General features: G+C 71.5%; 61 protein-coding genes (1 of these 61 cut by a window edge). 29 read left to right on the top strand and 32 right to left on the bottom strand.

The window, feature by feature from the left end; translation table 11 throughout:
* A protein-coding gene (locus OXR63_RS08695; protein WP_267421994.1) for a DUF475 domain-containing protein crosses the window boundary here: on the top strand, positions 1-531 show its 3' end. 627 nt of this gene lie to the left of the window's left edge; the window shows 531 of its 1,158 coding nt (coding positions 628-1,158); its start codon lies off the left edge, out of view; its stop codon occupies positions 529-531.
* A 293-nt stretch (positions 532-824) separates the two neighbouring features.
* On the opposite strand, the gene OXR63_RS08690 is transcribed toward OXR63_RS08695, so the two are convergent.
* Positions 825-2,414: a Na+/H+ antiporter gene (locus tag OXR63_RS08690; RefSeq protein ID WP_267421992.1), complete on the bottom strand. Its 1,590-nt coding sequence runs from the start codon at positions 2,412-2,414 to the stop codon at positions 825-827.
* Positions 2,415-2,548: 134 nt separating this feature from the next.
* Here OXR63_RS08690 and OXR63_RS08685 point away from each other — a divergent pair, with 134 nt between their 5' ends.
* Positions 2,549-3,796 carry an MFS transporter gene (locus OXR63_RS08685; protein ID WP_267421990.1) on the top strand — a complete coding sequence of 416 codons (1,248 nt, stop codon included), beginning with the start codon at positions 2,549-2,551 and terminating at the stop codon, positions 3,794-3,796.
* A 395-nt stretch (positions 3,797-4,191) separates the two neighbouring features.
* Here OXR63_RS08685 and OXR63_RS08680 read toward each other — a convergent pair whose 3' ends face one another.
* From OXR63_RS08680 to OXR63_RS08665, 4 genes are all read right to left on the bottom strand, one after another.
* On the bottom strand, positions 4,192-4,443 hold the full coding sequence (locus OXR63_RS08680) for a hypothetical protein (RefSeq protein WP_267421988.1): 252 nt from the start codon (positions 4,441-4,443) through the stop codon (positions 4,192-4,194).
* A 20-nt stretch (positions 4,444-4,463) separates the two neighbouring features.
* The gene (locus OXR63_RS08675) at positions 4,464-4,892 is read right to left on the bottom strand and encodes an Hsp20/alpha crystallin family protein (RefSeq protein WP_267421986.1); all 429 of its coding nucleotides are present in this window, start codon (positions 4,890-4,892) and stop codon (positions 4,464-4,466) included.
* A gap of 280 nt (positions 4,893-5,172) precedes the next feature.
* Complete coding sequence (locus tag OXR63_RS08670; RefSeq protein ID WP_267421985.1) at positions 5,173-5,832, bottom strand: dihydrofolate reductase family protein; 660 nt, start codon at positions 5,830-5,832, stop codon at positions 5,173-5,175.
* The gene (locus OXR63_RS08665; RefSeq protein ID WP_267421982.1) at positions 5,829-6,992 is read right to left on the bottom strand and encodes a N(5)-(carboxyethyl)ornithine synthase; all 1,164 of its coding nucleotides are present in this window, start codon (positions 6,990-6,992) and stop codon (positions 5,829-5,831) included. The genes OXR63_RS08670 and OXR63_RS08665 overlap by 4 nt, the downstream gene beginning before the upstream one ends.
* A 99-nt stretch (positions 6,993-7,091) precedes the next feature.
* On the opposite strand from OXR63_RS08665, the gene OXR63_RS08660 reads away from it, so the two are divergent.
* The 3 genes from OXR63_RS08660 to OXR63_RS08650 all read left to right on the top strand — a co-directional run bounded on the left by OXR63_RS08660 (position 7,092) and on the right by OXR63_RS08650 (position 10,569).
* Complete coding sequence (locus OXR63_RS08660; protein ID WP_267421981.1) at positions 7,092-8,024, top strand: ABC transporter ATP-binding protein; 933 nt, start codon at positions 7,092-7,094, stop codon at positions 8,022-8,024.
* Positions 8,021-8,893 (top strand): ABC transporter permease, encoded by an 873-nt coding sequence (locus OXR63_RS08655; protein WP_267421980.1) that lies wholly within the window; start codon positions 8,021-8,023, stop codon positions 8,891-8,893. The genes OXR63_RS08660 and OXR63_RS08655 overlap by 4 nt, the downstream gene beginning before the upstream one ends.
* 128 nt (positions 8,894-9,021) lie before the next feature.
* Positions 9,022-10,569, top strand: coding sequence for a glycoside hydrolase family 36 protein (locus OXR63_RS08650; RefSeq protein WP_267421979.1), 1,548 nt, complete (start codon positions 9,022-9,024; stop codon positions 10,567-10,569).
* Positions 10,570-10,729: 160 nt separating this feature from the next.
* On the opposite strand, the gene OXR63_RS08645 is transcribed toward OXR63_RS08650, so the two are convergent.
* Positions 10,730-11,446: a hypothetical protein gene (locus OXR63_RS08645; RefSeq protein ID WP_267421978.1), complete on the bottom strand. Its 717-nt coding sequence runs from the start codon at positions 11,444-11,446 to the stop codon at positions 10,730-10,732.
* A gap of 96 nt (positions 11,447-11,542) precedes the next feature.
* On the opposite strand from OXR63_RS08645, the gene OXR63_RS08640 reads away from it, so the two are divergent.
* The gene (locus OXR63_RS08640; protein WP_267421977.1) at positions 11,543-12,112 is read left to right on the top strand and encodes a hypothetical protein; all 570 of its coding nucleotides are present in this window, start codon (positions 11,543-11,545) and stop codon (positions 12,110-12,112) included.
* Between the two features lie 20 nt (positions 12,113-12,132).
* On the top strand, positions 12,133-12,990 hold the full coding sequence (locus OXR63_RS08635) for a hypothetical protein (protein ID WP_267421976.1): 858 nt from the start codon (positions 12,133-12,135) through the stop codon (positions 12,988-12,990).
* A gap of 3 nt (positions 12,991-12,993) precedes the next feature.
* Here the strand turns inward: OXR63_RS08635 and OXR63_RS08630 are convergent, their stop codons facing one another.
* Entirely contained in the window at positions 12,994-13,263 is a 270-nt protein-coding gene (locus OXR63_RS08630) for a hypothetical protein (RefSeq protein ID WP_267421974.1), read from the bottom strand.
* A 205-nt stretch (positions 13,264-13,468) separates the two neighbouring features.
* Between OXR63_RS08630 and OXR63_RS08625 the strand changes: the two genes are divergently transcribed.
* The 3 genes from OXR63_RS08625 (at position 13,469) to OXR63_RS08615 (ending at position 15,489) form a co-directional block, all read left to right on the top strand.
* The gene (locus OXR63_RS08625; RefSeq protein WP_267421972.1) at positions 13,469-14,062 is read left to right on the top strand and encodes a hypothetical protein; all 594 of its coding nucleotides are present in this window, start codon (positions 13,469-13,471) and stop codon (positions 14,060-14,062) included.
* Entirely contained in the window at positions 14,059-14,559 is a 501-nt protein-coding gene (locus tag OXR63_RS08620; RefSeq protein ID WP_267421970.1) for a DUF6611 family protein, read from the top strand. The genes OXR63_RS08625 and OXR63_RS08620 overlap by 4 nt, the downstream gene beginning before the upstream one ends.
* Positions 14,560-14,757: 198 nt before the next feature.
* Positions 14,758-15,489 carry an SDR family NAD(P)-dependent oxidoreductase gene (locus tag OXR63_RS08615; RefSeq protein WP_267421969.1) on the top strand — a complete coding sequence of 244 codons (732 nt, stop codon included), beginning with the start codon at positions 14,758-14,760 and terminating at the stop codon, positions 15,487-15,489.
* On the opposite strand, the gene OXR63_RS08610 is transcribed toward OXR63_RS08615, so the two are convergent.
* The gene (locus OXR63_RS08610) at positions 15,490-16,374 is read right to left on the bottom strand and encodes a helix-turn-helix transcriptional regulator (RefSeq protein WP_267421967.1); all 885 of its coding nucleotides are present in this window, start codon (positions 16,372-16,374) and stop codon (positions 15,490-15,492) included.
* 154 nt (positions 16,375-16,528) lie between these two features.
* Here OXR63_RS08610 and OXR63_RS08605 point away from each other — a divergent pair, with 154 nt between their 5' ends.
* The 4 genes from OXR63_RS08605 (at position 16,529) to OXR63_RS08590 (ending at position 20,057) form a co-directional block, all read left to right on the top strand.
* Positions 16,529-17,722 carry an MFS transporter gene (locus OXR63_RS08605; protein ID WP_267421965.1) on the top strand — a complete coding sequence of 398 codons (1,194 nt, stop codon included), beginning with the start codon at positions 16,529-16,531 and terminating at the stop codon, positions 17,720-17,722.
* 148 nt (positions 17,723-17,870) lie between these two features.
* Positions 17,871-18,215, top strand: a complete 345-nt coding sequence (locus OXR63_RS08600; RefSeq protein WP_267421964.1) for a carboxymuconolactone decarboxylase family protein — start codon at positions 17,871-17,873, stop codon at positions 18,213-18,215.
* A gap of 138 nt (positions 18,216-18,353) precedes the next feature.
* Entirely contained in the window at positions 18,354-19,388 is a 1,035-nt protein-coding gene (locus tag OXR63_RS08595; protein ID WP_267421963.1) for a zinc-binding dehydrogenase, read from the top strand.
* Positions 19,389-19,517: 129 nt separating this feature from the next.
* Entirely contained in the window at positions 19,518-20,057 is a 540-nt protein-coding gene (locus tag OXR63_RS08590; RefSeq protein ID WP_267421962.1) for a tetratricopeptide repeat protein, read from the top strand.
* 304 nt (positions 20,058-20,361) lie between these two features.
* Here the strand turns inward: OXR63_RS08590 and OXR63_RS08585 are convergent, their stop codons facing one another.
* The 4 genes from OXR63_RS08585 to OXR63_RS08570 all read right to left on the bottom strand — a co-directional run bounded on the left by OXR63_RS08585 (position 20,362) and on the right by OXR63_RS08570 (position 24,382).
* Positions 20,362-21,189: an ABC transporter ATP-binding protein gene (locus OXR63_RS08585; RefSeq protein ID WP_267421960.1), complete on the bottom strand. Its 828-nt coding sequence runs from the start codon at positions 21,187-21,189 to the stop codon at positions 20,362-20,364.
* Positions 21,186-22,187 (bottom strand): FecCD family ABC transporter permease, encoded by a 1,002-nt coding sequence (locus OXR63_RS08580; RefSeq protein ID WP_374116102.1) that lies wholly within the window; start codon positions 22,185-22,187, stop codon positions 21,186-21,188. Before OXR63_RS08580 ends, OXR63_RS08585 begins: the two co-directional genes overlap by 4 nt.
* A 116-nt stretch (positions 22,188-22,303) precedes the next feature.
* Complete coding sequence (locus OXR63_RS08575) at positions 22,304-23,332, bottom strand: FecCD family ABC transporter permease (RefSeq protein ID WP_267421959.1); 1,029 nt, start codon at positions 23,330-23,332, stop codon at positions 22,304-22,306.
* Positions 23,333-24,382, bottom strand: coding sequence for an iron-siderophore ABC transporter substrate-binding protein (locus OXR63_RS08570; RefSeq protein ID WP_267421957.1), 1,050 nt, complete (start codon positions 24,380-24,382; stop codon positions 23,333-23,335).
* A 284-nt stretch (positions 24,383-24,666) separates the two neighbouring features.
* Between OXR63_RS08570 and OXR63_RS08565 the strand changes: the two genes are divergently transcribed.
* Positions 24,667-25,083, top strand: a complete 417-nt coding sequence (locus OXR63_RS08565) for a BLUF domain-containing protein (RefSeq protein ID WP_267421955.1) — start codon at positions 24,667-24,669, stop codon at positions 25,081-25,083.
* Positions 25,084-25,105: 22 nt separating this feature from the next.
* Here OXR63_RS08565 and OXR63_RS08560 read toward each other — a convergent pair whose 3' ends face one another.
* Positions 25,106-26,107, bottom strand: a complete 1,002-nt coding sequence (locus OXR63_RS08560; protein ID WP_267421953.1) for a GAF domain-containing protein — start codon at positions 26,105-26,107, stop codon at positions 25,106-25,108.
* Positions 26,108-26,357: 250 nt separating this feature from the next.
* On the opposite strand from OXR63_RS08560, the gene OXR63_RS08555 reads away from it, so the two are divergent.
* Together OXR63_RS08555 and OXR63_RS08550 are read left to right on the top strand one after the other, a co-directional pair.
* The gene (locus OXR63_RS08555; RefSeq protein WP_267421951.1) at positions 26,358-27,116 is read left to right on the top strand and encodes an SDR family NAD(P)-dependent oxidoreductase; all 759 of its coding nucleotides are present in this window, start codon (positions 26,358-26,360) and stop codon (positions 27,114-27,116) included.
* A 115-nt stretch (positions 27,117-27,231) separates the two neighbouring features.
* Entirely contained in the window at positions 27,232-28,476 is a 1,245-nt protein-coding gene (locus OXR63_RS08550) for a DUF4232 domain-containing protein (RefSeq protein WP_267421948.1), read from the top strand.
* A 79-nt stretch (positions 28,477-28,555) separates the two neighbouring features.
* On the opposite strand, the gene OXR63_RS08545 is transcribed toward OXR63_RS08550, so the two are convergent.
* Positions 28,556-28,858: a putative quinol monooxygenase gene (locus OXR63_RS08545; RefSeq protein ID WP_267421946.1), complete on the bottom strand. Its 303-nt coding sequence runs from the start codon at positions 28,856-28,858 to the stop codon at positions 28,556-28,558.
* Positions 28,851-29,438 (bottom strand): DUF1349 domain-containing protein, encoded by a 588-nt coding sequence (locus OXR63_RS08540; RefSeq protein WP_267421944.1) that lies wholly within the window; start codon positions 29,436-29,438, stop codon positions 28,851-28,853. The genes OXR63_RS08545 and OXR63_RS08540 overlap by 8 nt, the downstream gene beginning before the upstream one ends.
* Before the next feature lie 86 nt (positions 29,439-29,524).
* On the opposite strand from OXR63_RS08540, the gene OXR63_RS08535 reads away from it, so the two are divergent.
* From OXR63_RS08535 to OXR63_RS08525, 3 genes are all read left to right on the top strand, one after another.
* Positions 29,525-29,965, top strand: coding sequence for a hypothetical protein (locus tag OXR63_RS08535; protein ID WP_267421942.1), 441 nt, complete (start codon positions 29,525-29,527; stop codon positions 29,963-29,965).
* Positions 29,966-30,028: 63 nt separating this feature from the next.
* Complete coding sequence (locus OXR63_RS08530; protein ID WP_267421939.1) at positions 30,029-30,373, top strand: hypothetical protein; 345 nt, start codon at positions 30,029-30,031, stop codon at positions 30,371-30,373.
* Positions 30,374-30,505: 132 nt separating this feature from the next.
* Positions 30,506-32,425: an ABC transporter ATP-binding protein gene (locus OXR63_RS08525; protein WP_267421937.1), complete on the top strand. Its 1,920-nt coding sequence runs from the start codon at positions 30,506-30,508 to the stop codon at positions 32,423-32,425.
* 2 nt (positions 32,426-32,427) lie between these two features.
* Here the strand turns inward: OXR63_RS08525 and OXR63_RS08520 are convergent, their stop codons facing one another.
* Positions 32,428-33,402: an SDR family NAD(P)-dependent oxidoreductase gene (locus OXR63_RS08520; RefSeq protein WP_267421936.1), complete on the bottom strand. Its 975-nt coding sequence runs from the start codon at positions 33,400-33,402 to the stop codon at positions 32,428-32,430.
* A gap of 65 nt (positions 33,403-33,467) precedes the next feature.
* Between OXR63_RS08520 and OXR63_RS08515 the strand changes: the two genes are divergently transcribed.
* Positions 33,468-34,043, top strand: coding sequence for a TetR/AcrR family transcriptional regulator (locus tag OXR63_RS08515; protein WP_267421933.1), 576 nt, complete (start codon positions 33,468-33,470; stop codon positions 34,041-34,043).
* 72 nt (positions 34,044-34,115) lie between these two features.
* On the opposite strand, the gene OXR63_RS08510 is transcribed toward OXR63_RS08515, so the two are convergent.
* Positions 34,116-35,054, bottom strand: coding sequence for an AraC family transcriptional regulator (locus tag OXR63_RS08510; protein WP_267421930.1), 939 nt, complete (start codon positions 35,052-35,054; stop codon positions 34,116-34,118).
* A gap of 171 nt (positions 35,055-35,225) precedes the next feature.
* Here OXR63_RS08510 and OXR63_RS08505 point away from each other — a divergent pair, with 171 nt between their 5' ends.
* Positions 35,226-35,582: a putative quinol monooxygenase gene (locus OXR63_RS08505; protein ID WP_267421928.1), complete on the top strand. Its 357-nt coding sequence runs from the start codon at positions 35,226-35,228 to the stop codon at positions 35,580-35,582.
* A 250-nt stretch (positions 35,583-35,832) separates the two neighbouring features.
* Here OXR63_RS08505 and OXR63_RS08500 read toward each other — a convergent pair whose 3' ends face one another.
* The 4 genes from OXR63_RS08500 to OXR63_RS08485 all read right to left on the bottom strand — a co-directional run bounded on the left by OXR63_RS08500 (position 35,833) and on the right by OXR63_RS08485 (position 38,999).
* Positions 35,833-36,738, bottom strand: coding sequence for a helix-turn-helix transcriptional regulator (locus OXR63_RS08500; protein WP_267421926.1), 906 nt, complete (start codon positions 36,736-36,738; stop codon positions 35,833-35,835).
* Positions 36,739-36,747: 9 nt separating this feature from the next.
* Complete coding sequence (locus tag OXR63_RS08495; protein ID WP_267421924.1) at positions 36,748-37,134, bottom strand: DUF2255 family protein; 387 nt, start codon at positions 37,132-37,134, stop codon at positions 36,748-36,750.
* Between the two features lie 41 nt (positions 37,135-37,175).
* Positions 37,176-37,583: a (R)-mandelonitrile lyase gene (locus OXR63_RS08490; RefSeq protein WP_267421923.1), complete on the bottom strand. Its 408-nt coding sequence runs from the start codon at positions 37,581-37,583 to the stop codon at positions 37,176-37,178.
* Positions 37,584-37,715: 132 nt separating this feature from the next.
* Complete coding sequence (locus tag OXR63_RS08485) at positions 37,716-38,999, bottom strand: FAD-dependent monooxygenase (protein ID WP_267421921.1); 1,284 nt, start codon at positions 38,997-38,999, stop codon at positions 37,716-37,718.
* A 68-nt stretch (positions 39,000-39,067) separates the two neighbouring features.
* Between OXR63_RS08485 and OXR63_RS08480 the strand changes: the two genes are divergently transcribed.
* A complete protein-coding gene (locus OXR63_RS08480; RefSeq protein WP_267421919.1) occupies positions 39,068-39,652 on the top strand; it encodes a TetR/AcrR family transcriptional regulator C-terminal domain-containing protein in 585 nt (194 codons plus the stop codon).
* Positions 39,653-40,012: 360 nt separating this feature from the next.
* Positions 40,013-41,041 (top strand): AraC family transcriptional regulator, encoded by a 1,029-nt coding sequence (locus OXR63_RS08475; RefSeq protein ID WP_267421918.1) that lies wholly within the window; start codon positions 40,013-40,015, stop codon positions 41,039-41,041.
* A 34-nt stretch (positions 41,042-41,075) separates the two neighbouring features.
* Here the strand turns inward: OXR63_RS08475 and OXR63_RS08470 are convergent, their stop codons facing one another.
* From OXR63_RS08470 to OXR63_RS08450, 5 genes are all read right to left on the bottom strand, one after another.
* Complete coding sequence (locus OXR63_RS08470; RefSeq protein ID WP_267421916.1) at positions 41,076-41,969, bottom strand: SDR family oxidoreductase; 894 nt, start codon at positions 41,967-41,969, stop codon at positions 41,076-41,078.
* A gap of 110 nt (positions 41,970-42,079) precedes the next feature.
* The gene (locus OXR63_RS18400; RefSeq protein WP_267421913.1) at positions 42,080-43,126 is read right to left on the bottom strand and encodes a sensor histidine kinase; all 1,047 of its coding nucleotides are present in this window, start codon (positions 43,124-43,126) and stop codon (positions 42,080-42,082) included.
* A 168-nt stretch (positions 43,127-43,294) separates the two neighbouring features.
* Entirely contained in the window at positions 43,295-43,960 is a 666-nt protein-coding gene (locus OXR63_RS08460; RefSeq protein ID WP_267421910.1) for a winged helix-turn-helix domain-containing protein, read from the bottom strand.
* A gap of 7 nt (positions 43,961-43,967) precedes the next feature.
* Positions 43,968-44,693 (bottom strand): DUF4232 domain-containing protein, encoded by a 726-nt coding sequence (locus tag OXR63_RS08455; protein ID WP_267422078.1) that lies wholly within the window; start codon positions 44,691-44,693, stop codon positions 43,968-43,970.
* 237 nt (positions 44,694-44,930) lie between these two features.
* A complete protein-coding gene (locus tag OXR63_RS08450) occupies positions 44,931-45,593 on the bottom strand; it encodes a Type 1 glutamine amidotransferase-like domain-containing protein (protein ID WP_267421909.1) in 663 nt (220 codons plus the stop codon).
* A gap of 249 nt (positions 45,594-45,842) precedes the next feature.
* Between OXR63_RS08450 and OXR63_RS08445 the strand changes: the two genes are divergently transcribed.
* Both OXR63_RS08445 and OXR63_RS08440 read left to right on the top strand, forming a co-directional pair.
* Positions 45,843-45,968, top strand: a complete 126-nt coding sequence (locus OXR63_RS08445) for a hypothetical protein (RefSeq protein WP_267421907.1) — start codon at positions 45,843-45,845, stop codon at positions 45,966-45,968.
* A gap of 209 nt (positions 45,969-46,177) precedes the next feature.
* Positions 46,178-46,432, top strand: a complete 255-nt coding sequence (locus OXR63_RS08440) for a hypothetical protein (RefSeq protein ID WP_267421906.1) — start codon at positions 46,178-46,180, stop codon at positions 46,430-46,432.
* 29 nt (positions 46,433-46,461) lie between these two features.
* On the opposite strand, the gene OXR63_RS08435 is transcribed toward OXR63_RS08440, so the two are convergent.
* Both OXR63_RS08435 and OXR63_RS08430 read right to left on the bottom strand, forming a co-directional pair.
* Entirely contained in the window at positions 46,462-47,034 is a 573-nt protein-coding gene (locus OXR63_RS08435) for a bleomycin resistance protein (protein WP_267421905.1), read from the bottom strand.
* Between the two features lie 14 nt (positions 47,035-47,048).
* A complete protein-coding gene (locus tag OXR63_RS08430) occupies positions 47,049-47,711 on the bottom strand; it encodes a TetR/AcrR family transcriptional regulator (RefSeq protein WP_267421903.1) in 663 nt (220 codons plus the stop codon).
* Positions 47,712-47,864: 153 nt separating this feature from the next.
* On the opposite strand from OXR63_RS08430, the gene OXR63_RS08425 reads away from it, so the two are divergent.
* Both OXR63_RS08425 and OXR63_RS08420 read left to right on the top strand, forming a co-directional pair.
* Positions 47,865-48,482 carry an NADPH-dependent F420 reductase gene (locus OXR63_RS08425; protein WP_267421901.1) on the top strand — a complete coding sequence of 206 codons (618 nt, stop codon included), beginning with the start codon at positions 47,865-47,867 and terminating at the stop codon, positions 48,480-48,482.
* A 1-nt stretch (position 48,483) separates the two neighbouring features.
* Positions 48,484-49,218, top strand: a complete 735-nt coding sequence (locus OXR63_RS08420) for an SDR family NAD(P)-dependent oxidoreductase (protein ID WP_267421898.1) — start codon at positions 48,484-48,486, stop codon at positions 49,216-49,218.
* Between the two features lie 115 nt (positions 49,219-49,333).
* On the opposite strand, the gene OXR63_RS08415 is transcribed toward OXR63_RS08420, so the two are convergent.
* Entirely contained in the window at positions 49,334-50,242 is a 909-nt protein-coding gene (locus OXR63_RS08415; protein ID WP_267421896.1) for a S66 peptidase family protein, read from the bottom strand.
* A gap of 440 nt (positions 50,243-50,682) precedes the next feature.
* Between OXR63_RS08415 and OXR63_RS08410 the strand changes: the two genes are divergently transcribed.
* Positions 50,683-51,282, top strand: coding sequence for a nucleotidyltransferase domain-containing protein (locus tag OXR63_RS08410; protein WP_267421894.1), 600 nt, complete (start codon positions 50,683-50,685; stop codon positions 51,280-51,282).
* Between the two features lie 114 nt (positions 51,283-51,396).
* Here OXR63_RS08410 and OXR63_RS08405 read toward each other — a convergent pair whose 3' ends face one another.
* The 3 genes from OXR63_RS08405 to OXR63_RS08395 all read right to left on the bottom strand — a co-directional run.
* Positions 51,397-52,572 carry a flagellar hook protein FlgE gene (locus OXR63_RS08405; protein WP_194661016.1) on the bottom strand — a complete coding sequence of 392 codons (1,176 nt, stop codon included), beginning with the start codon at positions 52,570-52,572 and terminating at the stop codon, positions 51,397-51,399.
* A gap of 54 nt (positions 52,573-52,626) precedes the next feature.
* The gene (locus tag OXR63_RS08400) at positions 52,627-53,061 is read right to left on the bottom strand and encodes a flagellar hook assembly protein FlgD (RefSeq protein WP_267421887.1); all 435 of its coding nucleotides are present in this window, start codon (positions 53,059-53,061) and stop codon (positions 52,627-52,629) included.
* Positions 53,062-53,086: 25 nt separating this feature from the next.
* The coding region (locus OXR63_RS08395; RefSeq protein WP_267421885.1) for a flagellar hook-length control protein FliK at positions 53,087-53,761 on the bottom strand (675 nt) is incomplete at its 5' end.

Here is a 53,761-nt window from a genome sequence, read left to right as displayed (position 1 = left end):
CTCGCCGGGTGGGCGCTGCACGGGGGTGCGGCTGTCGGTCGTCGGGCTGCCGGTGGTCCGGCTGCCGGGACTCACACTGACTCGGTCGGGACCGGGCGCGGGGCGTGGCGCATCCACGTGTACGCGTCGACCGTGGTGTTCGAGCGCGGGCTCGTCGTGTTCATGCTGTTCGAGATCCTCGACGGCGTGTACTCGCTGTCGGGCTCCGGCGTGCTCGGCGCGGACGGGCTCAGCGCGCTCGAGCAGGCCGCCGTCGGTGCTGCGGCGATCGGCATCGGGGCGCTGTTCCTGGCGCGGTTGACCTCGCGCCTGGACGAGGCCGCCGGGCTGAAGCGGCTGCGCTACCTCAAGGCCGGTGCGGCGTACGTGCTCGGCGTGCTGGCGGTGCTGCTGTGGACGAGTCTGCTCGTGCCGATCCCCGGCGTGCTCGTGGGGTGGTTCGGCACGGTCGTGATCGGCCTGGCGCTGGCGTCGTCCCTGCCCTGGCGGGCGTGGGTGCGGCGCGCGGGGCTCCGCCCGGCGCGGGGGTGAGGCGGGGCGGGGCCGCGCCCGCGCCGGCGCCCGCGCGTCGCACCGTGCGCGCTTCCCCGGCTGGTGCGAGGTTGACCACTTGGTGCCGGGCCGTTGCGCCGCACGGGGTGGCCAACCTCGCACCGGGCGCCGCGCACGCGCGTGACGCATGCGTGCCGCGCCCGCGCCCGCACATCGCACCGTGCGCGCTTCCCCGGCTGGTGCTAGGTTGACCACTCCCTGCTGGACCATTTCGCCGCACGGGGTGGCCAACCTCGCACCGAGCGCCGGCGCCGCGCACGCGTGAGCGGCGCCTACTCCCGCTCGCCCTGCCGGAGCAGCCGGGTCTCCTCGGCGTCGTACTCGGCACGGACCTGGCGCAGCACGAGGTCGTCGATGTCGCCGTCGTCGCGCATCTTGATCACCCGCGCCGACTTCAGCCGCACGAGCGCGAGTTCGAGCTCCACCGCGGCACCGCGCTGTTGCAGCAGCGGGTGGTCGTCGTCGTCACTCTGCTCGGCGCGCACGAGGGCGAGGTGGCCCTCGTACTCCTCGCGGACACGCTGCACGACCTCGTCGTCGGCGCCAGCGCGCTTGGCCAGCCGCGGCAGGGCGTCGAGCGCCTCCTCGATCGCCATGCGCTCGGCACGGCGACGTTCCTCGACCACCTCGCCGCTGCCGTCGAAGTCCGCCCACCGCACCACTGCGGGGAGCACGAGCGACTGCGCGACGATCGTCACGACGACGACGCCGGCGACCACGAAGACGATGAGGTCACGGTCGGGGAACGCCCCGCCGCTCTCGACCATGCGCGGCACGGCGACGGCGGCAGCCAGTGAGACGGCCCCACGGAAGCCGGTGAAGCCGCTCACCACACGGTCGCGGTGTCCCTCGCGCGGACCCCCGCCGGTGCGCAGGGTCACGAGCCGGATGGTGCCCCACGACAGGTTGAGGAACGCGAACCGGAGCACGACGACCGCGAGCGACACCAGCCCGATCATGCCGAGTCCGACCAGGAGCTCGCGCGGCTGGAGCTCACGGATGGCGATCATGGCCTCGATCCCGACGAGCACGAACAGGGCGCCGTTGAGCAGGAACGTCGCGAAGGACCAGAACGAGCGCACCTGCTGTCGGGTCTCGGCGCGGTCGAGCTTCGGTGCGACCTGGCTGACGACGAGCCCGGCCACGACGACGGCGAGCACGCCGGAGGCCCCGATCGCCTCGGCCGCGAGGAACGCCACGAACGGCACGAGCAACGTCAGGAGGTTCTCGAGGATCACCGCCGACAGCCGGCGCAGCACGAGCATCCCGAGCCAGGACACCAGCAGCCCAGCCGCGATGCCCCCGACGTACGAGAGCAGCAGCATGCCGGAGACGTTCCAGACGGTGAGCGTCTGCTCCCCGGCCGTGACGGCCACCGCGATGCCGTAGATCACGAGCGTCGTGCCGTCGTTCACCAGGCTCTCCGCACGGAGCACCGTCGTGTTCCGCCGGGGCAATGACCGCGTCAGTGCACCCACGGCGGTCGCGTCGGTCGGGGCGACGGCGGCACCGAGCACCCACGCCGGACCCCACGGCATCCCGAGCAGGTGCAGCAGCGCGGCGACCCCGCCCGCGGTCAGCACGACGAGCAACGTCCCCATGAGCAGGATGCCGCGGAAGTTCGCGCGGATTTCCCGCAGCGAGATCGTCAGGCTCTCCCAGTACAGCAGCGCGGGGAGGAACAGCAGCAGGACCGCGTCCGCCGGCAGCTCCAGCTTCCCGAAGACGGGGATGAAGGCGATGCCGGCGCCGAAGGCGAGCAGCAGGACGGGCGGCGCGACCCGCAGGCGTCCGGAGATCGCCGTGGCGACGGCGATCGCCGTGGCGAGCACGACGACGAGTTCTGGTGCGATGAGTTCCATGGGTGACACAGCCTGACATGGCGTCGATGTGGGCGGTGCCGGGAAGTGCGCACCTGTGGAGAGTCAGCGCAACGAGGTGCCCTGTGCATTCCGTCCCGGACGCGCTCACCGCGTCGACCTGCCAGAGTGGGGGCGTGGGAACCGCAACGGCGCCGCTGCCGACCCGACGTCATCGCCTGGCACTGTTCGCGACGTCCACCACGACCGGATTCGGCATCGCGTCGTGGATCACCCGCACGCCGGCCGTCCGCGACGACCTCGGCGCCTCGCTCGAGGCCATGGGCCTGGTCCTCTTCGGCCTCTCGGTCGGCTCGATGATCGGGATCCTCGGGGCGGGCGCCCTGATCCGCCGTGTCGGGACCCGACCGCTCGTGCTGCTCGGCGGCGCGTTGCCCGTGCTCGGCGTGCTGCTGGTCGGGCTCGCGGCACCGGCGCAGCTGCCAGCCGGGGTGTGGATCGGCCTGTTCCTCGTCGGGTTCGGTGCGGGGGTCGCCGAGATCGGTCTGAACGTCGAGGCCGCCGCCGTCGAACGGGTCATCGAGCGCCCGGTCGTGCCGGTCCTGCACGCGTGCTTCAGCCTCGGCACCGTCGCCGGCGGACTCGTCGGCATCGCGATGACCGCGGCCCGGGTGCCCGTCGTGGTACACCTGCCCGTGGCCGCCGTCGTGATGGCCGCGCTCGCCCTCGTCGCCGCGCTCAACCTCCGCCCGATGCCCCGTCCCGACCCGGACGCGGCTGCCGCTGCCGACCTCGACGCGGCTGCCGAGCCCGGCGTCCCCGGTGCAACGGCCGCGACCGCCACCGCCCGGCGACGCTCGGTGATCACCGTCCAGCTGCTGCTCCTCGCCGTCATCACCCTCGCGATGGCCTTCGCCGAGGGTGCTGCGAGCGACTGGCTCCCCCTCCTCATGACGAGCGACCACGACGCCCCCGAGGTCCTCGGATCGCTCGTCTTCACCGGCTTCTCCGTCGCGATGCTCATCGGCCGCTCCGCCGGGACACCCCTCGTCACCCGGTTCGGACGGGCGACGGTCGTCCGGACGTGCGCGGTCGTCGGAGCCGTCGGCGTGGTGGCCGTCGTGCTCTCGCCGTCCCCGATCGTGACCGCCGCAGCCGCTGCCGTGTGGGGCCTCGGCATCGCGCTCGGGTTCCCGCTCGCCGTCTCGGCCGCCGGCGACCACCCCACCGACGGCGACCGCCGGGTGTCCGTCGTCGCGACCGCCGGCTACGTCGCGTTCCTGGTCGGCCCGCCGGCGCTCGGCTTCCTCGGGGAGCACCTCGGACTGCGGGTCGCGATGCTCGTCCCCCTGGCGCTCCTCGTGGTCGCCGTCGTCATCGCATCTGCCGCCGGTCGTCAGACGACCACACCGCGCACCACCTGAGCCGCCGCGCCGCCGGAGTCTCCCCCACAAACCGGTGTCTCACCCAGACGCCGGTGTCGCCCGCAGACGCCGGTGTGTTGGTGAAACACCGCCGGGTTCTCGAGACGCCGCCGAAAACTGCGGCGTCTCGGCCCTCGCACGGCGTCTCGCGTTGACGCCGGTGTCTCGCGGCACATCTCCCAGACACCGGTGTCTTGGCGAAACACCGCTGGGTTCTCGAGACGCCGCCGAAAACTGCGGCGTCTCGGCCCTCGCACGGCGTCTCGCGTTGACGCCGGTGTCTCGCGGCGGGACCTCGTCCAGACGCCGGCGTTCCGGCGCTGCACCCGCCGCGACGCGGCCAGCAGACGGACGGGAGGCCCGGTGCCAGCTGGCACCGGGCCTCCTGGCCGTGGTCAGGCAGTGTGCGCCGGGGGCGACCTCGCCCACCGGGCGACCCACGAGCGGACGTCCCGCCGCGGCTGGCGCACCAGCCGCACCGGCCACAGGAGTCGGCCGTCGGCCGGACGGCCCCGGCCGGGCAGGACCACCGTGGTCGTCGTCAGGACCAGCCCGCGGACCACGTCCGCGAACAGCGCTTCGACGACCACGGCCTCCGCGTCGTGGACCGCTGCGTCCGGCGTCTCCACCGAGGCAACGAGTTCCACCGCAGTGCCCTCCGTGTCGGTCAGCCGGCGAGGGCCTGCTGGTCGGTCGGGGCGCCGCTCGAGATCGCGATCTTCCGGGGCTTGGCCTTCGGCGTGACCGGGATGACGAGGGAGAGCACGCCGTTGTCGTAGTGCGCGGAGATCGCATCGGAGTCGACGCCCTCGCCGAGGCTGAACTGCCGCAGGTACGAGCCGTGCGGGCGCTCCTGCAGCAGCCAGCCGTTGCCGGACCGCTCCGGGGCGCTGCGCTCGGCGCGGATCGTGAGGAGCTGGCCGTCCACGTTGACGTCGACCGAACCGGGGTCGATGCCGGGCAGGTCGGCGTTGAGGACGTACCGGTCGCCGTCGCGGTGCAGGTCGACGGGCATCGGCTTGAGGCTCTGACGCCCGCCGAGCAGCGCCCCGGTGAGACGGTCCAGTTCGGTGAAAGGATCGAACGTCATGGTCATGTGAGAGTCCCCTTTCGGTGTCGTGGTGTCGTGGTGTCCGGCCTTGGAGGCCGGATCTGCCGTCATCGTAGGACTGCTCCGGACTGTGTTCCTCAGGGCTCGCTTCGAGGTCGCTGCGTGGTTGCTCGGAGGCCGGACCCCCGTTCGAGCTGCAGCTCGTCGGTGCGCTCGACCAAACGTCGGTGAGCAGGACTCCGTTCTCGGCGGTGACGAATCCGGGTCGGGAACCTCGGGTCGAGACGTCCGGATCCGTCATCGCGGAGAACGGGAACAGCGCCGCTCAGGCGTCGCTACGTCGCTCGAACGTCAGGTGCACCACGCCGGACGGGGACGGGGTGGTGGTGACCTCGAAGCGCTCCTCCATGCCTTCCAGCCCGTCCCAGAGCCGCTCGCCACGACCGAGCACGATCGGCACGACCACCACGTGCAGGTGGTCGACCAGGTCGGCCTGCAGGAACTCGCGGACGGTCTGCACGCCGCCCCCGATCCGGACGTCGGTCCCGGGGGCCGCTGCTCGGGCCGTCGCCAGCGCCTCGGCCGGCGACGCGTCGACGAAGTGGAACGTCGTCCCACCGCTCATCGTGATCGGCGGACGCGGGTGGTGGGTCAGCACGATGACCGGCGTGTGGAACGGCGGTTCGTCGCCCCACCAGCCCGTCCAGTCGTCGTCGGTCCACGGCCCGCGCTGGGGTCCGAACTTGTTGCGGCCCATGACCTCGACGCCGATGCCCGGTCCCCAGGCGCTGGCGAACTCGTCGTCCAGCCCGGTGTCGCCGCCGGGGGCGCTCACCATCGCGCGGAAGGTCGAGGTGCCGGTGAACCAGTCGGTGAGCCGCCCGTCGGCGTGCCCGAAGGGGTGGTCGAGCGACTGGTCCGCTCCGGCGCCGAAGCCGTCGAGCGAGACGGCGAAGTTGTGCACCCGGACCCGTGACGTGCTCACGACGCCTCGTGGGGGTACGCGGCGGCGCGACCCTGGAACGCGAGGATCGCCTCGTTGCGGACCTGCCCGTCCTCGATCTCGACCGCACGGCGGACCGGCTCGCACTCCTGCCAGGCCGAGCGGCCCTCCATCACCGGTCGGAGGAACGGCAACAGCGCCTCGCTGATCTCCCACGTCGCCGAGTTCCACAGCAGCGACGGGCTGTGGTCGACGGCGTAGTAGTTGGTCCACTCCCCCACGGTCACGAGCGGCTCGTCGAAGGACGTCGCACGGGCCCAGTCGAAGCCCATTCCCGGGTCGATGGAGACGTCGATGACGAGGCTGCCGGGACGGAAGGCCCCGAGGTCGACCTCGCGCAGGTACGTCAGGGGCGCGTTCGGGTCCTGCAGCGTGCAGTTCACGACGATGTCGTGGTCGGCGAGGTACGGCGCGAGTGCGACGGGCCCGTCCGGGGTGTCGACCGTGCTGGCGTAGGGCGCGTCCGGGTCGTGCTCGAAGTGCAGCATGTCCACGGACGGGATCGGCGACCCCACCGCGGCGATGTCCCGGTTCGTCAGGACGCGCACGTCGTGCACCCCGTGGGCGTTCAGCGCGGTGACGGCGCCGCGGGCCGTGGCCCCGAAGCCGATCACCACGGCGGAGAGCCGACGGCCGTAGTCCCCCGTCGACCCGCAGAGTTGCATCGCGTGGATGACCGAGCAGTACCCGGCGAGCTCGTTGTTCTTGTGGAAGACGTGCAGCCCGAAGCCGCCGTCCGCGCGCCAGTGGTTCATCGACTCCCAGGCGATGAGCGTCAGGCGCTTGTCGATGGCGGACTGGGTCAGCGCCCGGTCCTGCACGCAGTGCGGCCACCCCCAGAGCACCTGGCCGTCGCGCAGGTCCTCGAGGTCGGCGGCGAGGGGCTTCGGGAGCAGGACGACGTCGGCGGCGGCGATCACCTCGGCGCGGTCGGCCATCGCGCCGACGAGGGGTTCGATCTGGTCGTCCGGCACGCCGAACCGCAGCCCGTAGCCGCGCTCCAGCACCATCGCGGCGCGCAGGTCGGGGTCGATCCGGGCGATGTGCGCCGGGTGGACGGGGAGTCGCCACTCGTCGGCCTTGGCGGAGTGCGCCAGGACGCCGAGGCGGAGCAGCGGCGTTGCGGTTCCTTCAGTGGTCATGGGGCGACACTACGGGGCACGCCGATCGGCCGATCACACATCAGATCTCATACTCCCGGGGGAGGCGCCCGACGCCCGGGCTGTCCTACCGTGGCGAGCGTGATCGAAGTCGCCCATCTCACCAAACGTTACGGTCCCAAGCTCGCCGTCGACGACGTCTCGTTCGTCGTGCGGCCGGGCAGCGTGACCGGCTTCCTCGGCCCCAACGGCGCCGGGAAGTCCACCACGATGCGCATGATCATGGGACTGGACCGGCCGAGCGCCGGCACCGCGACCGTGAACGGGAAGCCCTACACGGCCTTCCGCGACCCGCTCCGGCAGGTCGGCGCGCTGCTCGAGGCCAAGGCGGTCCACTCGGGCCGCAGTGCCTACAACCACCTGCTCTCGCTCGCGGCCACTCACGGCATCCCGAAGTCCCGCGTGCACGAGGTCATCGACATGACCGGGCTCGACTCCGTCGCCCGCAAGCGCGTCGGCGGCTTCTCGCTCGGCATGGGTCAGCGACTCGGGATCGCCGCGGCGCTGCTCGGTGACCCGAAGACCCTCATCCTCGACGAGCCGGTGAACGGCCTCGACCCCGACGGCGTGCTGTGGGTCAGGCAGCTCGCCCGCCGGATGGCCGCGGACGGCCGCACGGTCTTCCTCTCCAGCCACCTGATGAGCGAGATGGCGCAGACCGCTGACCGCGTGGTCGTCCTCGGCCGCGGCAAGGTCCTGGCGGACGCCCCCATCGCCGAGTTCGTCGCCGGTGGCGGGTTTGCCGACGGCCAGGGTGGTGGCAGTCGCGTCGTCGTGCGCACCCCGTCGCCCGACCAGCTCTTCGCCGCGATCGGCCAGGCGGCCACCGCGGTCACCCCGCGCGACGACGGCTCCTTCCTCGTGGTCGGTCCGGACGCCCCCACGGTCGGCACCATCGCCGCCCGGGCCGGCGTCGTGCTGCACGAGCTGACACCGATGGGCGCCAGCCTGGAAGAGGCGTACATGGCCCTCACCCGCGACGACGTCGAGTACCGATCGGAGGGCGTCCGATGAGCGCGCCGAACACCGCCCCCGCCCAGCAGCACCGGCACCGCGAGGCCTCCGTGCCGGACGGCGTCGGCCTGAGCTTCCCGCACCTGGTCCGCAGCGAGTGGATCAAGCTCCGCAGCATCCGGTCCACCGTCTGGTGCTACGCCATCCTGGTGCTGCTGACGATCGCGATGGCCGTGCTCCTCGGCGCGGTCGTCGACGCGGGCGCAGAACGCATGCCGCAGGACGCCGTCAACGGCGGCTTCGTCAACATCAACACCGTGAGCGTCTCGCTGACGGCACTGGTCGTCGGCGTGCTCGGCGTGCTCATCATCACGGGCGAGTACGGCACCGGGCAGGTCCGCTCCACGTTCACGGCCGACCCCGGCCGCACGGGTGTCATCCTCGCCAAGGCGTTCGTCCTCGCGCTCGCGACCTTCGTCGTCAGCGTCGTCTCGACGGGCATCGGCGTCGCCATCTCAGCCGGTCTGCAGGCCAGCAAGGACATCCATCCGGAGTTCGGCGACCCGGCCGTGTGGATGCCGATCCTCGGCGCGTCCGTCTACGTCACGCTGGTGGCGCTCTTCGCCTACGGCATCGGCCTGCTGGTCCGATCGAGCGCCGGTGGCATCGCCATCACGCTCGGGATCTTCCTGGTGCTCCCGGTGATCCTGTCGATCTTCGCGCAGCTGACCGAGGCCCAGTGGGTCGCCGACATCGCGACCCTGCTGCCGTCAGCCGCAGGCGCCGAGCTGTACGCGTACTCGTACGGGGGCGCGAGCGCGCAGACCGGTCTGGTGCTGAACGGCTGGGGCGGCTTCGCCGTCCTCGCGGGTGAGGTCGTCGTCATCGGCGCCGCCGCCATCGCGGTGGCGCGCTCGCGCGACGTCTGACCCAACCACCTCAGGACAGGAGGCCCCACTCGCCGGACGCGCGTGGAGCCTCCTGTCCGTCGTCGTGTCCCGGCCATACGCTCGACGACGGCCGTGCACCGCGGCAACGGACGACGAGGACGTACGCCATGACCCGACCACTCCGCTTCGACGGGACGACCATCGCCGACGCGGCGGGACTCGACGCCACCGAGCACGGGTGGCTCGTCGGCTCCGGCCCGGTCACCGTCACGCTCGACTCGGACGTCACGGACTTCCACCGGCAGGGCTGGACCTCGTGGTCGCCCTCGGGCTGGGCGCCGCTCGACGAGAGCCCCCTGCGGATCTGGGGTGACGACGAGCGCCGGCAGACCGCCGACGACGCCGCCAACGACACGCCGGACCGCCACGAGGGCAACGGCGTCGGCGCCGTCCGACTGGCCGACGGCCGCGTCCTGCTGCTCGGCGCCCTCGGCCTCGGGACCCCGCGCGTCGGGGCATCGCGCGTCGGAGCGTCGCACGGAGGGGCATCGCACGCCGAACTCAGCGGCACCGTCGAGCACGACGACGGCTCCGGGTGGTTCCTCGGCCTGGGGCCCGAGGACACGGTCTTCGCCCGGTACGCGGAGCTGCTCCGAGAACGCCTCGGCACCCCGAGCGCTCCCCCGGTCTCGACGCTCTGGTGCAGCTGGTACTCGTACTTCGAGGACATCGACGAACAGCTGATCACGACGGCCGTCGACGACCTCGGCACGCTGCCGATCGACGTCGTGCAGGTCGACGACGGCTGGGAGACGATCGTCGGCGACTGGCTGCCGAACGAGAAGTTCCCGTCCGGCATGGACGCCCTCGCCGAGCGACTGGCCGCCCGGGGTTCGCGCCCAGGGCTCTGGCTCGCCCCGCTCATCTGCCTGCCCGGTTCACGGACGGCCACCGAGCACCCCGAGTGGCTGGTGCAGGACCCGTCCGGCGGGCCGCTCGTCGCCGGGCACAACTGGGACTCGCACTACTTCGCCCTCGACACCACCCGCCCCGACGTGCAGGAGCACCTCGACACGGTGATCCGCCGGGTGGTCGGCTGGGGCTTCCGCTACCTCAAGCTCGACTTCATGTACGCCGGGGCCCTGCGTGGTGTCCGGCACCAGGACCTGCCGCGCGAGCGCGTCTGGCGGGACGCCGTCGAGCTCATCCGAGCGGCGGCCGGGCCCGACGTGTACCTGCTCGGCTGCGGCGTGCCGATGCTGCCGTCAATCGGGGTCTTCGACGGGGTCCGCGTCGGGCCCGACACGGCGTCGGACTGGACGTACCCGGCCTGCGTCGCCGACCCGAGCCACGAGGGCGGGCTCAACGGTGTCGCCGCATCGGTTCCGCGACTCTGGATGGGCGACCTGTACCAGGTCGACCCCGACGTCGCGTACTTCCGCTCCCGCGAGACCACGCTGACGCCGGAGCAGCGACAGACGATCGCGGACCTCGCCGTCGTGTCCGGCTTCCGGTCGACCTCCGACCCCGTCGCGTGGCTCGAGGCCCCCGAGCGGGAGGCGATGGAGCGCTTCCTCCGGCAGTCCCCCGTCGTCGAACGCCTCGGTGACGACCGGTTCCTGGTGGACGGCCGGACGGTGGACTTCGGTCCGGCGGTGCGCGAAGCGCGCGCCGGTCGCGAGCGGCTGACCGAGTCAGGGTCCCGCTCCGTCTGAGGTGACCAGCTGCGGACTGGAGGCTCGGTGCCGGCCCGCACCGAGCCTCCAGTCCGTCCGGGGTGCGTCAGTCGCCGAGCGGCCATGGATCGTCGCTGCGCGCCGACCCGTGCGACCGGTGGTGACCGCTCGTCAGACGTGAGCGGGGTGTTGCGACCGGTCAGGGGGCGTCGCGGGGGCGGCTCGCGGCGATGACGACGCCGAGCTGTTGGGCGAGCCGATCGACGCGGCCGTGGATCGCGTCGCGGGCCGCTGACCACGCGACGACGCCGCCGTCGGCCGCTCCGACGAACCAGTCCTGCACCTGGGTCCCGCGGGGCACGGGGCAGGTGTCGCGGCAGCCGATGCGGACGACGAGGTCGGCGTCCGCGAGGTCCTGCGGGTGGAGGCGGACCGGCGCAGCGTCGGGGTCGAGGTCGACGTGGTCGAGGTGCATGGCGGCCACGACCTCGGGGTCGATCCGAGACGCGGGGTCGAGCGCCCGCGCGGTGACCTCGACGTCCGCGGGCAGGAGCCGGCGGAGGTACGCCGCCGCGATCGGAGCGCGACCGGCACCGTGCGGGCTCACGACGACGAGCCGGTGGAAGCCGTCCCGCGGCAGGTCGATCTGTGCCCCCGGCGTGTGACCGGTCAGCACCCGGACCTGCCGGACGATCCCCACCACCACGCCGGCCCCGAACAGCGGTCCGCCGAGCAGGAGCAGCAGCCAGAGCGGGGCGTGGCGAGAACCGCCGCCGATGGTCGCGCCGAGGTCCCAGTCGACCGACGCGGCGATCCAGAGCATCGCGAGCACGAAGCCCGCGCTGCCAAGGGAGACCGCCCACGGGTGCCGGATGAGCCATGCCTGGGACCCAGGCCGTGGCCTGTCGTTCGTCACGCTGCGATCGTAGGGGTGGGGCGCGCCCGTCCGTCGGCGGCCCGGTGCGTCAGTGGTGCGTATGCTCGCTGCGGGACGACGGCGAAGGGGCCACTGATGCGCAGTGTGACCGACGGGGACGGACGGCTCGTCATGCGCGTTGCAGTGACACGGTTGGTGGTCGTCTCGGTCGTGGCGTTCGTCGTGACGAGTGTGCTCGCCGGCTTCCTCGTCGGACTGGGCTGGCGCTCCGTGGTCATCGGTGCCTCGGTGGCCGGGCTGGCCCTGATGATCACGGCGTTGACGCTGCGGGCGTCACTGGGAACGGGTTGGTCGAACGGCAGGCGGTTCGGTGACCAGGACGCTGTCCGCCGGATCCGGCGGGCGATCCGACGTGACTCGACCGACGACCTGTCGGCGGACGAACAGCTCGTCGCCGCCGACTACGCGTTCCAGTCCCGGGACGGCATCGTGCTGTCCGCCGTCCAGAGTGGAGGCCTCGGGGTGTCGATCGCGATGAACCAGCTCGCGCAGGTCATCGGCCACGGGGCCAACGTGTTCAGCAGCGGGCTCCTCGTCGCCGCAGTCGGGCTCGTCGTCGCGGCGGTCATCGTCGGCGTGGCGCAGCAACGGCAGACGCGGCGGTTCCTGGAGCACGACGAGCGGATCGGCCCCGTCCGGTTCTGACCCGCCGGTACGCTGCGGGCATGGACCTCAACCGTGACGCCGGCCGTGGCACGTGGCTGCTCGCGCGGGCCGGCGACGGCGACGGCGTCGGCGGCATCGCGGGGACGGGCTTCGCGGCGTACGCCCGGATCCTCCACCCACTGACCGCGGTGCTCGAGGACCGGTCGATCGCTGACGAGTACTGGGACCACCCGGTGCTCGACGAGGTGCGGTGGCGATGGGCGGACGTCGCCGCACGCACCGGGAGCGCGGTCTCCCCGAGCGTGACCTGGGCTGCCGCCAGCGGGCGCGACGACGAGTCCGACGTGCCGTTCCCGGACGGGTGGCGGGTGTCGCCGCCCGAGGAGGGCTGGTTCGACCCCGTGGTGCTCGCCGCGCTCACGGAACACCTCGGGCGTGCGACCTCGACGCCCGATGACCTCGTGGCCGGGTTCTGGGACGGCCAGAGCGACCTCAGCGGCGGCTCGACCATGGCGTTCGGATGGCAGAGTGCCGACACCCCGTCTGCCGAGGAACGCGTCGAACTCCGTGAGTACATGGCCGACCGCACTGCGGAGCACCGGCGAGCCCAGGACGCGATCACGTCGGCGTTGTCCGTGCCTCGGTTCGGCTGGCCCGGTCGGGACCTCATCCTCGCTGCGACCGACCTGCCGACGCTGGCCGATCCCACGTGGCTCGAGCACACTCGCCTCGGTCCCGTGGTTCCGCTGCAGCACACCCCGCAGCTGTTCTGGCCCGAGGACCACGCCTGGGTCATGGCATCGGAGATCGACTGGGACTCGACGATCGTCGCGGGGCCGCGGTCCCTGGTCGACGCCGTGCTGGCTGACGAGCGGTTCGAGGCGTTCGAGGTGGCCGAGGACAGCTCGCTGTCCTGACGGTCAGCCGAAGTGGTACCCGACCTGGGGACCCCAGACGACGTCCGCGACGGCGACCGCGAGGAATGCCGCGCTGAGCACGGCGACCACGATCAGCACGACGACGAACGGTCGGGTCAGCCGTGCTCGACGCCACCAGAGCAACGCGACGAAGGCGATGCCGAGGCCGGGGAAGACGAGGTTGCTGAGGACCTGCAGGACGACGGACAGACCGAGCAGTGCGGGGGCCACCCGTCGAGAGGGAGCCGTGTCGGCATCGGTCGTCATGGTCATCCGTGCTCCTCGGGTCGGGGCCGCTTGACGGAGCGGCGGTCAACCGTAGCGAGCGTCGGTGGAGGGCGTCCAGGACAGTGGCTTCCTCGCCGCTCGGTCCAAGGGACAGCTGCGGTGTGAGTGATCCGTGCGGAGTCGCCGTGCGGCCGTCGGGACTCCGTGAGGATCGGCAGTGTGCACCGCCGGGGACGGCATCGTGACGGACGTGACACTCACCACGATCATGCCGACGCTGCGGGCGTCGATCCCCGAACCGCTGGAACCGTCCCTCTGGCCGGCGCGCACCGTTGCCACCACGGCGGACGTCTGCATCGCCGCGATCTCGATGGCGCGGCTCGCGGACGTCGTCGGGACGCCGTGCGTCCACACCGCGGAGCAGGCACCGCCCCGGTACCGACCGCGGGACTGGCAGCCGCGCGACGTGAGCGTGGCCGTGGCGTCGGTGCTGCGCGTCCGCCGGCCGCTGTCCGGGGTGGTGCTCGTCGAACTCGACGCCGTCCTGCCGCAGAGCGCCGTGCTGGACCAGGTGCGGCTCATCGGTCGGGCGAGCACCGCCCCGGCGACGCAGACGTACGTCGTGAGTCCGTGCGACGGGTTCGCCGACGGGCCGTTCCACCGGCTGCCGGCACCGCTGCCGGCGGACGTGCACGAGGGCGACCTGCTCTGCTTCCCCTGCCTCGTGGCACTGCGACACCGGGACGTCGCACACGCGCCGGTCGCGACTCCGGTCCGCGCCGAGGTCGGCGGCATCCGCGCCGTCGAGGTCGGACGCCTCGGGACCGGCGAGGACCACCGATGAGCGCGACCACCGCACACCACACCCCGCTGTCCCACGGCGTGCACCGGTGGGGCCGGTACACGGAACACCCCGTCAGCCGGACGATGTGGAGCAGCAGGACCCTCGTGGTGTTCGCCCCGGGGACCACCGTTCGGGACGCCGTGCTCCTGCGTGCCTGGCACGTGTGGCCGGTGCTCGGCGCGGTGGTGGCCGTCGTGGTCATGCTCACGCTCGGTCATCCGCGCGGCCTCGGGCTCGCCGCAGCCGCCGGGGTCTACGCCCTCGGCTTCGGCGTCCTCGGCGCCGCGACCAGGCGCACCAGGCCACAGGTCCGGTCACTCACGACCACGGTGTTCCACGGCAACGGCCGCCCCGAGGTGCACGGCGACGTCCGACTCCTCGAAGCCTCGCTCGACGCACTCCTGCTCGTCGAACGCGCTCGTCGCGCGGGGGACGTCGACCGGGTCGGCTTCGAGGTCGTCTGGGCCGAGGTGTGGACAGCGCTGCCGCCTCGGTAGCCGTCGCGGGACCGAGGACGGACTACTCCATCGTGGATTCGCTTCCCGGAGTGCGTCGTACTCCTGTGCGCCGAGACGTCCGCGCCGCCGGACCGACTCGGTCAGTGATCGTGCAGTGACGCTGTGGCGCCGGTCACCAACGTGCGATGCCCTGTCAGGGCACCGGTACGGAGACCGCATCGGAGCACCATGGACCTCATGGCACGCATCTTGGTCACGGGCTCCACCGACGGGCTCGGACGAGCGACCGCGGAGACCCTGCTCCGTCAGGGGCACGACGTCATCGTCCACGCACGTTCCCATCGCCGCGCCGAGGCGGTGTCGGATCTGACCAGGCTCGGCGCTGACCTCGTCGTGGCGGACTTCGCCGACCGGGACGAGGTGCTCGCCGCCGCGCAGCGGATGCAGGCCGAGCCACCGGTCGACGGCGTCGTCCACAACGCGGGCGTCATCTCCGGCGCTGCGGTGATCCCGGTGAACGTGGTGGCGCCGTACCTGCTCACGGCCGTGCTGACGAGCGCGAGCCGGCACGTCTACCTCAGCAGCAGCATGCATCGCGGCGGCAGAGCCCGTGTCGCCGGCGTGGACTGGTCGGGCGGCTCGGCCTCGAGCAGCTACTCGGACAGCAAGCTCCTCGTCACCGCACTCGCTGCCGCGGTCGCGACTCGGTGGCCGTCCGTGCAGGCGAACGCGGTCGATCCGGGCTGGGTGCCGACGAAGATGGGCGGCGCGGGAGCACCGGACGACCTGGAGCTGGGCCACCGCACGCAGGAGCGCCTGATCGGTGATCCCGACACGATGGTCAGCGGCGGGTACTGGTTCCACGATCGGCAGCAGGATCCGCACCCGTCCGTGCGCGATCCGCAGTTCCAGGACGAGCTGCTGCTCGCCCTCGGGGCAGCGACCGGCGTCGCGTTCCCCGGTCGTTGATCAGTCGGCGTCGACGTCCGCAGTCGCACCGGTCGGAGCAGCCGCCCACGACGCCAGCAACGCGAGCCGCTCCGCGGTCGGTGTGCCGGGTTCCGCGGTGTAGACCATCAGGACCGTGCCGGGGTCGGCTGTGATCATCAGCTCCTCGTAGAACAGCACCAGTTCACCCACGTCCGGATGGTGGAAGCGCTTGGTCCCGGAGCCGTGGGAGCGCACGTCGTGCGCACTCCACAGACGTCGGAACACCTCGCTGCGGGTGGAGAGTTCACCGACGAGTTCCTGCAGCTCGGTGTCGTGCGGGTCTCGTCCGGCTTCGGCGCGCATCACGGCGACGCACATCTCGGAGAACAGGTCCCAGTCGGGGTAGAAGTCCCGCGATGCCGGGTCGAGGAACTGGAACCGTGCGAGGTTGGGGATGCCGGATCCGTCGCCGATGACGGAGGTGTAGAAGGCCTTCGCGAGCTGGTTCGTGGCGAGGAGGTTCTGCCGTTGGTCACGGACGACCGCGATCCCGTCGTGGATCGTGCCGAGGACCTGCTGGATGCTCTGCCGTTGTGCAGCGCGTGGGGAGCGTCGACCCCGGGGCCGAGACGCGAGTGTGTTCCCGTCGGCCGCTCGCGCGAGGTCGAAGAGATGGCTCCGCTCGGGTTCTGACAGCTGAAGCGCACGGGCGAGGGCCTCCAGCACCGCCGTGGACGCCCCGGCGACCTGTCCGCGTTCGATGCGTCCGTAGTACTCCACGCTCAGCCCGGCCAGCGCGGCGACTTCGCCACGACGAAGGCCCGCCACTCGGCGGCGGCCACCACCGGGCAGGCCAGCCTGCTCCGGTGTGAGTCGGGCGCGCCGCGACATCAGGAACTCGCGCACTTCCGTCTTGTTGTCCACGCCGTCAGGGTACGGCGGCCTCACGCTCCGGAGACGTTCCCTCTCGAGGCACGTCTCAGCAGGGCGTTCCATCCGCGGCGATGCAGTGGTGTCGTGGTTGCTGAGGCCAGTGCCGCGCTGGCGTCCGCCCAACGACCCCTGTCAGGAGTACCCGATGGCTCTTCCCCGGCTGACGTTCCCGTTGACCGCGGGCACGTTCCTGATGGGGACCTCGGAGTTCGTCGTCGCCGGGCTCCTCCCCGACCTCGCCCGCACCTTCGGCGTCTCGGTCGGCCATGCCGGGCTCGCGATCACGGTCTTCGCGATCGGGATGGTCGTGGGCCCACCGATCGTCACGCTCGCAACGCTTCGGGTCTCCCGCCGGGCGGTGCTCATCGCGGCGTTGCTGACGTTCGCCGCGGGACAGGTCCTCGCAGCGAGCGTCCCGGTCTTCGCGGTCTTCCTCGCCGCTCGGTTCCTCACGGCCCTCGCGACGGGTGCGTTCTGGGCGATCGCTTCCGTTGTCGCGGCCAAGGCCGCTGGCCCCGCCGCCGCAGCCCGAACACTCGGCGTCGTCATCGGCGGCGGCAACATCGCCAACGTCCTCGGTGTCCCGCTCGGTGCTCTCGCAGGCCTGCTCGTGGGATGGCAGACCGTGTTCTGGGCGCTCGCGCTCCTGGCCCTCGTCCTCGCTCTCCCGATCTGGAGGCTCGTGGATCCGTCCGCTGGGACGACGCACGTTTCGCTCCGTGCTGAGTTCCGTGGGCTGCGGTCCGCAGAGCTCTGGTTGGTCCTGGCCACCACCGCCTGCATCACCGGCGGCGTGCTGTCCACCTACGGGTACATCAGCCCACTCCTCACCGACCGCGCCGACCTCCCCGAGACCGCCGTGCCGATCGCACTCGTCGTCTTCGGCGCCGGGTCCGTGGTGGGCAGCATCCTCGGCGGCCGCGCCGGCGACCGCAGGCCCTTCGGTGTCTCGCTCGGGTTCGGTGTCGTGACGCTGGTGGCGACGATCGCGATCGCGGTGACGTCGACGAACCCCACACTCGTGCTGATCAGCTTCGGGGTCCTCGGCCTGGTCGGCTTCTCGGCCAACCCGATCCTCGTCGCCCTCGCCACCAGGCTGGGAGGGGATGCACCGAACCTCACCACCGCGATGCCGACCAGCACCTTCAACCTCGGCACTGCCATCGGGACCGGGATCGCCGCAACAGCACTGCAGGGGCCGCTCGGACCGCTCGGCCCAGTCACCGTCGGCATCGTCGCCGCCGCGCTCATGCTCGTCCCGCTCAGCATCCTCGCGCTGCACGTCCGCGCCGCCGTGGTGCCCGACACGACTCCGTCCCGCGTCGACGCGCCCGGCTGATGACCCGAGCACCCTCACGCGGTGTGCGTCGGTTGCGAGCGGAGGCCTCTGCACCGTGGACCGCACCGCACCGCACCGCACCGTGCCGGAGGCTCGCCCCCCCCCGCAGGCAGTGACCCGCGACCACCCATCCGAGGAAGGAACACTCATGCCCGAACAAGCACGTCAGATCGGCGGCGGCCGCCGCACCCTCGGCGACTTCGCCCCGAAGCTCGCCGGACTCACCGACGACGTCCTCTTCGACGACGTCTGGAACCGCCCCGACCTGTCCACCCGTGACCGCAGCCTCATCACCGTCGCCGTCCTCGCCGCCGGCGGCGACCTCGCTCAGCTCGAGTTCCACGTCGGCCGCGCCGTCGAGAACGGGGTCACCCGAACCGAACTCATCGAAGCGATCACGCACGTGACGTTCTACGCCGGCTGGCCGAAGGGCATGGGAGCGATGGGTGTCGCCAAGCGGGTCCTCGGGACCGAGAAGGAAGAGGACCGATGAACATCGAACCGACCAACCCGACCACCAGGAACCCGCCGGAGCAGTTCGCTGGCGACGTGTAGCCCCCTCCGACACGACCCTCACACCCTCACACCACGCGCGATCGGCTCCGGCCGACTCGCAGGGAAGGACCCATCCATGAAGGCCACACTCATGTACGGCGCCGGCGACGTCCGCGTCGAGAACGTCGCCGACCCCGTCATCCAGCACTCCACCGAGGCCCTCGTCCGTGTGACGTACGCCTGCGTCTGTGGGTCGGACCTGCACCCGTACCACGACCTGGAGGAGACCTCCGAGGGACGTCGGATGGGGCACGAAGCGATCGGCGTCGTCGAGCAGATCGGCGCCGACGTCGCGACACTCTCCGTCGGCGACACCGTCATCGTGCCCTTCGCCTGGTCCGACAACACCTGCGCGTACTGCCGCGACGGGATCACCACCTCATGCATCCACGGCGGCTTCTTCGACGGTGCACCATCCGCCACGCAGGCGGAGAAGCTGATCGTCCCCGAAGCCGACGGAACTGCCGTCAAGATCCCCGCGGGCACCGACGAGTCGTACATGCCGTCCCTGTTGACCCTCTCCGACGTCTACCTGACCGGCTACCACGCCGCCATCCGCGGCGACGTCGGTCCGGGCAAGACCGTCACCGTCATCGGTGACGGCGCCGTGGGTCTCTCGGCCGTCCTCGCATCGAAGCAGCTCGGTGCCGAGATCATCATCCTGATGGGACGCCACACCGATCGCACCGACCTCGGCCGAGAGTTCGGCGCGACCCACGTCATCGCGGAACGCGGCGATGAGGGTGTTGCGAAGGTGATGGAACTCACCGACGGCGAGGGGTCCCACGTCGTCCTCGAGGCCGTCGGGCACATGCCCGCCTACGAACAGGCCGTCGGCATCGTCCGCCCCGGAGGAACCATCAGCCGCGTCGGAGTGCCCCAGTACGAAGAAGCCGCCGTGGGCATGAGCTCCCTGTTCGGGAAGAACGCCACCCTCACCGGCGGCCCCGCGGCCATCCGCGCCTACCTCGAAGCCGCCATCCCACAGGTCCTCGACGGCACCATCGACCCCGGACGCGTCTTCGACCGCGAGATGCCCCTCGACGCGATCGCGGACGCCTACAAGCTGATGGACGACCGCAAAGCCCTCAAGGTCCTGATCCGACCGTAGCGTTCGCATCCCCTCTCTCCTTCCGAGGGCGGCGTTCCGCGTGCCGCCCTCGGAAGGACCGACGCGTCTCGAGACGACCGGTACTGTGCCATCGCGGTCACTTGACTGCTCGAATCGGGGGTGCTGACCATGTCCGACGCAATCGAGGCGCAGCTCGACGCGATCTTCGCCGCCCGGAACCGCGAGGACATGGGCCCGACCATCGACGCGCTGCTTCCCATCCACGCCAAGCACCCGGAAGACCCTCGGGTCCTCTACGAGCTCGGTGGTGCGTACGACACGGCGGGAGACGAGGCGACGGCGCTCGACTTCTACGAGCGAGCGATGGAGCGAGGACTCGCCGGAGACGTCCGACGCCGCTGCTGGCTCCAGTACGGGAGCACCCTCCGGAACCTCGGCCGGATCGACGACTCACTCCAGGCTTTCGCGCGGGCACGGGCGGAGTTCCCTGACTCGGTCGCCCTCGGAGCCTTCGAAGCCCTGACGTTCCACGCCGATGGCCGGCCGAACACCGCCCTCGCCAGCCTTCTCGTGCTCCTCGCAGAGAACGTCCACGCTCCGGAGCTCGACCGGTACAAGCCGGCCCTGCGCGGCAACGCCGACTTCCTCGCCTCGTTGGACGCCGGAGACGCCGCCGGTCACTCGGAAGCCGGACAGGGGCTCCGCTGACGGGCAACTGTCGATCTCATCGCGGCCCGCGCCGCTTGGCTGAGACACGGCGTCTCAGCACACGAACACACTGAGACACCGGTGTCTCGTCGAAACGCCTCGAAGTCGTCGAGACACCGCGGGAAACGGCGGCGTCTCGAGGGCATCACGGCGTCTCGCACTGACGCCGGTGTCTCACCCCGCCCGCACACCCAGACACCGGCGTCCCAGCAAGCCCGCACACCGAGACGCCGGTGTCTTACCAAACCCACACGCTGAGCGCCGGTGTCTTGCACCAGACACCGGTGTCTTGCGCACACGCCCCTCACGCCGACGCCGAACGACCACCCGCACCACCCGCATGGTGCCGCCCGATCGGGACCATCAGCGGGGACCCCGACACCGGGTCCGTCGTGATCACGCTCTCGAGCCCGAACACCCGGCGCACAGTCTCCTCGGTGAGCACCGCGGCGGGCGCTCCCGCAGCACACACGGTGCCGTCGGCCAGTGCGACCAGGTGGTCCGCGTACCGCGCCGCGAGGTTCAGGTCGTGCAGCACCATCACGACGGTGGTCCCGTTGCGGAGGTTGAGGTCACGCAGCAGGTCGAGCACCTCGACCTGGTGTGCCACGTCGAGGAAGGTGGTGGGCTCGTCGAGCAGCAGCACGTCGGTCTCCTGCGCGAGCGCCATCGCGATCCAGACGCGCTGCCGCTGCCCGCCGGAGAGCTCGTCGACGTTGCGGTCCGCCAGGTCGGCGGTGCCGGTGACGTCGAGGGCGGTCCCCACGGCGTCGTCGTCCGCCTGGCTCCACCGCTGGAACGCCCGCTGGTGCGGGTGCCGTCCGCGACCGACCAGATCGGCGACGGAGATGCCCTCCGGGACGATCGGCGACTGCGGCAGCAGCCCGAGCGTCCGGGCGAGTTCGCGCGCGGGTGTCTGGTGCACGGCGCGGCCGTCGAGCAGCACCTGCCCGCCGGCGGGGCGGAGCAGCCGGGACATCGAGCGCAGCAGGGTCGACTTGCCGCAGGCGTTCGCGCCGACGATCGCGGTGATGCGGCCGGTGGGGAGCTCCAGCGACAGGTCGTCGATCACGGTCCGGTCGTCGTAGGCGAGGGTGAGGCCGGTCGTGCGGAGGTCGTGGGCGGTGGTCACAGCGAGGTCCCCCTGCGGTTGGTGCGGATGATGAGCCAGACGAGGTACGGCGAGCCGAGCACCCCGGTCACGACGCCGACCGGGTACCGGACCCCGAGCGCGTTCTGCCCGACCAGGTCCGCGAGCAGCACGAGTGCGGCGCCCACGAGCCCGGCGGGCACGAGCGGCGACGTCCCGGCACCGACGAGCCGTGCGGCGATGGGCCCCGACAGGAACGCGACGAAGGCGATCGGCCCGGACGCCGCGGTCGCGAACGCCACCAGGCCGACGGCCGCGACGATCACGAGCACCCTGGTGCGTTCCACGCGGACGCCCTGCGCGGATGCCGCGTCGTCACCGAGCCGCAGCCCGGCGAGCCCACGCCCCTGTCCGAGGAGCACGGGTCCCAGGACCGCGAGGGCGACGACGGTCGGGAGCACAGCCTCCCAGTCGGCGCCGTTGAGACTGCCGGTCAGCCACCGCGTCGCCTCCTGGAGGTCCCACTGGGCCGCGCGCGACAGCACGTACGCCGTCACGGACTCCAGCATCGCGGCCACCCCGATGCCGATCAGGATGAGCCGCGTGCCGGCGACCCCGTCCCGGTACGCCAGCAGGTAGACGACCAGGGCGACGCCGAGGGCGGCGACGATGGCGAAGGCCGAGACGGCCGCACCGGCCAGGCCGAGCGTGATGATCGCGAAGGCGGCCGCGGCGCTCGCACCGGAGCTGATGCCGATGACGTCGGGGCTGGCGAGCGGGTTGCGGAGCATCGTCTGGATCGCTACGCCGGCGAGCCCGAAGCAGAACCCGGTGACGGCGCCGAGCACGGCCCGCGGCAGGCGCAGACGGCCCACGGTGAACGAGGCACCGGGGACGTCGTGGCCGGTGACGACGGCGACGACGTCGGGGACCGAGTACCAGCGCTCGCCGACGACGAGGGTCGCGGTGAACGCGACGAGGACCACGGCGGCGAGCACGCCGATGACCACGCCGGCGCGCACCGCACGCCGACGACGGATGCGGCGGACGGTCGCCGCGGTGCTGCCCGGCGCCGGGGTGCCGGGGACGTCCTGTCGGACGGCGTCGAGGTGCTGATGGGCCTCCACCGACACAGGACCGCCCGGCTGCTGCGCGCTCACAGGGACCGGACCTTCCGCCGGCGGATGATCGCGATGAACACCGGCGCACCGACGATCGCGGTGATGATGCCCACGTCGATCTCCTCGGGTCGGGCGACGACCCGGCCGAGCACGTCCGCCGCGACGAGCAGCACGGCTCCCCCGACGGCGGAGAACGGCAGCAGCCAGCGGTGGTCGGTGCCGACGAGCAGCCGGTACGCGTGCGGGACGACGAGTCCGACGAACCCGATCGGGCCGGCGACGGCCGTGCTCGCGCCGCACAGCAGCACGGCGCCCGTCGCGGCGAGACCGCGGGTCAGGGCGACGCGCTCGCCGAGGCCGGCGGCGAGGTCGTCACCGAGTGCCAGCGTGTTCAGGCCCTTCGCGGTCGCGGCGCAGAGCAGCGCCCCGGCGGCCAGGAACGGCAGCACCTGCAGGATCCGGTCGGCGGTGGCTCCACCGACGCCGCCGATCTGCCACGACCGCACGCCCTCGGCGATGTCGCCGCGGGGCAGCGAGACGGCGATGACGAGCGACGCGAAGGCGGCGGACGACGCCGCACCGGCCAGGGCGAGCTTGAGCGGGGTGGCTCCCCCACGGCCGAGTGAGCCGACGACGTACACGAAGACGGCGGCGACCGCCGCTCCGGCGACGGCCACCCACATGGTCGCGACCGCGGCGGAGAGCCCGAACCACGCCATCCCGGTGACCACCGCGAGCGAGGCGCCGGCGTTGACGCCGAGGATCCCCGGGTCGGCCAGCGGGTTGCGGGTCACGCCCTGCATGACGGTGCCGGCGATCGCCAGGGAGGCTCCGATCACCACCGCGAGCAGGGTGCGTGGCAGACGCACCGCCACCGCGGCCTCCCCCACGGTCCGCGACGAGCCCGTCAGCCCGGCGAGCACCTCGTCCGCGCTGACGGCGCGGGCGCCGACGGTCACGGAGAGCAGGACGAGGCCCGCCAGCACGGCGAGGCTGACGACGAACCACACCGGTCGCGCCGAGGGGCGCGACCGGTGCGGTGTCGTCGTGACGAGGGCGGTCACCTACGAGGCGTCGGCGGAGTCCGCGTCCGCCTTGTCGGCGGCGTCGGCCAGCATCTGCACGTAGTCCTCGAGGACCCACGAGATCGCGAGGGGCGTCGGGTTCGCGGCGGTGCCGATCGGGTCGTCCGAGGGCAGGGCCACGATGGCGTTGTTCGCGACCGCGGGCATCTTCGACAGGAGCGGGTCGGACTCGAGCGTCGTGACCAGGCTGTCGTCCCCGTACGTGACGATCATGTCGACGTCGTCGAAGGTGTCGACCTTCTCGGCGCTGATGGTCTTGGAGAACTCCTTGCCCTTCGAGGCCTCGGCGATCGACTCGGGGGCCTCGAGGCCGAGGTCCTCGAAGAACAGCGCGCGGGTGTCCTTCGTCGTGTAGAAGCTGACCTCGCTCAGGTCGCTCGTGTCGACGTGGGTGAGGAACATCGTGGACTTGCCCTCGAGCTGCGGGTGCTTGGCGACGGCGGCCTCGATGTCGTCCTCGATGCCGTCGACCAGGTCGTCGCCCCGGTCCTCGAGCCCGAGCGCCTCGCTGCTCATCTCGATGGACTCGCGCCAGTTGGTCGCCCAGGCGGCCTCGGGGTACGCGACCGTCGGGGCGATCTCGCTGAGGGTCTCGTAGTCGTCCTTCGTCAGGCCGGAGTACGGGGCGAGGATGACGTCGGGGTTCGTGTCGGCGACCGCCTCGAAGTCGATGCCGTCGGTCTCGTCGAACAGGACCGGGGTCTTCGCGTCGAGCTCCTCGAGCTTGTCCGCGACCCACGGCAGCACGCCGTCGCCGTCGTCGTCCCCGAAGTCGGCCCGGGCCATGCCGACGGGCACGATGCCGAGCGCGAGCGGCACCTCCTGGTTCTCCCACTGCACCGTCGCGACGCGCTTCGGCTCCGCGTCGATCGTGGTCGTGCCGAGCGCGTGCTCGATCGTCACCGGGAAGGCGCCGTCGGCGGACGCGGACGAGGTGCCCTCGGCGGCGGGGGTGGTCGAGCTGCAGGCGGCGGTGAGCAGCACGGCGACGGCGGCGGCCGCGACGGCGACGGGACGGAGTGGGCGCACGGGAGGGTCCTTCCTGGGCGCGGTCGAGTGACCGGGCAGGGGTGTGGTGGCGGCCGCGGCACGGGCTGCGGCGTCGGCTCGGTGGGACAGGTGGTCCCGACGGCGGGCGACGGATCGCTCCGGCTGCCGGGCAAGGCAAGCCTAACCTAACAACGGGTCACTCTGTACAGCCCCACAGCAGATCACTGTCCGTGATCCGTCGCTGCGGAGCGTTCTGCCCAGGAGGACGCGAGTTCAGTGGGGCCGGTCTGCGCGGATGCACCGCGCGACGTCGGAGGAACCACATGCTGTCCTTGATCTACTCCAGCGTCGCGACGAGCGTCCTCGAGCCCCGGGAGCTCACCGCGCTGCTGGCACAGAGCCGTGCGTCGAACGAGCAGACCGGCATCACCGGCATGCTGCTGTACCGGAACGGCTACTTCCTGCAGGTGCTCGAGGGCCCCGACGCCGTGGTCCGACGCAAGATGCAGACGATCCGGGACGACGCCCGCCACACGAAGGTCTCGGTGCTGCTGGAGGACGTCATCGAGGACCGCCAGTTCCCGGAGTGGACGATGGGCTTCCCCGCGGAGGACGAGCTCGAGGACGTGCCCGGCTACCGCGCGACCTTCGACGACCTCGACGCGCACGAGGGCGACGCCGTCTCGTCGGTGCCAGCGCTCCGCGCACTCGTCGGCTGGTTCCAGGCGCGCGCGTCCTGACGATCCCGGCGCGCCGAGGTCGTCAGCGGTAGAGCTCCGTCCGGGCCAGCACGGCGAAGTCACGGAGCAGGTCCACCTCGACGGACAGCTCGTTCCTGGGCGTGGGGTCGAAGACGCACACCGCCCCGACCCGGACACCGTCGAGGGTCTCGATCGGGTACCCGGCGTAGAAGCGGATCGCGTTGCGCGGCAGGCCCCCGGCGTCGTGCCAGGCGTCGCCGACGACCATCGGCCCCGGTCCGGTCACCGTCGTCCTGCAGAACGAGTCCTCGAGCGCGGTGTCCCCGGACGCGTTCCAGGTGCCCGACTTGGTCCACTGGCGACCTTCCGGGAGGAAGTTGATCGCCGCCCCTCGGGTCCGGAACAACCGGCGCATCCCGTCGACGATGCGGTCGAAGCGTTCCTCGCCCGGGGTGTCGATGATCCCGAGGCGGTCCAGGGCCTCGTACCGCCGCTGCTCGTCCTGCGGTCCCTCGCGGTGCCCCTGCGGGCTGTCCGCGCGTGCGCGCTGCTCCGCCAGGACCGCGTGCAGGACCTCGATCACCCTCGGGCGGGCACCCGGCCCGCCGTCGACCGCGAGCGCGACGATCCCGGGGCCGGACGCCTGGACGGCCGCAGCGAGGAAGCCCCGCTCGGCTCCGGCCGGGAGCGCCACCACGACGACCGCTGCGCGGTCGATGCCCGGCCGGACCGCGTCGATCACGGCCGTGACACCGAGGACGACGTGCGACGGCGCCCGGCCCAGCACCGCGGCGTCCGGGACGGCGAGGAGCACGACGTCGTACGTCGACGTGTCCAGCCCGAGGCCGGCATCCACGCCGCCCGGCCCCGACGACGACCAGGGCACCACGGTGACGTCAGCGCCCCGCCCGGTGCTCGCTGCGAGGTCGTCCGCAATGACCCGGGCTCCGGTCGACCGTCCGACGCCGGGCGGGAGCAGTGCGTCCCCGAGCACCAGCACGCGGTCCGGGTCGAGCCCGCTCGCGGACGCGGTCGTGGGTGACGGGGTTCCGTCCGTGTCCATCGGTCCTCCGTTCCCCCGAGGAGCGGCTGGGAGCACCTGCCGTGACCTCGGCCGTCTCCCTGTCGAGACAGCAGCCCCGCTGCTCGACGTCGGTTGAACTCGAGACGGTGCGGGATGCCCGTCAGGATACGCGAACGACGACGACAGGACGGGACGGTGACAGAACGACACGACGACCCCGGCCCCGGCCCCGGCCCCAGGCCCGGGCCGTAGGCTCGCGACCACCAGGACCACGACGACCGGAGGAACGATGGACGACCTGCACCACGTCCGAGCACTGATCACCGGCGGGACCTCGGGTCTGTGGCGCGCCATGGCCGAGGGACTCGTCGAGGCCGGCGCCCGGGTCGCGGTCACGGGCCGGTCGGGCGATCGTGTCGCCGAGAGCGCGTCGGCGATCGGCGCCGACACCGTCGGCATCGTGATGGACAGCCGCGACGACGCCTCGGTCGTCTCCGGGACCGCGGCCGCGTGGGAGGCGCTCGGCGGCATCGACCTGCTGGTGAACAACGCCGGCATCGGCATGCGCACGGTCAACCCGGACTTCATGACGACGCCGCTGGGCTTCTGGGACGTCACACCCGACGGGTTCCGCGCCGTCGTGGACACGAACCTGACGGGCTACTTCCTGGTCGCGCGTGCGGTGGTCCCCCGGATGCTCGCCGCCGGCAGCGGCCGCGTCGTCACGATCAGCATGAACCACGGCACGATGAACCGTCGCGGGTTCGTCCCGTACGGTCCGTCGCGCGCCGGCTCAGAGGCCTTCGCGCGGATCGTGGCAGCGGACCTGGCGGACACCCCGGTCCGGGCGAACATCCTGCTGCCGGGCGGCGCGACGGCGACGGGGATGCTCGACGGCGCGGCGCAGCCCGCCGGGCTGACGGTGCTCTCCCCCGACGCCATGCGGGAGCCAATCCGCTGGCTCGCGTCCGATGACGCCGCCGACGTGCACGACGAACGGATCGTCGCGACCGAGTTCGCGGACTGGTTGGCCGCGCGACGCGGGTGACCACCGGACGGGAGGCTCCCCACCAGCTGGCACCGAGCCTCCCGTCCGGCAGTCCGGCAGTCCCGCCGTCCGGTCGTCCGTCGCGCCCGTGGGAGGATCGATCGGGATCGGCGGGATGCACGTGACCACAGGGGACAGGACCGTCGAGTCGTCCGAGGACGACGGCAGCACGAGCGAGCAGCGCGCTGGGCGCGCCGCCTGGCTGGTCGTTCCGGCCGTCGCGGCGGGGCTGTGGCTGCTGAGCGGAGCCCTGGCGGTCGCCGTCACCTGGAACGGGGTGCTGCCGAACAGCGTCAACGCGGTCCTGCCGCTGACCCTGCCGTTCTCACCCGTGGTGCACCCCTGGTCCTGGAGCCTGACCACGACCGTGCTCGCTGCGCTCGTCGTCGCCCTCGTCGTGCGGCTCGTGGTCCCGCTGACCGACCGGGCGAGTGACCGGTCCGTGCGGGTCGCGCTCGCCTGGTTCGCCGTGGTCCTGGGCGGGGCCGCGGCGGGTCTCGCCGTCGACCTCGCGACGATCGTCGGCGTGCTGCCGGCTCCACGGCTCCGCATGCTGCTCGACGGTCTGGGAGCCAACGCGACCGTCGGTGCCTGGTGGGGCGTGGTGCAGGGCTGGCTGCCGGCACTCGTGGTCCTGCGACGGTCGGCCGTCCCGGTTCCCCTGTCGGCGCTGCGTGACACTGACGATCCGGGTCCGAGAACTCCCGCGCGGACTCGGCGTGGCGTCCTCGTGGCGGTCGCCGTCGTCGCGGCCGCAGCCGTCGTGACCACGGGCGCCCTCGGACAGCGCGCGGCGCGGGTGAGCTCGGCACAGGAGGCCGCCCGGGCGGAGGGGGCCGACCCCGAGCAGGGCGCACTGCCCGACCCGTACGCCGCGGGCACGCCCGTCCCGACGCGTGCCCCGGCCGGTGACGCGGACCGCGACCCGTCGTGGTGCACCGAGGACCAGGCGATGCTGCTGCTCGGCGACCCAGGAGCCGCGACGGGGCACCGCAGCCAGACGATCCGCTTCGTGAACCACTCCGACGCACCCTGCGTCGTCGAGGGCTACCCCGACGTGGCGTTCGCGGACCAGAACGGCAACGAGCTCGCGGTGACCGTCGAGCACGGCGGCTCGTTCCTGGCCGAGGACCCTGGGTCCACTCAGTTCGAGCTCCCCGCCGGAGCGTCGGCCGTCACGACCCTCGGCTGGGACGCCGGCGCGACCTCGGACGCGCTCGTCGCACGCACCATGTACGCCGCGCCCTTCCCCACCGACGAGCGGGGCTCGTGGCCGGTCGAGTACGACGTCGTCACGGGATCGGTCGTCCACGTGACCGCCTGGGCACTCGAAGCGACGGCGCCCACGACCGCACCCTGAGCAGCGGGGAGCCTCCGGCCCGTCTCGTCCCGGTCCGGGTGACGAACGCGTCGTTCCCGGTGCGCGCGGTCCGGCGTCCTCAGCCGGCCACGGCCTCGATCACGTAGCGGCGTTCGATCCCGGCGGTGGCCCGTCCCCACTCGCTGCCTGCGACACGGTGCTGGTGCCGTTCGAACGCGTCCTGGTCCGTGAACCGCTCCGCCACCGACCGGACGAGCGCGTCGTCGGTCTCGAGGACGTCGAAGGCGATGCACCCGGCCTCGGCCCGGGTCAGACGGACGTGGTCCGGCAGGTGGCGTCGCACGGTGTCCGCCTCGTCCTCGGTCGCGCAGACGAGGCGCCCGGAGCACCGGACCTCGGCGGCGGGGTGCGGCTCAGGCATCGGGGTGCAGGCTCGTGTCCGCCGGTCCGGTCCGCCACCCGGTGAAGTGGACGGTGAGGTCATCCCGCGAGGGGGCGCAGCACATCGGCCCCGCGGTGACGACGGCGTCCGGGTCCAGCGGCGCGACGCGCACCAGGCGCCACGGCTCGTCGTCCACCCGGGCACGGACGGTCAGCGCGTCGCCGGAGCGGCTGGCGCGGACCGTGACGACCCGGTCGTGCCACCCGGGGACGGGCGAGAGCGACCAGTCGGAGACACCCCGGGTGACGACTGCACCGAGGCTGTCCTCGCCGTCGCTGCGTTCCACACCGGTCTTGATCCAGGTGCTTTCGTCGACCTTCACGAAGACGCCGGCCTGGTCGAACTGGGCGGAGAAGTCAAGGAGGAACGACACCTCCACCGCGGTGTCCTGCTCGAACGGGACGAGGAGGGCGTGCTCGGTGTCGTGGACGAAGCCGTAGGAGGTGATCCGCCAGGCGTCGCTCTCCTCGACGGCGGTGACGTGCATCCCGTCGTCGGCGATCTCCACGTGCGCGGGCGCGGTCGTCCAGGTGCCGGAGTTCCAGTCGATGTCGGTCATGGTCCCGAACGTACCGGCCGTCCGGCCGGAGACCCCGCTCTTCGCACCGGGTGGCCGAGCCCAACGATCAGCGCCAGGATGGTCAGGTGCGTCGCATCTCCCTCGTGGTCTCGGCGGCTGCCCTCGCTGTCGTCGTGGCAGGGGCGGTCGTCGTCACCGTCCCCGGTCGCTCCGGGCCGCAGGCACCACTGCCGCCGTCCGGAGCATCCGCTCGGACAGTCGCCGTCGCGTTCCTCGACGCTGCGGTCCGTCGGGACTGCCGGGACATGCGCTCCCTCTCCGAGCCGGAGGACACGTCCTGGTGCCCGGCCAGCCTCTGGGAGCAGTGGACCGGCGAGGGCGACCCGACGATGTCCTCCTGGACCACCTTGCGCAGCACGTCAGTCGGCTCCGATCCGGAGCAGTGCTTCGAGTACGGGATGCGGGAGTCCGGCCTCGTCGGGATGACACCCGGTCCGAACGTCTGGGGCCTCTGCTTGCGTCACCACTCCGACGGATGGCGGGTGTCGGAGGAGGGCGTCGGCTGACACGGAGGGACGCTGATCCTCCGCCGTCGACGCCACGCGCCGACGCACCTCTACGCTGACGGCATGAGCAGCGCACAGGAGGGTCCCCGCGGCATCGTCGCGGCGATGTGGGTGGTCCTGGTCGTCGGGTGCGGGGTCGCCGTCGCGGTCCTGTGGGCCAGCGCCCTCCTCGACGTGTTCACGCTCTCCACGACACCGGCCCCGTCGGCTGCCGCTGCCGGGCATCGCAGTCTCGACGCGGCCGCCGTCGTCAGCGTGGCCTCGGCCGTCGCGACGGTGGTCCTGGCCGTCGTCCTGCTGCGTCGTGGCCGGCACCGGGTCGGCGCTGTCGTCGCGGTGGTCATCGCGTTCATGGCGCCGTGGGTCCCCGTGGCGGTGGCCGTCAGCGCGAGCCTCGCCGGCGACTGAGCCGGCAGGCTCGGTCGGCACGGGCGTCGGTACCGGGCCGTAGGCTGAGGCCGGCTCGCCGCCGCCGGGGAGGACCCCGAACTCGGGCGCCTGACATCCACGTCGGGCCTGGAGCCCACGGAAGGAATCGCAATGAGCATGGAAGGCGTGGCCTGGAGCTCGCTCTACAAGATCTCCACCGCCAGGGACGGCAAGCACGGCATCTCCCGCGAGTCCGTGCGGCGGATCATGACGTTCGCCGTGCCGTACCGGGCCAAGCTGGTGGTCTTCATCGCCCTCTCCGTGGTCGGAGCGTTCCTGGCTGTCGCGACGCCGGTGCTCGCCGGCCAGGTCGTCGACGTCATCGCCGCCCGGGGTGCGGTCGACACGATCGTGTGGCTCGCCGTCGTCATCGCCCTCGTTGCCGTGGCCGACGCCGCCACGTCACTGGTGACCCGCTGGTACTCGGCGCGGATCGGTGAGGGCGTGATCCTCGACCTCCGCACCGCCGTGTTCAACCACGTGCAGAAGATGCCGATCGCCTTCTTCACCCGCACGCGGACGGGCGCGCTCGTGAGCCGTCTCAACAACGACGTGATCGGTGCACAGCAGGCCTTCAGCGGCACGCTGTCCGGCGTCGTCACGAACGTCGTGGCGCTGGTCCTCACCCTCGCCGTCATGCTCAGCACCTCCTGGCTCGTGACCGTGCTCGCGGTCGTCATGCTTCCGATCTTCCTCATCCCCGCACGCCGGATGGGCAGTCGCCTCGCCGCGCTGCGCCGTGAGGCCGCCGACCACAACTCCGCGATGAGCACGCAGATGACCGAGCGGTTCTCGGCGCCCGGCGCCACCCTCGTCAAGCTGTTCGGCCGTCCCGACGAGGAAGCGGAGGAGTTCCGGGTGCGCGCCGCCCGCGTCCGCGACATCGGGGTCCGGAGCGCACTGCTGCAGTTCGTCTTCGTCACCGCGCTCACCCTGGTCTCCGCCCTCGCCCTCGCGCTCGTCTACGGGGTCGGTGGTTCCCTCGCACTCGGTGGTCGACTGAACACCGGTGACGTCGTGACGCTGGCCCTCCTGCTCACCCGCCTGTACGCGCCGCTGACCAGCCTCGCGAACGCCCGGGTCGAGATCATGAGCGCCGTCGTGAGCTTCGAGCGCGTGTTCGAGGTGCTGGACCTGAAGCCCCTCATCCAGGAGAAGCCCGACGCCGTGACCGTCCCCGACGGCCCCGTCTCCGTTGAGTTCGACGACGTCCGCTTCGCCTACCCGTCCGCGGACAAGGTGTCGCTGGCCTCCCTGGAGGAGGTCTCCACCCTCGACACCCGCGGCGGTGACGAGGTGCTGCACGGCGTGTCCTTCCGGATCGAGCCGGGGCAGACCGTCGCCCTCGTCGGCACGTCCGGCGCCGGGAAGTCCACGGTCGCGCAGCTCCTGTCGCGGCTGTACGACGTCGACAGCGGTGCCGTGCGCCTCGGCGGGACCGACGTCCGCGACGTCACCTTCGCATCCATGCGGCACACCATGGGCATGGTGACCCAGGACGGCCACCTGTTCCACGAGACGATCCTCTCCAACCTGCGGCTCGCGCGGCCCGAGGCCACCGAGGACGAGGTGTGGGACGCGGTCCGCCGTGCACGCCTCGAGCCGCTCATCCGGTCCCTGCCGGACCAGCTCGACACCATGGTGGGCGAGCGCGGCTACCGGCTCTCCGGCGGTGAGCGTCAGCGGATGACCATCGCGCGGCTCCTGCTCGCCCAGCCGCGCGTCGTCATCCTCGACGAGGCGACGGCGGCGCTGGACTCCACGTCCGAGGCCGCCGTGCAGGCGGCCCTGAGCGAGGCGCTCGAGGGCCGCACCGCGATGGTGATCGCACACCGCCTCTCCACCATCCGCAGCGCGGACATGATCCTGGTGGTCGAGGACGGCTCGATCGTGCAGCGCGGGACACACGAGGAGCTGCTGGCCGCGGGCGGTCGCTACGAGGAGCTGCACCGGACGCAGTTCGCGGTGCAGAAGGACGTCGCGCCGGACGAGGGAGCGCTGAGCGGGGCCGAGTCCGCGAGTCGCGCCTAGGCTCAGCGGGCCAGCAGGGCGCTCGACACGGTCCAGAGTCGCTCCGCAGCCGTCGGGTCGAGCGCCCAGGCCTTGACGCCGTGGGGGTGGTCGGCGAGATCGGCGTCATCCGTGACGGTGTAGGCCTCCTGCGCGTCGTCGAGGTAGTGCCCGCCGCTGTGCGCCAGTTCCGGCCGGACCGCCGCGACGACGGTCGTCGCCGCGCCCTGCTGCACGGTCTTGTAAGCGAACAGGCCCGCGGCCTCGGCAGCGTCGAGTGACGCCTTCTGCCCGGGAGTGAAGTTGCGCTGGAGTCCGGTGGCGACTCCCCCGGGATTGACGGTGTTCGCGACGATCCCGTCCGACGCCCACCGACGGGTCGCCTCGACGGAGAGCAGCGAGTTCGCAGTCTTCGCCTGGGCGTACGCGATCTGCGGGTCGTACGGCCGGTGCTCGAAGTGCAGGTCGTCGAAGTCGATGCCCGCCCGCATGTGGGCGGTCGAACTCAGCGCCACGATCCGGGCGCCGTCCCGCTCGGCGGCGCCTGCCGCAAGAGCCCGGTGCAGTCCCGTCGTCAGCGCGAAGTGCCCCAGGTGGTTCGTCGCGAACTGGAGCTCCCACCCCTCCCGCGTGCGCTCGAGTCCCCCGGTGACGAGGCCGGCGTTGTTGACGAGCAGGTGCAGCGGCCCGTCCCAGGTTTCGACGAACCGGCATACGGAGGCCTGGTCAGCGAGGTCGAGCTCCACGGCCCGCGGTCGCTGGGACGCCCCGAGCTCAGCGATCTCGTCCGCGACGCGCTCCCCCGCCTCCAGGTTCCGGACGGCGAGCGTCACGGCCGCGCCGGCTGCGGCGAGGGCACGCGCTGTCTCCCGGCCGAGGCCCGAGGACGCGCCGGTGACGACGGCCCTGACGCCGTCGAGGTCAACGTCACGCAGGACGTCGTCGGTCGTGCTGTCGGCGGTGAAGGGTGTCGTGATGAGGCGTTCGGGTGCAGTCATGAAGATGACTGTACGCGTGTGGCAGTCTCTGTCTAGTGCGTGCAGCGGTGCGCTACGCTCTGGTCATGCCCGAACACGACGTGACCACCAGCGACGGAGCGGGGCGGCGCGAGTCCGTCCTCGACTCTGCGATGCAGACGTTCGTCCGGTTCGGCTACCGGAAGACCTCGATGGACGACGTCGCCCGCGCGGCGCAGGTCTCCCGTCAGGGCCTGTACTTCCTGTTCGACTCCAAGCCAGCGCTCTTCCGCGAGGCCGTCACGCGAGCGCTCGCCCGCGACCTCGACGCCGTCGCGGACGCCCTCAGCGACGGACGCCCCCTCCGGGAGCGGCTCCTCGAAGCGTTCGACCGCTGGGCCGGCTCCTTCATCGGCCCGCTCACCGACCAGACCGGGAGCGTGCGCGACTTCGACCCCGCGCTGCTGGGACCGGTGCTGCACAGCGCACCGCGACACTTCGAGGACCTGGTCACCGCGGCCATCGCAGAATCGCACCCGACAGACGCTCCGGACCGCGCGCGCACGCTGATCAGCGCCTCCATCGGCATCAAGCACCAGGTCGAGACGCGTGAGCAGTACGCCGCGCCGATGGCGATCGCCCTCGACCTCGTGGTCGGCCCCCAGCCCCGCGCTGACCGCTGACGACGGGCGCGACCAGCAGGCGGACTGGAGGCTCGGCACCAGCTGGCACCCAGCCTCCAGTCCGGCGGGTGGTCACCGCGCAGGAGACCCGCCCTCGGCGCGCGACGCCGTCCGGTACCGCCCGGGCGGGAGCGAGCGTTCGCGGCGGAAGGCCCGGTTGAAGGCATAGACCGAGGTGTAGCCGACGTCGGCTGCGATCGCTTCGAGCGTGTCGTCGGTGTCGCGGAGTCGACGAGCCGCCAGGCTCATCCGCCAGCGGGTCAGGTACTCCCCCGGCGTCGTCCCCGCGAACGTCGCGAAGCGCCGGGTCAGCGTCTGCTTCGACGTCGCGACCTCACGAGCCAGCGCCTCGGCCGTCCAGGGATGACCCGGGGCCTCGTGGATCCTCGTGACGGCCCGCATGAGGAGGGGATCGCGGAGGACCCCCCACCACGAGGCGTCAGCGTCCGGGGACGAAGCGAGCCAGGCGCGGAGGACCTCGACGAGGAGGACGTCGACGAGACGGTCGAGCACCAGGTCGGTGGCCAGACCGGAACGCGCGAGTTCTCGTCCGAGGAGTCGGACGATGGCCTCGAGGTCCGCGTCGAGCTGCTGCGCCCGGAAGTGAACGACGGGAGGGAGCAGGGCGAAGACGGGCGTGGAGCCCGCTGGGTCGTGTGAGTACGAGGCACCGAGGATCTGCGTCTGCGCCTCCCCGTCGCCGAGACGCAGGAGGTCACCGTGCCGGCGGGCGTCGTCGGCGGCCGCGACGTCACACGAGTGGATGTCGGCGCCGGGTTCGCTGGACAACGAGTGCGCTGCGCCGGTCGCGAGGACGACGACGTCACCCGTCATCAGGAGCCGGGGGGCGTCGCCCTCGACAGCGAGGTAGGCCATGCCGGCCGTGACCGCGTACACGACGGCGTCGCGGTCACGGACCCACTCGACGCCCCAGGTGCCGGCTGCTGCGATCCGGGCACCCGCACTGCCACGCACACCGGAGACATCGAGCACTTCGGAGAGGACGTCCATGCAGCGAATCTACGGCCGTTGGTCCAGAAGCACCAGGAACGCCTCCGCGGTGGTGCTCTCGGACAAGAACATGGGCTTCCGAGGCATTGAGTGCCTCATCAGCCACTCCTAGCGTTGAGGACGTCCGGAGCGCACGCCCCGGACGACGACGACACGAAGGAAGACCGTCCCATGAGCACGACTGACGACACCGTCCCCGACGGCCTGATGCCCGCCGACGTCCTGGCCTCGACCACCCCGGTGGCCGTCTACGGCTTCGCCCGAGCGAAGGCCGGCAAGGAGCAGGCGCTGGAGGACGCGATCCGCGCGGTCATCCCGGCGGTGCGCGCCGAGCAGGGCCACGAGCAGTACTGGGTGCACACCACGAAGGAGCAGCCCGGGGCGTTCGCGTTCTACGAGCGCTGGTCGTCGGGCGCGGACATCGCCCGCCACGTGCAGCAGCCGCACATGCAGGAGTACTTCGGGACGTTGGCCGACCTGGTCGAGGGTGACCTCGAGGCCGAGTGGCTGTGGCCGCTCAGCGACTGAGTGCGCAGGGGCGGGTCACGCTGCCGCCGGCTCGGACGCGCCGATCACCGGCCGGTGCGAGGTTGATCGCTCGGTGCGGGGACACAGCCTCGCACCGGGTGCGCAACCTCGCACCACGGGCTCGAGCCGGCGCTGCGGATCAGATCGACCATCGCGGAACGGTCGGGACTGCCGCCGTGGCCGCCGGTCATCGTCATGCAGCCGAGTCCGACCTCGGCCACGTCGAGGTCGGTTCCGAGCGTCCTGGTCTTCATGCGCGTCCTCCTGGCTGGCGGGGTTCGGCTGCGGCGTGGAGTGCGTCGCGGCGGTCGGTGGCGTCGACGGAGCCGAGCAGTCGGAGCGCGTCGGCGGTCGGCGACCCGGGCTCCGCCGTGTAGAGCAGGAAGCTCAGGCTCGGGTCGCTCATCAACCGAGCGCCCTCGAACGACAGGTCGAGTGCACCGACAATCGGGTGGACGAAGTGCTTCTCCCCCGTGGCGTGCCGGCGGACGTCGTGCGCACCCCACTTCGCCCGGAACTCCGGACTGCGCGTCGAGAGCTCGCCGACGAGGTCCTGCAGGTCCTTGTCGTGGGGGTCGTGCCCGGCGGCGGCGCGGAGGATCGCGACGCTCTGGTCGGCGGCGAGGTCCCAGTCCGGGTAGAACGCGTCCGACCAGTCGCGGTCGAGGAACGCGGCGCGGGCGAGGTTCGGGCGCTCTGCCTTCCGGAACAGGTCGCCGTAGAGGGCCCGTCCGAGGGCGTTCGCGCCGAGCAGGTCGAGGTGGTCGTTCCGGATGAAGGCCGGACCGCCGGTGAAGGCGTCGAGCGCGTACTGCAGCCCGGTACGCAGTGTCTTCGGCGTGGTCGAGCGTCGTCCGGCGCGGACCGGCGAGGCGTTCGCGGCGCGGGCGAGGTCGAAGAGGTGGTCGCGTTCGGCGTCGTCGAGGAGCAGCGCACCGGCGACGGCGTGCAGCACGCTGTCCGAGGCCCCGGACAGGCTGCCGCGCTCGAGTCGGGAGTAGTACTCGACGCTGACGTCGGCGAGCATCGCGACCTCACCACGACGGAGTCCGGCGACCCGGCGATTCGGTCCCGTCGGCAGGCCGACCTGTTCCGGGCGGACCCGGGCACGGCGGCTGACCAGGAAGTCCTTCACGTCCTCGCTGTTCGTGCTCATGAGGCGACCCTACGAGTGCATGTCGGGACGCGGGCGGATCCGGACGGTGGCCGAGGTCGGGCCGTCCTGCAGCATCGGCGGCAGGTACTGGCTGCCCGCGTACTTCGTCTCGTACGCGGCGTCGATCCGGCTGTTCAGGTCCGGTCCGATCGCTGCGAACGTCACCTCGTGGTCAGCTCCGGCGACGGTGATCCTGCCGGCGCCCTGCTCGATGGCCGAGCGGTACCAGCGGGAGCGGCGCCCGTTGTACGCGCGGACGTAGAGTTCGCCGTCGACCACGACCGACCAGATCCAGGTGGGCGTGCCGTACGTCGTGCCGTCGGCGCGGAAGGGGCTGACGTGGAGGTCGTCGCTCGCTGCGATCGCGGCGATGGTGTCTGGGGTCCAGGTGGACATGGTGCTCCCGTTCAAGCGGTCGGTGGGTCGGATCCCGTGCGTCAGTGCCCGGCGAGGTCCTCGTCGGAGACGTGCTCGAGCCAGGTGGTCGTGGTAGCGGGGTCGTCGGCGTTCTCGAGCATCGCGAGGTGCTCCATGAAGGTGCCCTCGGCGGACGCGTGGAAGTGCTCCTCGCCGGGTGAGACGTGCACGGTGTCACCGGGGTGTGCGGTGATCACCTGCCCGTCACGAGTCCCGAAGTGCGCGACCCCCTGGGTGACGCGCAGGAACTGGCCCCGGGCGTGCGAGTGCCACGCGGTACGAGCCCCGGGAGCGAACTTGACGAGGGCGAGCGTGGCGCGCTGGTCGTCGTTCTGCGGGGTGGCGATCGGGTCGACCCAGACGTCACCGGCGAACTGCTCCGGCGGGTTCTTGACGGTCGGTGTCTTCGGCAGGATCTCCTGCGACATGGTGGTCCCCTTCGATTTCGTGTCCAGGCGGCGCTCGGGAGTTCGGATCTGGTGCGCCGCTGTCCCCACGCTACGAGCGGGCGCAGCGGGGAGGGACACCCTGACAGGGAAGCCCTCCCCCGCGCGCGCTGCTCAGCTGCGGGCTGGAGCGGTCGACGCATCGCGCCCCGACGGCTCCGCTGATGCCTGCTCGTAGCGGGGAAGCGCCCACGCACCACCTCGGTCCGTCGTGGCTCGTGCGGCGATCCGCTCGGGGATGTGGAGCGCGCAGGCGACGGCGAACGCCGACTGCAGCGCCGTGACGGCGATCCTCGGTCGCGGGAGCCCGAAGGCGAGCAGGCGAGGCTTCACGGCCGCCTGGATCTCGTCGACGAAGGGGCGGAGCGTCGAGTCGTACCGGCCGAGGGCGCCCTCCAGGTCGTCCGGCGTGGCAGTGAGCTCCCCGGCGAGGACGTACGCACCGACCAGGCCGCCGGAGACGCCCATGCCGCTGTACGGCGACGCGCAGTGGGCGGCGTCTCCGAGCAGGACGACGCGTCCGTTCGACCAGGTGTCGGTGCGGATCTGCAGGACCTCCTGCGAGTAGAAGAACGGCGCTCCTGCCATGCCGTCGACGAACCGCTGCGTCTGCCATCCGGCATCCCGGAACCGGTCGGCCCAGAACCGCTGCTGGTCCTCGATCGGGGCCCGGTGGACGGCGGACGCTGCATCCGACGAGTCGCGGAGGATGAAGTACGCCTGCGTCTCGGTCGCGTTGTGGCTGCGCCGCATGACCTGTCGACCGCCGGGCGCCACGGAGGTCTCGCGGACGTCACTGTCGGACGCGACGCGGGGCACGAACCAGTAGGCCATGTGCAGGCCGGTCCGCCAGGTCACCTCCGCTCCTTCGGGGAGCACGTCACGACGGATCCGAGACCCCTGACCGTCAGCACCGACGAGCAGGTCGAACGTCTCGTCCGAGCCGTCGGAGAAGTGCGCGACGACCTCGTCCTGCGTCTGGTCGAAGCCCTCGACGGTCACCCCGAAGCGGTACTCGACGTCGTCCTTCGTGGCGTCGTGGAGGATGCGGACGAGGTCGCCGCGCATGATCTCGAACTCGGAGGTGAACGTCTGCTTCCCTTGACCGGACGTGTTCGCCATGATCGTCCCGAGCCGTCGTCCCGACCCGCTCACGAACGCGACACCCGGCTCGGTGACGAGGTGGGCACGGACCTCGTCCAACAGGCCCATCGCCGCGATCGCCTCGATCCCCTGCCCGCGCAGGTCGACCTGCGCACCCGTTGCCCGGAGCGCCGGGTACCGCTCCGCCACGGTGACGCGGTGACCGGCCCGCGCCAGCCAGAACGCCAGCGCGGGACCGGCGACTCCCCCGCCGGCGATGAGCACCTTCAACGACTTCTTCTGCTTCGTGACCATGGTGCGTCTCCCGCTTTCCCTATCAGTGATAGTGGGAGTGTGCGCCTATCAGCGATAGTCTGTCAAGCATGGCGAAGATCGATCGGGCTGTGGCAGTCCGGGAAGCACTGGCGTTGCTCGACGAAGTGGGCCTCGACGGCGTGAGCACGCGGGCGGTGGCGCGACGGCTCGGGGTGGAGCAGCCGTCCCTGTACTGGCACTTCAAGAACAAGCAGGAGCTGTTGGCGGCGATGGCCGCAGCCGCGCTCGCGGAGTACGACGAGCTCCCGTTGCCCCGGTCCGGCAACGACTGGAAGCCGTGGTTCCTGGACAACTACCGGAGCTTCCGCGGCGCGCTCCTGGCCCATCGCGACGGGGCACGGCTCCATGCCGGTTCCGTCCCCGACGGCGCCTCCCGCGAACGGCTCCTGCAGAAGTTCGCGTTCCTCGTCGACGCCGGCCTGGCCCACTCGGACGCGATCGCGGGGATGCTCGCCGCGAGTCGGTTCACCGTCGGGAGCGCGCTCGAGCAACAGGCCGACCCGGACGCCGACGGCGCCGAGGAGGCCGGAGCCTCGGCAGCAAGCGAGCACCTCACCGTCCCCACTCACGACCAGGCCTTCGAGGCGGGCCTGCTGATGCTGCTGACCGGTCTCGAGGGCGTCACCGCCTGAGGCGGCGCCTGCAGCCCGCCTGCACCCCCTGGGGGCACGACACCAGCACGGACGACGACGTGTGACCCGTTCGGGGTGCACAGCTCCCACCAAGAACGTCTTGTGTCAACCCCTGTCAGGACGCAATCAGTACGGACGATACTCATGGTGTCCTACTCAGGACCTTTCGCTGCAGGGAGGCGCGATGCGCGGATGCAACCAAGGCGCTGGTGCGACGGCCACCAGCGGGACCAGGGAGACCAGTGGGACGACCGCCCGGCACCGGGTGCACGCGGACTGGGTCCGTGCGCTGGTGCCGACGGACCTGATGGACGTGCGTGCCCAGCCGGTCGACTCCCGGTGCTGGCGGACCGAGCTGTCGTGCTGACCGCCGAACGCGCGACGCCGCCCGACACACGACTGCTCGGCCAACGGGTCATCGGACGCCGACTCTCGGAGCGCACCGGCACGGACCGCCGCGACGCCGTCCAGCTGCAGGAGGACCTGAACGACGCGGAGGGCGTCGTGTTCGGCCGGGGCGACCGCTTCCGCTACAGCCACCGGACCCTCCGTGACCTCAACATCGAACTCGTCAGCTCCGCCGCGACCACCGACCGCAGCGGCGATCTGCACGGCGGCACCTGGCTGGCCCTGGGATGGACAGCCAGCGGTGGTGTCCACATCGACGACGGCTCCGCTCGGTTCGTGACGGATCCGGGAGTCCCGGTCGTGTTCCCCGTCGACCGGCCGTTCTCGATCGTCACCCCGGCGGGCGTGCACCACCTGGTGCGCATCGACCTCGGGTTCATCGAGACCGTCGACGCCGTGCTCTCGGGCGCACGGACCGCCACCGATCCCGTGTTCCGCACCCAGCCCCGCCCAGATGCGCTCCAGGGACTGCAGACCAGCATCCACGCCGTGGCCACGGCGGCCTTCGGCGAGAGCGACCCGCTGCAGGCGCGGTTGTCGCTGCAGGTCCAGCTCGCGGAGTGGGTCGTCCGCGCCTACGGAGGACGCTCGGAACGGCGGGAGCTCGGCGCCGGCCGGACGACGGTCGAGCTGGCGCAGGCGTACCTGGCGGAGCACTGCGGCGACCAGGTCACGCTCGCCGACCTGTGCCGCGCGACCGGGGTCAGCGCCAGGACGCTGCAGAGCGCGTTCCTGCGCTACACCGACAGCACCCCGATGACGTACCTGCAGCACATGCGCCTGGACCGGGTCCGGATCGCGCTGCAGCTCGCCGACCCGGGCTCCGTCACGGTCGCGACCGTCGCCCGCGAGTGGGGCTTCCGGCACATGGGACGCTTCGCCGGCACGTACCTGCAGCGGTTCGGGGAGTACCCGGGCGAGACGCTCCGCGGGCTGCCGACACGACGTCTCCGCAGCCGCGCCCTGCCCAGAACCGCCTGACACGTCGCGTGGCTCCCGTCCGTCATGGGTGCCGTCAGCGACGTCCTGGGAGTCGGAGGTCCCGCACGGTGAAACCGCCTCGCGGTGGCAGTGCCGCCCGGATGTGGTCGTCGTCGAACCGGGCCTTCGGCATCAGGTCGTCGGGGAGCTCCCCGGCCGGCTGCGTCGCCTCCGTGACGCCCTCGGCGAGCATCCGCACCTGCGCCTTGGCGACGAGCGGCACACGCATCGTCCACTCGGTGACCTGGCCGAGCACCAGGTGCGCCCAGACGGGCGCCGGGAACACCCGCACCGGCCGGCCGACCACGCGCGCGACGCGGCGGACCGCCTCGCTGAGCAGCAGCGCCTCGCCACCGCGGACCGCGACCGTGCGACGTGACAGCCGTCCCTCCAGCGCGCCGACGAGCACGTCGACGAGTTCGGCGACCGGGATCGGGCTGATCGTCTTCTCGCGGAGACCGACGGACGCGAACAGCGGCACGGTCTGCACGGTGTGGCTGAGGTGGTCGACGAGGTGGTCACCGTGGCCGTAGATCATCCCGGCCTTGAGCACGGTGTAGTCGAGCCCGGAGGACCGGACCATCTCCTCCGCGGCCCACTTCGTCTCGTGGTACGGGGACCCTGTGCCCGGCCGTGCCCGCAGGAAGCTCAGCAGGACGACCCGCTGCACCCCCGCCCGGCGCGCAGCCTCGAGCACGGCAGCGGTCCCGCGGACGTGGACCCGCTCGAACGACTGGTCACCGAGTTCGCGGTTGATGCCCGCGCAGTGCGCCACCGTGTCGACGCCCGCGAACGCCGTGGTGAGCGCGTCCACGTCGTCGATCTCGACCCCTGTGCGACGGGAGACGACCACGACGTCCTCGGGGGCGTACCGCTCTGCCAGGTGCCGACCGACGAAGCCGGTCCCACCCGTGATCGCAACTCGCATGTGTCGTGCTCCCCTCGGGACGCCGCGCGTCCCTGCCACCGACACTAGACAGTCCCGGGTCCCTCGCCGACGACTCCCCGGTTCCGGTGCGGTTCCGGCTTCGGTTCCGGTCAGGCGGTCGGCGTGCGCTGGGGGAACGTGACGGTCGCGTCGAGTCCGCCACCACGGGTCGTGTCGAACCGCAGGGCCGCCTCGTGCACCTGCACCACCCACGCCACGATGGCGAGGCCAGATCCGGTGCCCGTGCTGGTGGTCGTTCCCGGTGCGGTGCGTAAGGGCCGGCGTTCGTCCACGGGGTCTGCTCCGCTGTCGATGACGGACAGGGCGCTGTCGCCGACGACGACCTGCACGGGCGGTGCGCCGTGGTCGAGGGCGTTCTGCACGAGGTTGCGGACGAGCTGCCCGAGGAGCTCCGGGTGACCGTCGACCACGACCGGAACGGTCTGCACGCGGACGGCGCCTGCGTCCGGCATCTCCTCGATGACCCGTTCGACGACCAGGTCGAGACGCAGGGGCGTCAGCGTCACACCGGTCACGTCGGCGGCGCGCAGGCGGGCGCGCACGAGCAGGTGGTGCGTGAGTTCGGACATCCGAGCGACCTGCTCGCCGACGCGTCTGAGCGCAGCCGGCGCGTCCGCATCCGCGATGCCGTCGACTCCGAGCCGCATCGTCGCCAGGGGTGTCCGGAGTTCGTGGGCGGCCTCACGGAGGAACTGCTCCTGCCCCTCGATGCCTCGGAGCGCGGGTCGCATCGCGAGTCCGGACAGCAGGTGCCCCGTGGCGGCACCGGCGACGGTCAAGCCAGCGGCCGCCAGGACGAGCTGCGTGACCAGCCGGTCGTGCGCGGCGGTCGACGGGCCGGTGGTGGTGCCGACGAGCACCACCGCGTCCCGCTGACCCGGCAGCCGCTCGGCCGCCCAGGCAGAGGCGGCGCCATCGCCCACCTGGGGAGCTCGCCGGTACACGGTCGAGTCGTGTCGGCGGGCGTCCTGGACCATGGTGTCGATGAGGGCGCCTGACGGCAGTCCCGCCTGGTCCGGCGTCGCGACCGCGATGCCCTGGTCGTCGACGAAGGCGAAGTGCACCTGCAGCGTGGCCCAGGTCTGCACACCGTCCGGATCGAAGGTGAAGCCGTCGTACCAGGTGGCGGTCTCCACGAGCTGGTCGGCGGCGATCGTCAGCGCCTTGTCGACCGCGCGCTCCCGAGAGCGCGTCGATCGTCGCCGCGACGATCGCGAAGACGGTCAACGACAGGGCCGTCGCGAGGGCGAAGAACGCGGTCATGCTCCATCGGACCCGTCGGAGGCGTCGCCGTTCCGGTGTCGTCAAGCTGGACTGCGCAGTCGGTAGCCGACGCTGCGCACGGTCTCGATGGGATCCGGCGTACCGAGTGCCCGACGCAGCTGGGCGATGACGGCGTCGACGACGTTCGAGGCAGGGTCGTGGGCCTCGTCCCAGCATCGTTCGATCAGGTCGGAGCGGGTGAGCACGGCGCCCGCCGCCCGCAGGAGCTCGTGCAGCACTGCGAACTCCTTCGCCCGGAGCGCCAGGAGCACCCCACCCCGGAACACCGTGTGCCGCTGGACGTCGAGCTCGACGTCCCCCGCGCGCAGCAGGGGCGCGCTCGGCTGTCCGTGTCGGCGTCCGAGCGCCCGGGTCCTCGCGATCAGTTCGGCACGGGCGAACGGCTTGACCAGGTAGTCATCGGCGCCGTGGTCGAACCCACCGACCCGGTCCTCGACGGTGTCGCGTGCGGTGACGAGCAGTGCCGGTGTGGTGTCGCCGCGTCGTCGGAGCAGTGCCAGCAGGTCCACGGCGTCCCCGTCGCCCACCATCCGATCGAACACGAAGCACGCGTACTCGTTGACCGACGCGGCCAGGTCCCCATCGGCGAGTGAGTCGACGGTGTCGACCGCCCAGCCAGCGTCGCGGAGGACCCGCTCCAGTTCACGGCGCAGCGCGACGTCGTCCTCGAGCAGCAGGAGTCTCATCCGTCGGTCACGGGTTCGGGATGAACGCTTCGACGCGGAGCAGCGACACCGACGCATCGGCGCACACGCCCCCGGTGGTGACGAGCCGCGTGTCGCTGAAGAACGACCGCTTGCTCCCGGGCGGGTACACCCGGAGGCCGTCCACCGGGGCGGTCGTGCAGCTCTCCGGCAGAGCGGAAGCCGTGAGGTGGGCCTGGGCGGTCCCGCCCGGTCGGAGCGTCACCGTCGGGTGCGGCACGGTCCGGGTCAGGGTGGCAGCACCCCCGACCTGCGTGCCGTTGCCGCGGCCGACGTACGAGACGCCGGGCCACCCCTGCACCGTGCATGACGACGCCCCGGTGTTGTGGAGGACGACCGAGACGTTGATCGTGTTCATCGTGTCCTTGACGCCGCGCGCTCCGCCGTCCTGGCCCTCGATCGACATCGACAGGTGGTCGAACGAGCACGCACCCGAACGGGTACCCGCTCCCGGACCAGCGGCAGCCGACGTCCCCGAGGTGCCTGCCGTCGTTCCGGTCGACGGCGAGGCCTGCGTCGTCCCGGTCGACGGCGAGGCCTGCGTCGTCCCGGTCCGAGCCGGCGCGGCTGACGGAGTCCGCACGGCGGAGGGCGTCGCTGTTGCGGAGGGGACGCGGGTGGGAGGAGCGGGGAGGGTCGTCGAGCCCGCCGCGCACGCCGCGAGGGCCACGGCAGTCGTCGCCGTCAGGGCAACCGCGCCCAGGGACCGGACCATGCTGTGAATCGTCATGCTCCAAACCTGGCTGGGGACCGATGAGATGATCGTGAGACGCGACGAGAGTCGGTGACACCGCAAGCAGACCACATCGGGCGGCGGAGTCGTGGACGGCAGCGCCGTGTTGCCGACGGGGTCCTTCCGCGCTCGCGTGGACGGACGACCGTGGACGTCGTCCGCAGCACGACCACGACCGCATCGTCGGTCAGGTCCTCCAGGCCTCGGTCCTCGCCCTGCTCACGTCCCGAACCCCACCCAGCGGCCTTCCGAGACGACCGCAACGGTGTCGTCGACCACCGTGATCGCCGTCTGCTCGTCGATGGCGTACGCGGGTCCGCCGATGTCGGCAGCCCACCGCTCCGCGTGGTCGAGCGTGTTCTCCGGGAACGCGTCGAGGTGCGGGAAGACCGAGAAGTCGACGACGCCGAGCGTCCGGTCGTCAGCGGCCATCGGCCACGTGACGAAGGAGGCACCGATCCGCGGTGTCAGCACCATGCTCCCGGCACTCACCCCGACCCACACCGCTTCGGGCAACGACGGCAACATCTCGGCGAGCCCTGATTCCAGGACCCAGTGGCTCAGGTACGCGGCGTCGCCGCCGTCGACGAGGAGGACGTCGGCGTCCCGGACCCAGCTGGCCCACCGGTGCACCTCGATCGTGGGCAGTGCGGTGAGCTCGAGGACGCCGAGGGACGCCCAGCCCAGGCCGGTGAGGTCCCGGAAGTCGTGGCCTCCGGTGATGAGCCCCCGGACCGACGTCGGTCCACACATCGGATGACCCCACTGCGCGGTCGGGATGACCAGAGCGTGGCTGTCCTCGATCGGCTTGCCGAGCAGACCCACGAGCGCCGCGCGGATGCTCGGATTCGTGACACCTCCGGATGTCAACAGCAGCTTCATGGGTCCTCCTGGCTCGCAAGCGGTGGATCAGGACAAGGATCCACCGTCGCCCGCAGTGGTGCAACGCGCGCACGGTCCCTCCATCGCCCTTCTCGTCGTGCTCGACGTGGTGGGCATCGCTCTCTCCGTGCGCGCCAGGCGACGACGGAAGGCCGCGGTCTGATGGCCTGCCCCCTGACGGCGCCTTCACCGTTCAGGAGAGCGGGCTGAGGACGACGCGACCCGTTCCGGCGTCGACGCACACGACCGGTGAACCCCCTCGCTGTCACCGGTGCTGCGGTGGTCGTCTTCCCCAACTGGCAGATCGACCGAGCCGCGCGTTCCTCGGAGCAGGACGAGGGCCGACGCCGCTGCGAGACCACGCCCACGGCGTGACTTGGAGGACCTCTGCCGCCAGGTCGCATGGCAACGTGCTCCAGGAGCGCGACCACCGAGCGCCTCCCGATCCGGTGCGCCACCCTACGATCGACGTCATGCGACGCCGATCGATCGTCACGCTCGTGTGCATCTCTGCGTGCGCTCTCCTGGTGGCTGGAGCAGCCTCGGTCGGTTGGGCATCGGGGCTCCTCCGTCCGCAGGTCGCTGTGACCGTCGTGAACGACGTCGGCCGTTCCGTCGATCTGACGTGCGCGTGGGACAACCGCGACGATCTCAGACCTGGCGAGCGGACCGATGTCCCGGTCGACCACGGGTCAGTCGAGGACTGCGAAGTCGATGCGCACGACGGTTCAACGGCGTACGGGTGCCTCGTCCTGGATGCGAGAGGCGCCCTCGCAGTGCCACACGAGGTGCATCTGACCGAAGCGCGAACGGAGACCGACGTCGACTGCTCGGTGTGAGAGCCCCCGGCAACCGACGCATCCGCTGATCACGACTGGACCGCCGGCCGTCGCCCCAGTGAGCTCTGGAACCGCACGAGGTAGCCGTCGGGGTCCTGGACGAGGAACTGGTGCACGCCGGCCTCTTCCTCGCCCACGCCGTACCACTTCGTCTCGGGTTGCATGAAGAGCTCGACACCTCGGCGTCCGAGCGCCTGCACCAGTGCTTCCGTGTTCGGCACGGTGATCTGGAGATTCACCCCGCGGCCCAGCGGGCGCTCGAGCGGCCCCGTGATCCAGTTGCGACCCACGCCGACTTGTTCGAGCATCAGGTGCGCTGAACCGAGCGCGATGTACGCGAAGCGTTCCTCAGGACGCGCGTAGGCGACGGCGAAGCCGCACACGCCGCACCAGAACTCGAGGCTCTGGTCCAGGTCGGTCACCAGCAGCTCGGGAACGAGCGAGGGTTCGATGCCTTCCATCACCGGACCATCGTCGCAGGCTCGACCTCGCGAGCAGTCCCGGTGGCCGTCCTCCCCCGCGGCACAGAGGGCAATGTCCACCATGTCGAGCGCAGCATCACCGTGATCGCATCCCGCGAGCCGCTCGTCGTGCGGAGGCATCCGGGAGTTTCGAACTACCCCGCCTGGCTGAGATGGACCATGGCGGCGTAGAGCTGATCGTCGCTCATCGGCGGTTCCGGGATCGGGTGTGCACGCTCGGCTCGGTACGCGTCGAGCATCAGGTGGAGCTGCCGCCGCCAGGCGTCAGGAGCGGTGGTCCTGGTGGCGTCGATCATCTGTCCGTTCGACCAGATGAGGTTCACGATGTCCGCCAGGGCGATGTCCGGTCGGACACTTCCGGCGTCCTGCGCGCGACGGAGCACGTCGTCGATCTGCTGACACATCCGGTCGTGGATCCGCTCGGTCGCCGGACTGTCCGGGAACCGGCGGGACAGGAAGTCGTTGAAGCCCCGGTCTCCAGCCTGGACGCGGAACAGGTTCTGGAGGTACGAGACGAAGCCCTCCCAGGGTCCGTCTGTCCGGAGTGCCGCGTCCGCCTCGTCGAGGAAGTCCTGCAGGCGCGGCTCGTAGGCGGCCTCGAGCAGGTCCAGTCGGGTCGGGAAGTGGCGGTACAGGGTGCCGATGGCGACGCCCGCGCTCCGCGCGATCTGCTCCAGGGAGGCGTTGACGCCTCGGGCGGCGAACTCCTGCCGTGCGGACACCAGGAGTCTCGCGCGGCGCTCTCGGGCGTCGCGCCGGAGCGGAACTCGCGTCTGTTCGGCGTCGGTGGTGCTCACCCGACAAAACTACCGCGCTCGTCCGGGAATGACATGAGGCACCCCTCCGGTTGTGGTCCACGAACCGGAGGGGTGCCTCATGTACAGAGGCGACCGCTTCGGAGTCGTGCCCGGGCTGGGCACGATCTGCGAACACGAGGAAGAGACACCGACATGACGACCATCAGCATCATCGGCGCAGGCACCATGGCCGAGGCCATCGGCACCCGGGCCGCTCAGCACGGACACACCATCGAACTCATCAGCCGCAGTGCGGACAAGGCCCAGCGCCTCGCGGACCGCGTCGGTCACGGCGCCACCGTCGGCACGTACGGAGCGAGGCCCGCGGGGGACATCGTCATCATCGCCGTCCCGTACGCACACGCCGTCGACGTCGTCGCGCACCACGGCGATGCGCTGGCGGGCAAGGTCCTCGTCGACATCACCAACCCGTTCAACGACGACGCGACCGGCGTGGTGACGACCCTCGGCCACTCCGTGTCCGAGCAGATCGCTGCAGTGGCCCCGGACAGCGCCCACGTGGTGAAGGCGTTCAACACGATCTTCGGCGGAGTCATCGCCGGGGACGCGCCCCTCGACGCCTTCACGGCCGGCGACAGCGCGACGGCGAAGGCTGCCGTCGCGGAGCTCCTCGCCAGCATCGGCATGCAGCCCCGCGACGCCGGCAGCCTCGCCATGGCACACGCACTCGAATGGGCCGGGATCCTGCTGGTGGGCGTGGCGAACAACGGTGCCGGCTTCAGCGCCGCACTGAAGGTCGAGGTCCGCTGACATGGGGAAGCTCGACGGCAAGGTCGCGGTGATCACCGGCGGCACCAGTGGGATGGCGCTGGCCGGCGCCGAGCGGTTCGTCGAGGAAGGCGCACACGTCTTCGTCATGGGCCGCAGACAGGACGTGCTGGACACCGCCGTCGACCGGATCGGCAGGAACGTCACCGGCGTGCAGGGTGACTCCGGCGACCTCGGCGACCTCGACCACCTGTTCGACACGGTCCTGCACGAGAAGGGCTCCGTCGACGTGCTCTGGGCCAGTGCCGGGGCCGGCGAGCAGGGGCGGCTCGGGGAGATCACGGAGGAGCAGTTCGACGCCGCGTTCAGCCTCAACGCGAAGGGGACGCTGTTCACCGTGCAGAAGGCGCTGCCGCTGCTCAACGACGGCGGTTCGATCATCATGACCGGCTCCAACGCGTCGCTCAGGGGCTACCCCGACTGGACCGTGTACGCGGGGAGCAAGGCCGTGTTGCCGGCCTACGCACGAGTCTGGGTGTCAGAGCTCCGCGACCGCCGGATCCGTGTGAACGTGTTGACCCCGGGGCAGGTGTCGTCGCCCATGATGGAGTCGGTCATGAGCGACGAGATGAAGACCCAGTTCGAATCCGTGATCCCGCGACGGCAGATGGGCCGTCCCGACGAGATCGCGTCGGTTGCACTGTTCCTCGCCTCGGACGACTCCAGCTACGTCAACGGCATGGAACTCGTCGCGGATGGGGGCACCACCGTCATCTGAGCACGCGACCCGGCCCCCGAACGACCGATCGGTGGCCGGGCCGTGCTGTCGGAACTGGTCGAACACCTGGTTTCGCTGTCTCGCACGACGGTCTGCGATCTGGCGCCTTCCGTGTTCAGGACCCGGACGGCGACCCCACCGTCAGGCGACCGTGATCGACGTCGAGCACGGCGGCTGTTCCGAGGGGCACCGTGACCAGGTCCTCGACGTGACCAAGGGGAAGCCCGCCGAGCACCGGTACGCCTAGCGCCTCGAAGTGGTCGCGGAGGGTGTCGACGATGGTCCAGCCGCGGTCCTCGTAGCCCGCGAACTGGTCGATGCTGCCGAGTGCGACACCCACCACACCGTCGAGTGCTCCGGAGTACCGGAGCTGCGTCAGCGCCCGATCGACCATCCCCAGCCCAGCTGCCCGGTTGACCTCGAGGAGGAGGATCCCGCCCGCGACGTCGAAGTCCACCACCCCGACCGACCGCGCCAGCATCTCGAGGTTCCCGCCGAACAGCGGCCCCTCCACGCTCCCCCTCGTCGTCAGATCGGCCGACAGCGCGCCGGGATCGGCCTCGACGACCGTCTCCGCGTCCTCCATGAGCAGTCGCCGGACGTGATCACCATGGGCGCCGGCGATCGCACCGTGCAGCGTCGGGACGCCTGCGGCGTTCCACACCTGGTGCAGCGCCGTGATGTCGCTGTACCCGACGAGCATCTTCGGGTCGGCGCGGAGCGCATCGACGTCGACGTCCGGCACGATGCGGAAGCTGCCGCACCCACCGACGGAGGCGATCACGGCGCGGATCTCCGGATCTCGGATCGCGTCGTTCAGGTCGGCCGCGCGGTCGGCGTCGCTGCCCGCGAGGTACCCGCGCTGGTCGAGCGCGTGGGGAGCGACGACTGCTCGCAGGCCCCATGACTCGACTCGTTCCGCGATCCAGCTCGGTACGGACTCCTCTGGCCACGAGGCGGGCGAGACGATCGCGACCGTGTCGCCTGCGGCCACCGTACGAGGTCTCAGCGTCGTCGCTTCCATGCCCCGGGACCCTACCCACCAGACGAGGTGCATGGATCAACGATCGGTGACCGGGGCTCCGGGTCGAACACCACTCCCGCTACCGTCGTCCCGTGAACCCAGACGTGTTGGTGGTCGACCGTGCCTGCGTCGCCGACGTCCCAGCTGCCCAGGGCCTCCTCGACGAGGCCAGGCAGTGGCTGCGATCGCGTGGGATCGACCAGTGGCAGACGCGGTACCCGACGCCGTTCTGTTCCGCGACGCGGAGGTGGGGAACCTCTTCGTCGTCCGTCAGGACGGGACGATCGTGGCGATGGTCACCGTGTCCGACGCAGACTGACTCGGTAGCCGAACGCGTCGACCTGGAACGCGCTGCACCTGGGGCTCCAGCACGCCACGTTCTCCCGACGCGCACTCGCGGCCCAGCAGGCGATCACCGGGCAGGCGCTTATCGTGACGGCATGCGCCGACGCCACGACCCGTCCGTCGACCGATGGGCACCGCTGACCGTGGCGCACGTGCGAGAGGTCATCGCGGGGAGTCCCGCGTGGCTCTCCGGCGGGTTCGGCATCGACGTCGTCCTCGGGTACACGTCACGCGCGCACGGCGACATCGACGTCAGCATCGTCGACGAGGACTTCCCCGCCTTCGCCGCGACGCTCCCCCGGTGGATGCAGCTCTTCGCCGCCCAGTCAGGGCACCTCGCACCCATCGACGAAGCCGTCGACACGGAGCCGCTGGACAACATCTGGTGTCTCGACGAGCGATCCGGGCTCTGGTGCCTGCAGGTCAACCGAGAGGCCGGCGACATCGACACGTGGCTCTACCGCCGAGCGCCGACGGTCCAGCGGGCGTGGTCCGCGGCCGTCCTCGACGTCGAGGGGTTGCGGGTCGTGGCGCCCGAGGTGCAGCTCCTCTGGAAGTCCGCGGACCCGTCCGCGAAGGACGAGTCGGACCGGGCAGCGGTGACACCGTTGCTGGACGACGAGGCGCGGCAGTGGCTCCACGAAGCGATCACACGGGCGCACCCCGCATCAGCATGGGCGGACGTGTTCCGGTGAGGACGTGGCGGCCGCCCGGCCGCCCTGATCCGGACCCCACGACGGACGGGAGGCCCGGTGCCAGCTGGCACCGAGCCTCCCGTCCGTCACGCCGTTGCGGTCATGACCCGACGACTACCGCTTGAGGTTCGTCAGCTCCTGCAGCACCTCGTCGGAGGTCGTGATGATGCGGGCGTTCGCCTGGAAGCCGCGCTGCGCGACGATCAGGTTCGTGAACTCCTGCGACAGGTCCACGTTCGACATCTCGAGCGTGCCGGATGCGAGCGACCCGATGCCCGCGGAGCCCGGGGTGCCGACGTTCGCCTGGCCCGAGTTGGCGGTGGTGCGGTAGCCGGACGCACCGGTCTTCTCGAGGCCGGCCGGGTTCGCGAAGGTCGCGAGGGCGATGCGGCCGATGGCGAGCGACGAGCCGTTGGAGAAGCTGCCGACGACGGTGCCGTCCTTCGAGATCGAGTAGCCCTGCAGCGACCCGGCCTCGTGGCCGTTCTGCGACGAGATCGACGCGGTGTTGAGCGTCGCGAAGCCGGAGAGCTGCGTCATGTCGACGGTGATGCCGCCGACCGCGATGGTGCCACCGGAGGCGATGGTGCCGTCGGCCTTGAAGGTCATGTCGGCCGTCTTCGAGGTGCCCTGGCCGTTGCTGGCCGTGACGGTCCAGCCCGTGGTGGTGCGCTGGTACGCGAGGGACATCGTGTGCTTGGTGCCGTACTGGTCGTACACGGTGGCGTCGCGGTTCAGCGTCTGCCCGACGGCGGTGTCGGAGGGCAGGTTGCCCGTGACGGTCGCCGAGCTGGTGGCCGTGGCGGGGGCAGCCGCGTCGATCGGCAGGGTGATGTCGGTGAGCGCGCCGCCGTCGTTCACGACGCCGTTGGTGGCCGGGTAGCCCTGGACGATCTTGCCGTCCGAGCTGACCAGACGGCCGTTCGCGTCGAAGTCGAACGCGCCGGCACGGCTGTAGACGGTGTCGTTGCCGAGGCGGGTGACGAAGAACCCGTCACCGGAGATCATCAGGTCGGTCGCCTTGCCGGTGGCCTGCGCCGAGCCCTGCGCGAAGTTGGTGGAGACGCCGGCGACCTGCACGCCGAGGCCGATCTGGGCGGGGTTCGTGCCGCCGATGCCGGTCTGCGGTCCCCCGGCGCCCTGGGTCATCTGCGACAGGGTGTCCTGGAAGACGGTCGACGAGGCCTTGAAGCCGACGGTGTTCACGTTGGCGATGTTGTTGCCCGTGACGTCGAGCATCTCCTGGTGCGAGCGGAGGCCGGAGATCCCGGAGTAGAGCGAGCGGAGCATGGGGTGTTCCTTTCAGAACGTGAGGAAGAAGAGGGAGGAGCGGGGGAAGGAGGATCAGGAGGCGGTCTTGATACCGGAGATCACGTCGAGATCGACCTCCTTCCCGTTCACGGTCACGGTCGGGACGCTCTTGGCGTACGAGACCGCTGATGCGGTCCCGGTGATCGAGGCCCCTGACACGGCGTCCGTGTAGCTGACCTGCTTGCCCACGAGGTTCGCCGCGGCGATCCGCATCTGCAGGGAGAAGTTCTCGTTCCCCGTGGTGGTCTGGTTGGTGACCTGTTCCATCATCGCGAGCTGCGTCTGCTGGCTGATCATCTGGTTGGTGTCCATCGGCGACGACGGGTCCTGGTTCCGCAGCTGCGTGACGAGCAGCTTCATGAACACCTCGGAGTCCATCGTCTGGGACGTCTTCGAGCTGCTGTTCGCAGCGAGTGCGGCGGCCTGCGCGGCCTGGTCCACACTCCCGGTGATCCCGTCGATCGGCATGGTGTCTGTTCCTTGTCGTCAGGCCTCAGGCGAGGACGTCGAGTCCCGCGGTGCGGACGGAGGTGGATGTGGGACGCAGGGTGCGCAGGGTGGTGGGGCGAGCCTCCCGGTCGTCGTCGGCGCCGGTCCCACCGGCGGCCGGGCGTCCGTCGCGACCGGCGGAGTCGCCCGCCGGTCGGTCCGGGTGGTTCTGCGACGACAGGTCGAGCGTCGTCGTGACCCCGCTGCCGGCGGCGTCGCGGCGCAGGTCCGGCAGGACCTGGCGGACCGCGTCGCGCCCGGCGTCCGAGGCTGCGAACAGCTCGACGTGCATCCCGTGCGCCCCGACGGCTGCCCGGACCGTGACCGGACCGAGCGAGTCGGGGACCAGGTGGACGGTCACGACGTGTTCACCGGTGCCGGCCTGCGCGAGCGTGAACAGCGGTCGTGCGAGCTGCTGTGCGAGCGGTGCGGGCGCGGGGGCCGTCGTCGTGGCCGGTGCCGTGGCCGGCGCCGGAGCGGCGGTTGCGGTGGTCGGGAGTGCGAACGCCACCTCCGGTGCGCGCCCGGTCGGTCCGGCCTGGAGGCTCGGGTCGCCCTGCCCGCGCTGGCCCGCCTCGGCGCGGTGGCCGGGCTCGGACGTCGTGGTCGCGACGAGCGCGACGGCGGCCGCGGCTGCGGTGGTCGCAGTCACGGAGGTCGTGGGGGGTGCTGTGGTCGC

This window comes from Curtobacterium sp. GC_Cur_3 (genome assembly GCF_026544205.1).
Classification (GTDB): domain Bacteria; phylum Actinomycetota; class Actinomycetes; order Actinomycetales; family Microbacteriaceae; genus Curtobacterium.
This window is presented reverse-complemented; position numbering and strand designations above follow the sequence as displayed.

What these genes read in the sequence shown, in the direction of transcription:
- OXR63_RS08690 (WP_267421992.1), bottom strand. Translation starts at nt 2,414, where the DNA reads ATGGAACTCATCGCACCAGAACTCGTCGTCGTGCTCGCCACGGCGATC.
- OXR63_RS08675 (WP_267421986.1), bottom strand. Translation starts at nt 4,892, where the DNA reads ATGACCATGACGTTCGATCCTTTCACCGAACTGGACCGTCTCACCGGG.
- OXR63_RS08665 (WP_267421982.1), bottom strand. Translation starts at nt 6,992, where the DNA reads ATGACCACTGAAGGAACCGCAACGCCGCTGCTCCGCCTCGGCGTCCTG.
- OXR63_RS08655 (WP_267421980.1), top strand. Translation starts at nt 8,021, where the DNA reads ATGAGCGCGCCGAACACCGCCCCCGCCCAGCAGCACCGGCACCGCGAG.
- OXR63_RS08650 (WP_267421979.1), top strand. Translation starts at nt 9,022, where the DNA reads ATGACCCGACCACTCCGCTTCGACGGGACGACCATCGCCGACGCGGCG.
- OXR63_RS08640 (WP_267421977.1), top strand. Translation starts at nt 11,543, where the DNA reads ATGCGCAGTGTGACCGACGGGGACGGACGGCTCGTCATGCGCGTTGCA.
- OXR63_RS08635 (WP_267421976.1), top strand. Translation starts at nt 12,133, where the DNA reads ATGGACCTCAACCGTGACGCCGGCCGTGGCACGTGGCTGCTCGCGCGG.
- OXR63_RS08630 (WP_267421974.1), bottom strand. Translation starts at nt 13,263, where the DNA reads ATGACCATGACGACCGATGCCGACACGGCTCCCTCTCGACGGGTGGCC.
- OXR63_RS08620 (WP_267421970.1), top strand. Translation starts at nt 14,059, where the DNA reads ATGAGCGCGACCACCGCACACCACACCCCGCTGTCCCACGGCGTGCAC.
- OXR63_RS08615 (WP_267421969.1), top strand. Translation starts at nt 14,758, where the DNA reads ATGGCACGCATCTTGGTCACGGGCTCCACCGACGGGCTCGGACGAGCG.
- OXR63_RS08605 (WP_267421965.1), top strand. Translation starts at nt 16,529, where the DNA reads ATGGCTCTTCCCCGGCTGACGTTCCCGTTGACCGCGGGCACGTTCCTG.
- OXR63_RS08600 (WP_267421964.1), top strand. Translation starts at nt 17,871, where the DNA reads ATGCCCGAACAAGCACGTCAGATCGGCGGCGGCCGCCGCACCCTCGGC.
- OXR63_RS08595 (WP_267421963.1), top strand. Translation starts at nt 18,354, where the DNA reads ATGAAGGCCACACTCATGTACGGCGCCGGCGACGTCCGCGTCGAGAAC.
- OXR63_RS08590 (WP_267421962.1), top strand. Translation starts at nt 19,518, where the DNA reads ATGTCCGACGCAATCGAGGCGCAGCTCGACGCGATCTTCGCCGCCCGG.
- OXR63_RS08565 (WP_267421955.1), top strand. Translation starts at nt 24,667, where the DNA reads ATGCTGTCCTTGATCTACTCCAGCGTCGCGACGAGCGTCCTCGAGCCC.
- OXR63_RS08560 (WP_267421953.1), bottom strand. Translation starts at nt 26,107, where the DNA reads ATGGACACGGACGGAACCCCGTCACCCACGACCGCGTCCGCGAGCGGG.
- OXR63_RS08555 (WP_267421951.1), top strand. Translation starts at nt 26,358, where the DNA reads ATGGACGACCTGCACCACGTCCGAGCACTGATCACCGGCGGGACCTCG.
- OXR63_RS08550 (WP_267421948.1), top strand. Translation starts at nt 27,232, where the DNA reads ATGCACGTGACCACAGGGGACAGGACCGTCGAGTCGTCCGAGGACGAC.
- OXR63_RS08545 (WP_267421946.1), bottom strand. Translation starts at nt 28,858, where the DNA reads ATGCCTGAGCCGCACCCCGCCGCCGAGGTCCGGTGCTCCGGGCGCCTC.
- OXR63_RS08540 (WP_267421944.1), bottom strand. Translation starts at nt 29,438, where the DNA reads ATGACCGACATCGACTGGAACTCCGGCACCTGGACGACCGCGCCCGCG.
- OXR63_RS08530 (WP_267421939.1), top strand. Translation starts at nt 30,029, where the DNA reads ATGAGCAGCGCACAGGAGGGTCCCCGCGGCATCGTCGCGGCGATGTGG.
- OXR63_RS08525 (WP_267421937.1), top strand. Translation starts at nt 30,506, where the DNA reads ATGAGCATGGAAGGCGTGGCCTGGAGCTCGCTCTACAAGATCTCCACC.
- OXR63_RS08520 (WP_267421936.1), bottom strand. Translation starts at nt 33,402, where the DNA reads ATGACTGCACCCGAACGCCTCATCACGACACCCTTCACCGCCGACAGC.
- OXR63_RS08515 (WP_267421933.1), top strand. Translation starts at nt 33,468, where the DNA reads ATGCCCGAACACGACGTGACCACCAGCGACGGAGCGGGGCGGCGCGAG.
- OXR63_RS08510 (WP_267421930.1), bottom strand. Translation starts at nt 35,054, where the DNA reads ATGGACGTCCTCTCCGAAGTGCTCGATGTCTCCGGTGTGCGTGGCAGT.
- OXR63_RS08505 (WP_267421928.1), top strand. Translation starts at nt 35,226, where the DNA reads ATGAGCACGACTGACGACACCGTCCCCGACGGCCTGATGCCCGCCGAC.
- OXR63_RS08500 (WP_267421926.1), bottom strand. Translation starts at nt 36,738, where the DNA reads ATGAGCACGAACAGCGAGGACGTGAAGGACTTCCTGGTCAGCCGCCGT.
- OXR63_RS08495 (WP_267421924.1), bottom strand. Translation starts at nt 37,134, where the DNA reads ATGTCCACCTGGACCCCAGACACCATCGCCGCGATCGCAGCGAGCGAC.
- OXR63_RS08490 (WP_267421923.1), bottom strand. Translation starts at nt 37,583, where the DNA reads ATGTCGCAGGAGATCCTGCCGAAGACACCGACCGTCAAGAACCCGCCG.
- OXR63_RS08485 (WP_267421921.1), bottom strand. Translation starts at nt 38,999, where the DNA reads ATGGTCACGAAGCAGAAGAAGTCGTTGAAGGTGCTCATCGCCGGCGGG.
- OXR63_RS08480 (WP_267421919.1), top strand. Translation starts at nt 39,068, where the DNA reads ATGGCGAAGATCGATCGGGCTGTGGCAGTCCGGGAAGCACTGGCGTTG.
- OXR63_RS08470 (WP_267421916.1), bottom strand. Translation starts at nt 41,969, where the DNA reads ATGCGAGTTGCGATCACGGGTGGGACCGGCTTCGTCGGTCGGCACCTG.
- OXR63_RS08460 (WP_267421910.1), bottom strand. Translation starts at nt 43,960, where the DNA reads ATGAGACTCCTGCTGCTCGAGGACGACGTCGCGCTGCGCCGTGAACTG.
- OXR63_RS08455 (WP_267422078.1), bottom strand. Translation starts at nt 44,693, where the DNA reads ATGGTCCGGTCCCTGGGCGCGGTTGCCCTGACGGCGACGACTGCCGTG.
- OXR63_RS08450 (WP_267421909.1), bottom strand. Translation starts at nt 45,593, where the DNA reads ATGAAGCTGCTGTTGACATCCGGAGGTGTCACGAATCCGAGCATCCGC.
- OXR63_RS08435 (WP_267421905.1), bottom strand. Translation starts at nt 47,034, where the DNA reads ATGCCTCCGCACGACGAGCGGCTCGCGGGATGCGATCACGGTGATGCT.
- OXR63_RS08425 (WP_267421901.1), top strand. Translation starts at nt 47,865, where the DNA reads ATGACGACCATCAGCATCATCGGCGCAGGCACCATGGCCGAGGCCATC.
- OXR63_RS08420 (WP_267421898.1), top strand. Translation starts at nt 48,484, where the DNA reads ATGGGGAAGCTCGACGGCAAGGTCGCGGTGATCACCGGCGGCACCAGT.
- OXR63_RS08415 (WP_267421896.1), bottom strand. Translation starts at nt 50,242, where the DNA reads ATGGAAGCGACGACGCTGAGACCTCGTACGGTGGCCGCAGGCGACACG.
- OXR63_RS08410 (WP_267421894.1), top strand. Translation starts at nt 50,683, where the DNA reads ATGCGCCGACGCCACGACCCGTCCGTCGACCGATGGGCACCGCTGACC.
- OXR63_RS08405 (WP_194661016.1), bottom strand. Translation starts at nt 52,572, where the DNA reads ATGCTCCGCTCGCTCTACTCCGGGATCTCCGGCCTCCGCTCGCACCAG.
- OXR63_RS08400 (WP_267421887.1), bottom strand. Translation starts at nt 53,061, where the DNA reads ATGCCGATCGACGGGATCACCGGGAGTGTGGACCAGGCCGCGCAGGCC.